The 56,927-nt window shown below is 67.8% G+C and carries 52 protein-coding genes and 2 tRNA genes (1 of these 54 running past the window's edge); 31 read left to right on the top strand and 23 right to left on the bottom strand.

Features of this window, described 5'->3' with window-relative positions:
- The 3 genes from VFW04_07930 to VFW04_07920 all read left to right on the top strand — a co-directional run.
- Window positions 1-710: the 3' portion of an XdhC family protein gene (locus VFW04_07930; GenBank protein HEX5179240.1), read on the top strand. The gene continues 412 nt to the left of window position 1, outside the view; 710 of the gene's 1,122 nt are visible here — the last part of the coding sequence; the start codon falls outside the window, past its left edge; the stop codon is at window positions 708-710.
- Window positions 711-713: 3 nt separating this feature from the next.
- Window positions 714-1,337 (top strand): nucleotidyltransferase family protein, encoded by a 624-nt coding sequence (locus tag VFW04_07925; protein HEX5179239.1) that lies wholly within the window; start codon window positions 714-716, stop codon window positions 1,335-1,337.
- A gap of 63 nt (window positions 1,338-1,400) precedes the next feature.
- Window positions 1,401-1,739: a hypothetical protein gene (locus tag VFW04_07920; GenBank protein ID HEX5179238.1), complete on the top strand. Its 339-nt coding sequence runs from the start codon at window positions 1,401-1,403 to the stop codon at window positions 1,737-1,739.
- 15 nt (window positions 1,740-1,754) lie between these two features.
- On the opposite strand, the gene VFW04_07915 is transcribed toward VFW04_07920, so the two are convergent.
- Window positions 1,755-2,435 carry an FHA domain-containing protein gene (locus VFW04_07915; GenBank protein HEX5179237.1) on the bottom strand — a complete coding sequence of 227 codons (681 nt, stop codon included), beginning with the start codon at window positions 2,433-2,435 and terminating at the stop codon, window positions 1,755-1,757.
- Window positions 2,436-2,656: 221 nt separating this feature from the next.
- Here VFW04_07915 and VFW04_07910 point away from each other — a divergent pair, with 221 nt between their 5' ends.
- The 4 genes from VFW04_07910 to VFW04_07895 are packed head-to-tail and all read left to right on the top strand — an operon-like array spanning window position 2,657 to window position 6,341.
- A complete protein-coding gene (locus VFW04_07910; GenBank protein HEX5179236.1) occupies window positions 2,657-3,088 on the top strand; it encodes a hypothetical protein in 432 nt (143 codons plus the stop codon).
- A gap of 47 nt (window positions 3,089-3,135) precedes the next feature.
- Window positions 3,136-5,052 (top strand): ABC transporter ATP-binding protein, encoded by a 1,917-nt coding sequence (locus VFW04_07905; GenBank protein ID HEX5179235.1) that lies wholly within the window; start codon window positions 3,136-3,138, stop codon window positions 5,050-5,052.
- Between the two features lie 27 nt (window positions 5,053-5,079).
- Window positions 5,080-5,583: an SET domain-containing protein-lysine N-methyltransferase gene (locus VFW04_07900; GenBank protein HEX5179234.1), complete on the top strand. Its 504-nt coding sequence runs from the start codon at window positions 5,080-5,082 to the stop codon at window positions 5,581-5,583.
- Complete coding sequence (locus VFW04_07895; protein HEX5179233.1) at window positions 5,487-6,341, top strand: class I SAM-dependent methyltransferase; 855 nt, start codon at window positions 5,487-5,489, stop codon at window positions 6,339-6,341. Before VFW04_07900 ends, VFW04_07895 begins: the two co-directional genes overlap by 97 nt.
- 22 nt (window positions 6,342-6,363) lie before the next feature.
- On the opposite strand, the gene VFW04_07890 is transcribed toward VFW04_07895, so the two are convergent.
- On the bottom strand, window positions 6,364-6,870 hold the full coding sequence (locus tag VFW04_07890) for a hypothetical protein (protein ID HEX5179232.1): 507 nt from the start codon (window positions 6,868-6,870) through the stop codon (window positions 6,364-6,366).
- Between the two features lie 344 nt (window positions 6,871-7,214).
- Between VFW04_07890 and VFW04_07885 the strand changes: the two genes are divergently transcribed.
- On the top strand, window positions 7,215-7,766 hold the full coding sequence (locus tag VFW04_07885; GenBank protein ID HEX5179231.1) for an LPXTG cell wall anchor domain-containing protein: 552 nt from the start codon (window positions 7,215-7,217) through the stop codon (window positions 7,764-7,766).
- A gap of 33 nt (window positions 7,767-7,799) precedes the next feature.
- Here the strand turns inward: VFW04_07885 and VFW04_07880 are convergent, their stop codons facing one another.
- Genes VFW04_07880 through VFW04_07865 form a run of 4 tightly spaced genes read right to left on the bottom strand, consistent with a single transcriptional unit; the run spans window position 7,800 to window position 14,471 of the window.
- Window positions 7,800-11,045 carry an error-prone DNA polymerase gene (locus VFW04_07880; GenBank protein HEX5179230.1) on the bottom strand — a complete coding sequence of 1,082 codons (3,246 nt, stop codon included), beginning with the start codon at window positions 11,043-11,045 and terminating at the stop codon, window positions 7,800-7,802.
- Window positions 11,038-12,480 carry a hypothetical protein gene (locus VFW04_07875; protein HEX5179229.1) on the bottom strand — a complete coding sequence of 481 codons (1,443 nt, stop codon included), beginning with the start codon at window positions 12,478-12,480 and terminating at the stop codon, window positions 11,038-11,040. Before VFW04_07875 ends, VFW04_07880 begins: the two co-directional genes overlap by 8 nt.
- Window positions 12,481-12,487: 7 nt before the next feature.
- Entirely contained in the window at window positions 12,488-13,348 is an 861-nt protein-coding gene (locus VFW04_07870) for a hypothetical protein (protein ID HEX5179228.1), read from the bottom strand.
- 7 nt (window positions 13,349-13,355) lie between these two features.
- Window positions 13,356-14,471 carry a radical SAM protein gene (locus tag VFW04_07865; protein HEX5179227.1) on the bottom strand — a complete coding sequence of 372 codons (1,116 nt, stop codon included), beginning with the start codon at window positions 14,469-14,471 and terminating at the stop codon, window positions 13,356-13,358.
- A gap of 150 nt (window positions 14,472-14,621) precedes the next feature.
- Here VFW04_07865 and VFW04_07860 point away from each other — a divergent pair, with 150 nt between their 5' ends.
- Genes VFW04_07860 through hutI form a run of 4 tightly spaced genes read left to right on the top strand, consistent with a single transcriptional unit; the run spans window position 14,622 to window position 18,978 of the window.
- On the top strand, window positions 14,622-15,863 hold the full coding sequence (locus VFW04_07860) for an ATP-binding protein (GenBank protein ID HEX5179226.1): 1,242 nt from the start codon (window positions 14,622-14,624) through the stop codon (window positions 15,861-15,863).
- A gap of 23 nt (window positions 15,864-15,886) precedes the next feature.
- Window positions 15,887-17,131 carry a sulfite dehydrogenase gene (soxC, locus tag VFW04_07855; protein ID HEX5179225.1) on the top strand — a complete coding sequence of 415 codons (1,245 nt, stop codon included), beginning with the start codon at window positions 15,887-15,889 and terminating at the stop codon, window positions 17,129-17,131.
- The gene (locus tag VFW04_07850) at window positions 17,128-17,712 is read left to right on the top strand and encodes a cytochrome c (GenBank protein ID HEX5179224.1); all 585 of its coding nucleotides are present in this window, start codon (window positions 17,128-17,130) and stop codon (window positions 17,710-17,712) included. The genes soxC and VFW04_07850 overlap by 4 nt, the downstream gene beginning before the upstream one ends.
- Window positions 17,713-17,757: 45 nt before the next feature.
- Window positions 17,758-18,978, top strand: coding sequence for an imidazolonepropionase (gene hutI / locus VFW04_07845; protein ID HEX5179223.1), 1,221 nt, complete (start codon window positions 17,758-17,760; stop codon window positions 18,976-18,978).
- Window positions 18,979-19,001: 23 nt separating this feature from the next.
- On the opposite strand, the gene hutU is transcribed toward hutI, so the two are convergent.
- Window positions 19,002-20,666, bottom strand: coding sequence for a urocanate hydratase (gene hutU / locus VFW04_07840; GenBank protein ID HEX5179222.1), 1,665 nt, complete (start codon window positions 20,664-20,666; stop codon window positions 19,002-19,004).
- A gap of 108 nt (window positions 20,667-20,774) precedes the next feature.
- The gene (locus VFW04_07835; protein ID HEX5179221.1) at window positions 20,775-22,226 is read right to left on the bottom strand and encodes a serine/threonine-protein kinase; all 1,452 of its coding nucleotides are present in this window, start codon (window positions 22,224-22,226) and stop codon (window positions 20,775-20,777) included.
- Between the two features lie 123 nt (window positions 22,227-22,349).
- Between VFW04_07835 and VFW04_07830 the strand changes: the two genes are divergently transcribed.
- The gene (locus VFW04_07830; protein ID HEX5179220.1) at window positions 22,350-23,912 is read left to right on the top strand and encodes a hypothetical protein; all 1,563 of its coding nucleotides are present in this window, start codon (window positions 22,350-22,352) and stop codon (window positions 23,910-23,912) included.
- 12 nt (window positions 23,913-23,924) lie between these two features.
- Here VFW04_07830 and VFW04_07825 read toward each other — a convergent pair whose 3' ends face one another.
- Window positions 23,925-24,413 carry a hypothetical protein gene (locus VFW04_07825; protein ID HEX5179219.1) on the bottom strand — a complete coding sequence of 163 codons (489 nt, stop codon included), beginning with the start codon at window positions 24,411-24,413 and terminating at the stop codon, window positions 23,925-23,927.
- Window positions 24,414-24,823: 410 nt separating this feature from the next.
- On the opposite strand from VFW04_07825, the gene VFW04_07820 reads away from it, so the two are divergent.
- A complete protein-coding gene (locus VFW04_07820) occupies window positions 24,824-25,144 on the top strand; it encodes a hypothetical protein (protein ID HEX5179218.1) in 321 nt (106 codons plus the stop codon).
- An 81-nt stretch (window positions 25,145-25,225) separates the two neighbouring features.
- Here the strand turns inward: VFW04_07820 and VFW04_07815 are convergent, their stop codons facing one another.
- The 8 genes from VFW04_07815 to VFW04_07780 form a co-directional block, all read right to left on the bottom strand.
- Window positions 25,226-26,128: a DUF4097 family beta strand repeat-containing protein gene (locus tag VFW04_07815; GenBank protein HEX5179217.1), complete on the bottom strand. Its 903-nt coding sequence runs from the start codon at window positions 26,126-26,128 to the stop codon at window positions 25,226-25,228.
- 26 nt (window positions 26,129-26,154) lie between these two features.
- A complete protein-coding gene (locus VFW04_07810; GenBank protein HEX5179216.1) occupies window positions 26,155-26,799 on the bottom strand; it encodes a DUF4097 family beta strand repeat-containing protein in 645 nt (214 codons plus the stop codon).
- 167 nt (window positions 26,800-26,966) lie between these two features.
- Window positions 26,967-27,887 (bottom strand): DUF4097 family beta strand repeat-containing protein, encoded by a 921-nt coding sequence (locus tag VFW04_07805; protein HEX5179215.1) that lies wholly within the window; start codon window positions 27,885-27,887, stop codon window positions 26,967-26,969.
- 8 nt (window positions 27,888-27,895) lie between these two features.
- The gene (locus tag VFW04_07800) at window positions 27,896-28,663 is read right to left on the bottom strand and encodes a zf-HC2 domain-containing protein (GenBank protein HEX5179214.1); all 768 of its coding nucleotides are present in this window, start codon (window positions 28,661-28,663) and stop codon (window positions 27,896-27,898) included.
- Window positions 28,660-29,232: an RNA polymerase sigma factor gene (locus VFW04_07795; protein ID HEX5179213.1), complete on the bottom strand. Its 573-nt coding sequence runs from the start codon at window positions 29,230-29,232 to the stop codon at window positions 28,660-28,662. Before VFW04_07795 ends, VFW04_07800 begins: the two co-directional genes overlap by 4 nt.
- A gap of 63 nt (window positions 29,233-29,295) precedes the next feature.
- The gene (locus VFW04_07790; GenBank protein ID HEX5179212.1) at window positions 29,296-29,982 is read right to left on the bottom strand and encodes an HAD-IA family hydrolase; all 687 of its coding nucleotides are present in this window, start codon (window positions 29,980-29,982) and stop codon (window positions 29,296-29,298) included.
- 66 nt (window positions 29,983-30,048) lie between these two features.
- On the bottom strand, window positions 30,049-32,283 hold the full coding sequence (locus VFW04_07785; protein ID HEX5179211.1) for a DEAD/DEAH box helicase: 2,235 nt from the start codon (window positions 32,281-32,283) through the stop codon (window positions 30,049-30,051).
- Window positions 32,268-35,501: a DNA methyltransferase gene (locus VFW04_07780; GenBank protein HEX5179210.1), complete on the bottom strand. Its 3,234-nt coding sequence runs from the start codon at window positions 35,499-35,501 to the stop codon at window positions 32,268-32,270. Before VFW04_07780 ends, VFW04_07785 begins: the two co-directional genes overlap by 16 nt.
- Window positions 35,502-35,987: 486 nt before the next feature.
- Here VFW04_07780 and VFW04_07775 point away from each other — a divergent pair, with 486 nt between their 5' ends.
- Window positions 35,988-38,063, top strand: coding sequence for a S9 family peptidase (locus VFW04_07775; protein ID HEX5179209.1), 2,076 nt, complete (start codon window positions 35,988-35,990; stop codon window positions 38,061-38,063).
- A gap of 128 nt (window positions 38,064-38,191) precedes the next feature.
- Here the strand turns inward: VFW04_07775 and VFW04_07770 are convergent, their stop codons facing one another.
- Window positions 38,192-39,358 (bottom strand): glycosyltransferase family 2 protein, encoded by a 1,167-nt coding sequence (locus VFW04_07770; protein ID HEX5179208.1) that lies wholly within the window; start codon window positions 39,356-39,358, stop codon window positions 38,192-38,194.
- A 154-nt stretch (window positions 39,359-39,512) separates the two neighbouring features.
- Between VFW04_07770 and VFW04_07765 the strand changes: the two genes are divergently transcribed.
- The 6 genes from VFW04_07765 (at window position 39,513) to VFW04_07740 (ending at window position 44,575) form a co-directional block, all read left to right on the top strand.
- The gene (locus tag VFW04_07765; protein HEX5179207.1) at window positions 39,513-39,851 is read left to right on the top strand and encodes a rhodanese-like domain-containing protein; all 339 of its coding nucleotides are present in this window, start codon (window positions 39,513-39,515) and stop codon (window positions 39,849-39,851) included.
- A 6-nt stretch (window positions 39,852-39,857) separates the two neighbouring features.
- Complete coding sequence (locus tag VFW04_07760) at window positions 39,858-40,499, top strand: CoA pyrophosphatase (GenBank protein HEX5179206.1); 642 nt, start codon at window positions 39,858-39,860, stop codon at window positions 40,497-40,499.
- Between the two features lie 7 nt (window positions 40,500-40,506).
- Window positions 40,507-40,986 (top strand): universal stress protein, encoded by a 480-nt coding sequence (locus VFW04_07755; protein ID HEX5179205.1) that lies wholly within the window; start codon window positions 40,507-40,509, stop codon window positions 40,984-40,986.
- Window positions 40,987-41,019: 33 nt separating this feature from the next.
- The gene (locus VFW04_07750; protein HEX5179204.1) at window positions 41,020-41,829 is read left to right on the top strand and encodes a DUF72 domain-containing protein; all 810 of its coding nucleotides are present in this window, start codon (window positions 41,020-41,022) and stop codon (window positions 41,827-41,829) included.
- Between the two features lie 34 nt (window positions 41,830-41,863).
- Window positions 41,864-42,571: an SURF1 family protein gene (locus tag VFW04_07745; GenBank protein ID HEX5179203.1), complete on the top strand. Its 708-nt coding sequence runs from the start codon at window positions 41,864-41,866 to the stop codon at window positions 42,569-42,571.
- Window positions 42,572-42,682: 111 nt separating this feature from the next.
- On the top strand, window positions 42,683-44,575 hold the full coding sequence (locus VFW04_07740; GenBank protein HEX5179202.1) for an acyl-CoA dehydrogenase family protein: 1,893 nt from the start codon (window positions 42,683-42,685) through the stop codon (window positions 44,573-44,575).
- On the opposite strand, the gene VFW04_07735 is transcribed toward VFW04_07740, so the two are convergent.
- On the bottom strand, window positions 44,572-44,931 hold the full coding sequence (locus VFW04_07735) for a heavy-metal-associated domain-containing protein (protein HEX5179201.1): 360 nt from the start codon (window positions 44,929-44,931) through the stop codon (window positions 44,572-44,574). The two genes, VFW04_07740 and VFW04_07735, sit on opposite strands and share 4 nt — an antisense overlap.
- Before the next feature lie 305 nt (window positions 44,932-45,236).
- Between VFW04_07735 and VFW04_07730 the strand changes: the two genes are divergently transcribed.
- Both VFW04_07730 and VFW04_07725 read left to right on the top strand, forming a co-directional pair.
- The gene (locus VFW04_07730; GenBank protein ID HEX5179200.1) at window positions 45,237-46,127 is read left to right on the top strand and encodes an NAD(P)-dependent oxidoreductase; all 891 of its coding nucleotides are present in this window, start codon (window positions 45,237-45,239) and stop codon (window positions 46,125-46,127) included.
- Window positions 46,124-47,374, top strand: coding sequence for a cysteine desulfurase-like protein (locus tag VFW04_07725; protein HEX5179199.1), 1,251 nt, complete (start codon window positions 46,124-46,126; stop codon window positions 47,372-47,374). Before VFW04_07730 ends, VFW04_07725 begins: the two co-directional genes overlap by 4 nt.
- 15 nt (window positions 47,375-47,389) lie before the next feature.
- On the opposite strand, the gene VFW04_07720 is transcribed toward VFW04_07725, so the two are convergent.
- The gene (locus VFW04_07720) at window positions 47,390-48,538 is read right to left on the bottom strand and encodes a putative glycoside hydrolase (GenBank protein ID HEX5179198.1); all 1,149 of its coding nucleotides are present in this window, start codon (window positions 48,536-48,538) and stop codon (window positions 47,390-47,392) included.
- A gap of 115 nt (window positions 48,539-48,653) precedes the next feature.
- On the opposite strand from VFW04_07720, the gene VFW04_07715 reads away from it, so the two are divergent.
- From VFW04_07715 to VFW04_07695, 5 genes are all read left to right on the top strand, one after another.
- The gene (locus tag VFW04_07715) at window positions 48,654-50,375 is read left to right on the top strand and encodes an acyl-CoA thioesterase (GenBank protein HEX5179197.1); all 1,722 of its coding nucleotides are present in this window, start codon (window positions 48,654-48,656) and stop codon (window positions 50,373-50,375) included.
- 175 nt (window positions 50,376-50,550) lie between these two features.
- Window positions 50,551-50,916: a hypothetical protein gene (locus VFW04_07710; GenBank protein ID HEX5179196.1), complete on the top strand. Its 366-nt coding sequence runs from the start codon at window positions 50,551-50,553 to the stop codon at window positions 50,914-50,916.
- A 55-nt stretch (window positions 50,917-50,971) separates the two neighbouring features.
- On the top strand, window positions 50,972-51,382 hold the full coding sequence (locus VFW04_07705; GenBank protein HEX5179195.1) for a DUF2203 domain-containing protein: 411 nt from the start codon (window positions 50,972-50,974) through the stop codon (window positions 51,380-51,382).
- Window positions 51,383-51,568: 186 nt separating this feature from the next.
- A complete protein-coding gene (locus VFW04_07700) occupies window positions 51,569-51,706 on the top strand; it encodes a hypothetical protein (protein HEX5179194.1) in 138 nt (45 codons plus the stop codon).
- Window positions 51,707-51,873: 167 nt separating this feature from the next.
- Window positions 51,874-52,242 carry a hypothetical protein gene (locus VFW04_07695; GenBank protein ID HEX5179193.1) on the top strand — a complete coding sequence of 123 codons (369 nt, stop codon included), beginning with the start codon at window positions 51,874-51,876 and terminating at the stop codon, window positions 52,240-52,242.
- Window positions 52,243-52,266: 24 nt separating this feature from the next.
- Here VFW04_07695 and rnz read toward each other — a convergent pair whose 3' ends face one another.
- Window positions 52,267-53,208 (bottom strand): ribonuclease Z, encoded by a 942-nt coding sequence (rnz, locus tag VFW04_07690; GenBank protein ID HEX5179192.1) that lies wholly within the window; start codon window positions 53,206-53,208, stop codon window positions 52,267-52,269.
- A gap of 45 nt (window positions 53,209-53,253) precedes the next feature.
- Window positions 53,254-54,213, bottom strand: coding sequence for a threonine/serine dehydratase (locus tag VFW04_07685; protein ID HEX5179191.1), 960 nt, complete (start codon window positions 54,211-54,213; stop codon window positions 53,254-53,256).
- A gap of 231 nt (window positions 54,214-54,444) precedes the next feature.
- Between VFW04_07685 and VFW04_07680 the strand changes: the two genes are divergently transcribed.
- Window positions 54,445-54,517: transfer RNA gene (locus VFW04_07680), tRNA-Ala, on the top strand.
- 242 nt (window positions 54,518-54,759) lie between these two features.
- Here the strand turns inward: VFW04_07680 and VFW04_07675 are convergent.
- Window positions 54,760-56,046 carry a hypothetical protein gene (locus VFW04_07675; GenBank protein HEX5179190.1) on the bottom strand — a complete coding sequence of 429 codons (1,287 nt, stop codon included), beginning with the start codon at window positions 56,044-56,046 and terminating at the stop codon, window positions 54,760-54,762.
- 208 nt (window positions 56,047-56,254) lie between these two features.
- On the opposite strand from VFW04_07675, the gene VFW04_07670 reads away from it, so the two are divergent.
- Together VFW04_07670 and VFW04_07665 are read left to right on the top strand one after the other, a co-directional pair.
- Window positions 56,255-56,737: a hypothetical protein gene (locus VFW04_07670; protein HEX5179189.1), complete on the top strand. Its 483-nt coding sequence runs from the start codon at window positions 56,255-56,257 to the stop codon at window positions 56,735-56,737.
- Between the two features lie 114 nt (window positions 56,738-56,851).
- Window positions 56,852-56,924 (top strand) — tRNA-Gln (locus VFW04_07665).
- The last annotated feature ends 3 nt before the right edge of the window (window positions 56,925-56,927 follow it).

Below are 56,927 nucleotides of genomic sequence, written 5' to 3'. Positions count from 1 at the left end.
TGGTCCCGTTAGGCGACGGCGCGGCGGCCCCGAGGCGGCTCGTGGTGCGCGAGGATGGCACCGCCGCCGGGACGTTGGGCGATGCGGACCTCGACCGCGCCGCGGCGCAGCAGGCGCTGGACGTCATCGCGCACGGCGCCTCGCGCGCCGCGGCGGTCGAGGCCGGCGGCCGCCGCGCCCGGTGCTTCTTCGAGCTGCACGGACCAGCGACCACGCTGGTGCTGTTCGGCGCCGGCCAGGTGGCGATCCCGCTCGCGCGCTTCGCCAAAGGCCTGGGCTGGAACGTCATCCTCGTCGATGCCCGCGAGCGCTACGCGACGCGCGACCGGTTCCCCGATGCCGATGACATCAGGATCGGCGCGTTAGGCGAGATCGCGGAGCAGCTCCGCTACGATGCGTCGACGATCGTGATCCTCGTGGCGCACGACTACAAGTTCGAGCTGCCCGCCCTGCGCGTGGTGCTGGCGCAGCAACCGGCGTACATCGGCCTGTTGGGCAGCCGCCGCCGCGGCCGCGCGATCCTCGAGTTCCTGGCCGCCGACGGATTCGACGCCGCGAGTCTCGCCCGCGTCCACGTCCCCGTCGGCCTCGACATCGGCGCCCGCAGCGCGGCCGAGATCGCCCTGGCGGCGCTCGCCGAAGCCATCGCCGTCCGCACCGGACGGCCCGGCACACCGCTGCGCGCCGCCGCCGGCGCACCCTCTGCCTAACGCATGATCGCAGGCCTGGTGCTCGCCGCCGGCGCCTCCCGCCGCTTCGCCGACGGACGCGGCGCGCAGAAGCTCGTCGCGCCGGCAGCCGGCAAACCGGTCGTCCGTTGGACCGTCGAACGCGTCCTGGCATCGCGCGTCGACCACGTCGTCGTCGTCACCGGCTACGAACGCGATGCGGTGAAGGGCGCGCTGTCCAACCTGCGCGTTCGCCTCGTCCACAATCCGAACTACGCGCGCGGACTCGGCGCGTCGCTGGAGGCCGGCATCGCGGCGCTTCCGGCGGCCGTCACCGGCGCGATCATCGTGCTCGGCGATCAGCCGACCGTGTCCACAGCCGTGATCGACAAACTCGTCGACGCCTGGCACGAACGGCGCATGCCGATCGTCGCGCCGCTCTATTGCGGCGTGCGAGGGAATCCCGTGCTCTTCGCCGCGTCGGTGTTTCACGAGCTGCGCGCCGTCGGCGGCGATCGCGGCGCGCGCGACATCATCGCGCGATCGCCCGAACGAGTAACGCTGCTCGATGTCGACGCCGATATGCCGCTCGACGTGGACGATCGCGCGTCGCTCGACGCCGTCAGCCGCGCGCTCGCCGCCGAGCCTGCGGCGACGGGCCGCACATGAAACATTCGACCGCCGCGCGCGTACGGACTGATGTCTCGAACGCGCGCTTGGGAGCGCGGAATCATGATTGGTGTGTTGAAGGCGTTGTTGGGTACTGTACTCGGGCTCGCGCTGCTCGTGCCGGCCGCCATCATTCTCGGCGTCATCGGGCTGCCGGCTGTCGTCATTCTGGCTGTGCTCGCCGTTCCGGTGCTCGTCGTGCTGGCCGTGGTCGGCTTGCCGATTCTGCTGCTGCTCCTCGCGGCGGCAGCCGTGTTGGGCGTCGTGTTCGCCGTGCTGGGCGCCGTGCTGCAGGTGGGCGCGCTGACGCTCAAGCTGCTGCTCTTCGTCGCGCTGCCCCTGCTCGCGCTGGCGTGGCTGGTGAAGCATGTCGCGGCCGGAGCGCACCGCGAGCGCATCTGAGCGTTCGCCTAACGATCAGCTCGAGCGGAACAGGAGCACCAGTTCTCCCATTTCCACCGTGTCGCCGTCCTGCAGCCAGCGCACGCCCTCGGGCGTGTGCAGCACCTGGCCGTTCACCGCGGTCGGATTGGTCTGCGACAGGTTGATGATCTTCCAGCGTCCGCCCTCGTAGTGCAGGCGCGCCTGCTGCCGGCTCACCGTGGTGATCGGCAGGCGGATGTGCGTGCGGGGCGGACCTTCGCCGCGGCCGAGCGTGTAGTCCGCCGCGCTTCCGCCATCGACGCGCGGGAACCGAATGGCCTCGCCGCGATGCGGGCCGCCCGTGATCTCGAGGCGCCCGGGCAGATATCCGTTAGGCACGGCGCCGCCGCGCGGCATCTCGATCGTACGCCCGTCGGGCGGTGCGTACGGCCACGGCTCCGCCGGCGGCGGCTCATAGTTGCGCACTGGCTCCGGCGGCTGATACATCGGCGGGTACGCAGCCGCGCCGCTACTCCTTCCGAACGCGGCAGGTTTGAGCCGCGGCTCGCGCCGGTCGTGCACCTCGAACACGAGCGGCGGCAGCGCCTCGATCCGATGCGCTGCGCGCTTTCGCCGTACGATGATCACGGCGACAACGAGCGCCAGAATGGCGCATCCGACAAGAATCCACGTCGTCTGGTCCATCCCGGTTGCCCACGAAGGGAGTGCGTTCATGGTCTAGCTACCATGACTTGGGGGAACGGGCAAGACCCATTCCCTGCACAGGAATATTCACCCGCGGCAGGCGATTGGTTCCAGCGAGCTCAGCCACGTCAACGCGACCGCTTTCGCGACGCGCACCGCGGGGGCGCAGTCTCGAATAGATTGATTGCGTCCTCGCCGGCCGCTCGTTGTGGCCGCCGGCCGTCCGCGACCCGCGCCATCAGATTTTCTCTATGCCCAAAGACTTTCCCGATCACCACGACGCCGAGTTGGTCCTCCGCTTGTACGAGCTGCGTCGCGAGCCCACGATGCGAGTGTCGCGACAACAGATGCGGGAGTTTCTGCCCAAGTCGTACGAGGATCTCGCCGCCGTCACGAAAGCCGATCACCCGCTCAACGCGGCATATCGCCAGACGACGACGTACTGGGAGATGGTGTACGGCATGGCGCGCCACGGCATCATCCACTCAGACTTTCTCGCGGAGACGAGCGGCGAGGGCCTGTTGTTGTTCGCGAAGGTGAAGCCGCATCTCGAGCGCTATCGGAAAGAGATTTCCTCGCGCGCGTTCCGGAACGTCGAATGGTTCGTGTCGGACAGCGCGACGGCGCGCGACATCTTCGCGAATCAAACCGAGCGGATCGCCAAGCAGCTCGCCGCGAAGTAGCAGACAGCAGTGCGACCGCGGCCCACGGCGACGTCTATATTTCGGGAATGATGACAACCCCAGCCACGCGGATCGCGCACGAGCAGCGCCGGGCCGCACCCGGTGCGTCGCGGGCGCCGTCGGAAAAAAAGAAAGTCGACATGAGCAACGCCTGGGCCGAGGCGCGCGAGCTGATCTGGCGGAATCGCAGCCAGGTGTCGCTGGGTCTGGGGTTGATGTTGATCAATCGCCTCGCGGGCCTGGTGCTGCCGGCGAGCCCCAAGCTGCTCATCGACCGCGTGATCGGCAAACACCAGGTCAACCTGCTGATGCCGATCGCGTTAGTCGTGGTGGTCGCGACGCTGGTGCAGGCCGGCACCACCTTCGCGCTCTCACAAGTGATGAGCGTGGCGGCGCAGCGCGCGATCGCCGAAATGCGCAAGCGAGTCAATCAGCACGTGCTGCGGTTGCCGGTGTCCTACTTCGACGGGACGCAGACGGGCATTCTCATCTCCCGCATCCTGAACGACGCCGAAGGCATCCGCAATCTCGTGGGCACCGGGCTCGTGCAGTTGAGCGGAGGCCTGGTGACCGCGGTGCTTGCGTTAGGCGTGCTCTTCTGGCTCAACTGGTCGCTCACCACCATCACGCTGCTCATCCTGATCACCTTCGGCGGAGGCATGGCGATGGCGTTCACGAAGCTGCGCCCGATCTTCCGCGAGCGCAGCGTGATCACCGCCGACGTCACGGGCCGCCTCAGCCAGTCGTTGAGCGGCATCCGCGTGGTCAAGACGTACATCGCCGAGCGCCGCGAACAGCTCGTCTTCGCGCGCGGCGTGCACAGGCTGCTGCGCAACATTGCGCGCACGATCACCGGCGTGTCGGCGCTCACCGCGTTCACCACGCTCATCGTCGGCGCCGTCGGTGTGTTGATGATCGTGGTGGGCGGCCACGCGATTCTCGCCGGCACGATGACGCTCGGCGATTTCGTGACGTACGTGCTGTTCATCGGCCTGGTCGCTGCTCCGTTGGTCCAGATCGCGTCGATCGGCACGCAGATCAGCGAGGCGTTCGCGGGGCTCGACCGCATCCGCGAGATCCGGATGATGGCCACCGAAGACGAGCACGACGCCGAGCGCGGCCGCGTGCCCGACGTGGAAGGCGACGTGCGGTTCGAGGATGTGAGTTTCTCGTACGCCGAGAACGTCCCGGTGCTGCGCGACATCTCGTTCCACGCGCCGGCGGGATCGACCACCGCGCTCGTCGGCTCGAGCGGCGCCGGAAAGAGCACGCTCATCAGCCTCATCATGGCGTTCAACCATCCGCAGTCGGGGCGCATTCTGATCGACGGACGCGACCTGGCGGACTTGCGGTTAGGCGAATATCGCTCGCACCTCGGCGTGGTGCTGCAAGACAACTTTCTGTTCGACGGCACCGTCGCCGAGAACATCGGCTTCTCCAAGCCCGGTGCGTCGGCGGAGGAGATCAGGGCCGCCGCACGCGCCGCGCACTGCGACGAGTTCATCAGCCGGTTCACCGACGGCTACGAGACAGTGGTGGGCGAGCGGGGCGTGCGGTTGTCGGGTGGCGAGCGCCAGCGCGTCGCGATCGCACGCGCGATTCTGGCCGATCCGCGCATCCTGATTCTCGACGAAGCCACGTCGAGCCTCGACAGCGAAAGCGAGGCGCTGATCCGCGACGGACTGCGCCGGCTGCGCCGCGGCCGGACGACGTTCGTGATCGCGCACCGCCTCTCGACGATCGCCAGCGCGGATCAGATCCTGGTGCTCGAGGAAGGCCGCATCGTTGAGCGCGGCACACAGGACCAGCTGCTCGCGGCGCACGGCCGCTACCGCCAACTCTACGACAAGCAATACGGGTTGGAGGTCGACCGTTTCGTCAATCCGGGCGAGGATTTCACGCCGGACGAATCGTTAGGCAAGGAGCTGCCGCGCGTCCGCGTGACGCCCGACCGGTCGCTCTGAGCCGCTGCTCCCCCAGTCGTTCCATTCATGCCCAGCCCATCGCGCAATCCGTATTTCGAGCTTCGACGCTCGACCATCCAAGGCCGCGGCGCGTTCGCGCGCCGCAAGATCCGCAAAGGCACGCGCATCATCGAGTACACGGGCGAGCGCGTGTCGCACGAGGAAGCGGACCGCCGCTACGACGACGAGCACATGAAGCGCCACCACACGTTCCTGTTCACGCTCGATCGCAAGACGTGCATCGATGCTGCCGTGAACGGGAACGACGCGCGCTTCATCAATCATTCGTGCGATCCGAACTGCGAAGCGGTGATCGACGGCGCCCACATCTACATCGAGGCGCTGCGCACCATTCAGCCCGGCGAAGAGCTGGTGTACGACTACCAGTACGAGCGCGAGGACGATGCGACCGACGATGACGAGAAGCTCTATCCGTGCCGGTGCGGATCGCCGAAATGCCGGGGCACCATCCTCGCGCCGCGCTCGCGAAAAAAGAACGGGACATCCCGCCGGGCGGCCCGCGGCGCCTAACGCATGGCGTGAGCGCGTTCGCGGATCGGTTCTCGCGGCAGGCCGCCGCGTACGCCAGCTTCCGGCCCAGGTACCCGGATGCGCTGTTCGCCTGGCTGGCGAGTCTCGCGCCGGGCGCGGCGAGGGCCTGGGACTGCGCGACCGGGAACGGGCAGGCGGCGACCGGGCTCGCCTCGCGCGTCGACCGGGTTCTGGCCACCGATGCCAGCGCGCCGCAGCTCGCCCACGCCCAACGGTTGCCTAACGTCCACTATGTGCGCATGACGGCCGAGGCGGCCGCGCTGGCGTCGGGTTCTGTGGACGTGGTGACGGTCGCCCAGGCGCTCCACTGGTTCGACATTCCGCGATTTTTCGCGGAGGTCCAGCGGGTGCTCCGGCCGGGCGGTATCGTGGCGGCGTGGTGCTATTCGCTCATCCGCATCGCGCCGGCGATCGACCAGGTCATCGACCACTATTACTTCGAGACGCTCCGCCACGCCTGGGCGCCCGAGCGCGCGCTCGTCGACCGCGCCTACCGGGGCGTGCCGTTCCCGTTCGACGAGATTGCCGCGCCGGCGATGGCGATCGTGGCGTCGTTGACGCGCGACCAGGTGATCGGCTATTTGCGCACGTGGTCGGCGACGCGCGTGTTGCAGGAGCGAGAAGGGCGCGATCCGGTGCTCGATGTGGAGCAGGCGATCGCGCCCGTCTGGCCCGATGCGCACGCACGGCTGGACGTGCGCTGGCCCTTGTCGTTCCGCGTCGGACGCGCCGCGTGAGGCGCGCGGGCGCCGGCTTCCGTTAGTCGGTCGGTTGGTCGATCCCGCGAAATGCGACGAGCACGTCGGACTCGTCGCGGCCGTTGATGAGCCGGTACTGATAGTCCGGCCGCTCGGCGATGGGCGCGAACCGCACGATCACGTAGTCGCCTGCCTTCCACTGCTCGACGCGCGGGCGGTCGCTCAACGCCACTTTCCAGCGGGTGCCGTCATCCAGCACGATGTACCCGGCGCCGTCGCCCACCGCCTGCACCCGTATTGCGCCGACGACGTTCTCGTAGGCCGTCGTATCGTCGGTGCGCTGCGACACGCGGCTGTTGGCGTCGCGCATCATTGCGAGGGAACCGACGCGGTCGCCGCGGGTGCCGGCGCTGCCCAACGAGTCGCTCGGAGGCGTCGCAAGCGTCGCGCCTGACGAGTCGGCGCGAGACGACGACGCGACGTAAGTTGGGCTGGATTGCGCGAGCGACGTCGCGGCGGGAACGGCGACGAGCGCCGCGAGCGCGCCGGCAACACGAAGTGCTCTCATGACTTCCTCCCGCTTTGGGCGGCGCTCGCCGGTGCGGTCACCAGGCCGGCATCGGAGCTCGGCGTCGCGTGCACTTCCCTAAGGTATCCGGCGGCGTGGAAAGTGGAGGAGGGGGTGTTTCAGCCCGTCGCGAGCCCTGTAACGTTTTTTTTCCCTCGCGTCTTGTTTTTTTCCTCGTTTGGCATTTCCTTAGCAGTGGTTCGGCGCGCCGGCGGTTAGCTCGATTTCCGATGCCGGTGTCGGGGTCCTTGGGTGGGTGGTTTCCGCGACGAGCAGTTCCTGCCACGCGTCGCGGCGGGACAGCCGGCTGATTTCCCCGCAGTCCGTTCTTCTCCGAGTTCACAATGCAGCTTCGAAAAACCGTTGCGGCGGCTTCGCTGGCGCTCATCGTGAGCAGTACGCTCGCGGTGACTGCGCGCGCGCAGGTCTGCGAGTGCAAGTTCCCCGAGTCGAACGAGAGTGGTTCCGTGGCCGGCGCGTTCGGCGGCGGTCTGTTCGCGGGGTTGGTGGCGGCGGTGCTCCATATCAAGCACACGCACGAGGCGTCGCTCCAGCCGCGCGTCGATCCATTCACGGCTGATCCTGTGGGTGTTGCGCCGGTTGTGGAGACGGCCACCGGCGAGGTTGCGAACAGCGACTCGACCGCTCCGGCGGCGGGCGGTCCGGAGGCGGATCGTGCGCGTGCGGCGGGTTCGGGGCCGGCGTCGCCGCACGTCCGGCGCTACGCGGCCGGTCGGCCGCCGCGGCTGACGGCGGATGAGGCGATGCAGGAAGGCCTGGTGCCGCCCAAGACGGCGACGATGATGCCGGCCTATGCGCTGATCGGGTTAGGCTCGCTGCTCCTGGGCTTGTTTCTGGTGCGGCAGCGGACGAGCCATCGGCGCCGGCGGTACTGAGCGTTCCGGCCGGCGCATCGGCCGGCCGTATGCCTAACGGAAATCGTGCGGGCGGATGCCCTCGGCGCCGACGTCGAAGCGCAGGGCGCGAAACACCTCGCCGCGCAGATTGACCACGCGCTGCTCCACCTGCAGCGCGCCGCGCACGAGCAGGAGCGGCGCCGTGGTGATGAGCAGCGCCTGCCGTTCGAACTGCTTCGGCGTCACGACCACGTTCAGCAGCCCGGTCTCGTCCTCGAGCGTGAGGAAGACGAATCCCTTGGCGGTGCCCGGCCGCTGCCGGCAGATCACGAGGCCCGCCATCGCGACGTTTCGTGCGCCATCGGGGAGCGCGAGGACCTCGCGCGCCGTGTGCACTCCGTTAGGCGTGAGAATCGGCCGCAGGTGCTTGAGCGGGTGGCCGTGGAACGACACGCCGGTGAGGCGGTAGTCGGCGGCGGTGAGCTCGAGCGTCGACATGGCCGGCACGCTCGCCGGCACGTCGAGCTTGGGGCGGTTGGGCGCCAGCGCGCCGGCTTCGCCGCGGAACGTTTCGAGCATCCGCCAGATCGCGGCGCGCCGCCGGCGGGCATCCGGTTCGTCGGGCACGAAGCCGTCCAACGCACCCGACTCGGCCACCGCGCGGAGCGCGCGGCGGTCCAGCCCCGATCGCCTAACGAAGTCGGCGATGGACTGGAACGGCCCGCCGGTGCGCAGCGCGGCGTCCAGCAGGTCCCGCGACCGGGATCCCAGTCCCTTGATGAGCCGGAAGCCGAGCCGCACGGCGGGGGACGCCGTGGGCGTCGCCGGGTCGCGCTCCAGCGTGCACTCGAAGGCCGAGCGCGAGGCATCGACGGGGCGAATGGGCACGCCGTGGCGGCGCGCATCTTCGATGATCGTGCCGGGCGAGTAGAAGCCCATCGGTTGGGCATTGAGGATCGCCGCCGTGAACTCGGGTGCGTAGTAGTGCTTGAGGTAGGCGCTCGCGTACACGAGCAACGCGAAGCTCGCGGCGTGCGATTCGGGGAAGCCGTAGTCGGCGAAGGCATTGATCTGCTTGTAAATCCGGCGGGCGGTTTCTTCGGGAATCCCGTTGCGCTTCATGCCCTCGATGAGCCGCTCGCAGATCGCGGCCATGCGCTCGTGGCTCCGCTTGTGCCCCATCGCGCGTCGTAAGGCATCGGCTTCGCCGGGCGTGAAGCCGGCGGCGGCGATCGCCACCTGCATCCCCTGCTCCTGAAACAGCGGGACGCCTAACGTGCGCTCGAGGATCGGCGCGACAGACGGGTGCGGGTAGGTGACGGCTTCCTCGTTGGCGCGGCGCCGGAGGTACGGGTGCACCATCTCGCCCTGGATGGGACCCGGCCTGATGATCGCGACTTCGACGACCAGGTCGTAGAAGCACCGCGGTTTGAGCCGCGGCAGCGTGTTCATCTGCGCGCGGCTTTCGACCTGGAAGACGCCGATCGTATCGGCGCGGCAGAGGTCGTCGTACACCGCCTGGTCGGTGTAGTCGAGTCGGGCGAGGTCGACGGTGTGGCCGCGCGTGTCGCGGATGTAGCGCAGACAGTCCTGGATGAGCGTGAGCATGCCCAGTCCCAGAAGATCGATCTTGACGAGGCCCATGATTTCGACGTCGTCCTTTTCCCATTGGATGACGGTGCGGGCCTCCATGGCGGCGGGCTCGATGGGCACGACGTGCGAGAGCGGCTCTTCCGTTAGGACGAAGCCGCCGACGTGGATCGAGCGGTGGCGCGGAATGCGGCGCAGGCCGCGGACGATCGCGGGGAGCGCGCGGACGCGGCGGTCGGCGGCATCGAGCGACGCCGCGGCGGCGTCGGTGTCGGGCATGGGAAACGGGGACCGCGCGGGCGCGTCGGGCCTGGCGTGGTCTTCGTCCTGGAACCGGTCGCTGTGGAGGGACAGCGCATCGGCCTGCTCGACGGAAAAGCCCAACACGCGCGCGGCATCGCGGATCGCGGACTTCGTGCGGTAGGTGATTTGCTCGCACACCATGGCGGCGTGTTCGCGGCCGTAGCGGTCGTACACGTACTGGAGCACGCGCTCGCGGTCGCGGTGGGCGAAGTCGATGTCGATGTCGGGGGCGCCTTCGCGGTCTTCGCTCAGGAAGCGCTCGAAGAGCAGGCCTAACTTGACCGGGTCGACGGCGGTAATGCCGAGGCAGAAGCAGACCACCGAGTTGGCGGCGGAGCCGCGGCCCTGGCAGAGGATGCCCTCGCGCCGCGAGAAGCGCACGATGTCCCAGACGATCAGAAAGTAGCCGGCCATGCCGAGCTTGCGGATGATGTCGAGCTCGTGGGCGATCTGGGCGCGATAGGCCGCCGCGTCCCTGAATCCGGGGATGCGTTCCGCCGCCCCGGCTTCGACCAGCCGGGCCAGGTACTCATCGGCGGTGACGCCCGGGGGGAGCGGGAATTTCGGCAGGGTGGGTTCGAGCTCGTACATCCGGAACGCACAGCGCTCGGCGATGTCGCGCGTGGCGCGCAGCCCCTCGGGGTACTGCTGCCAGCGGCGCGCCATCTGCCGCGCGCTCTTCAAGTACCATTCGCCGTTAGGCCTGAGGCGCGTGCCCATCGTGTCGAGCGTGCGCTGGTGGCGGAGGGAGACGAGCACGTCGTGCACGATCCGCCCGCGGGGCTCGGCGTAGTGCACGTCGTTGGTCACTACCCAGGGGATGTCGAGGGCGCGCGCGATCGCCATGAGCTGCGGGACGAGTCGCCGTTCGTCGTCGAGACCGTGGTCCCAGCATTCGATGGCGACCTGGCCGGCGAAGATGTCGAGCAGCGTGGCCGCGGCCTCGCATGCTCCGTCGGGGTCGCCGCGTGCGATGCGGCGCGGCACCCATCCACGTGGGCATCCCGTGAGCGCGAAGAGGCCGGCGGCGTGTCGGGCCACGACGTCGAGCGACACGCCGGGCTGGCCGCGGCCGCTTTCCATGCGCGCGCGGGTGATGATCGTGGACAGGTTGGCGTACCCCTCGCGCGTCGCGGCGAGGAGCACGAGGTGGGAGTCATCGGCGTCGGGCGGCGCCTCGTGCCTCACGGTGATTTCGGCGCCGATGATGCCGCCTAACCCGACGTCGTCGGCGGCCTGGGCGAAGGCGACGGCCCCGCCTAACTCATCGTGGTCGGTGAGGGCGAGCGCGGAGAAGCCCAGGCGGTGCGCGCGGGCCACGAGCGCATCGGGGTGCGAGGCGCCGTCGAGCAGGGAATACGCGGAGTGGCAGTGGAGCTCGACGTATTCGGCGTTGGGCCCGGGCGCGGCGCGCGGCTCAGTCATACCAGCCCTGCACGAACCAGGCGTCGCGTTCGCGGAACAACACGAGCTCCATGCCGTCGCCTTCGCCCTGCCAGTACGTGCGGCGGTACCGGTCGTCGCGCCACCAGTCGCCCGACAAGCGCTCGGGGCCGGTCACGTGCGCGAGCGCGATGCGGCGTCCGCGCCAGCGCACGGCGCGCGGCGCGTCGCCGTCGCAGGCGACTTGGGCCGGCTCCGGCGTCTCGAGCAGGCGCAGGGCGCTGCGGTCGCCATCGGCGTTTGGGGCATCGGGCGCGCCGGCGCCATCATCGTCGGCGGCGGATCCGGCGCCGTCCGACACCCAGGCGCCGGCGCGTTCCGGTGCGTGCGCGTCGCGCGCGACGGGTTGGACCACGCCGTCTGCGCCTAACTCAGCGCGCAGCCGTGCGAGCGCGGCGTCGATGGCGGACGGGTCGCGCCATTCGCTGGCGAGCAGGTCGCCCTGCTCGCCGGTGAGCGGCGCCGTGGCGGTGATCGACACGCGGACGCCGCAGGCGGGCGCGGTGAGCGGCCATCGTTCGAGCAACGCGCGGCAGTGGTCGAACAGGTGGGCGGCGCGGGCCGTTGGGCGCGGGATGCGGGTTTCGCGCGTCACCGTGTGGGCCCGCGCGCCGGCCTGGGGCATGGCGCTCCGCGCGTCGTCGAGCGTGAGGGTGATCGCGACGACGGCGGCGGCGCGCCCATCGGCCACGAGCGCCGACGCGAGAGAGTCCAACGCCGCGCGGACGAGGAACAACACGGGTTCCATGGTCGGCGTGGACGCGGCGAGCTCGGCATCCACAGTGCGCGGCGCGGCGGGGCGGGAGAGGACGGGGCGGCGATCGTCTTCGCCGCGCGCGAGGCGCCAGGCGGCGAGTCCGACGTCGCCCCAGCGGCGTTCGACGTCGTCCGGTTCGAGGGCGGCGAGCGCGCCGGCGTCGCGCATGCCCAGCGCGGCGAGCGTCTCGCGCATCTCGTCATCCATGGGGATGAGGGCGAGCGGGGCGCGGGCCAGGTAGCGGGCGTCGCCGCCTAACGGGATGCGCACGGGGCCGGTGGTGGCGCCCACGGCCCAGGTGGCGGCGCGCGCGGCGACGCACGAGCCGGCGATGGCCACGCGCGCTTTGGGGTGCCAGCGCCCGGCGAGGCTCGCGAGCGCGCGGGCGAGCGCGCGCTCGCCGCCTAACGCATCGAAGCCCGTCGCGCCCACCCACCACAGGCCCGGCTCGCCGGCGACCGGCGTCACCTGGGGGCTGGCAGCAAGGAGCGCCGCCGTGACGGCGGTGGCCTCGGCAATGATCGTATCATCATACCACTGGAGGACCGTCAGCTCCGCGCACACCGCCCGCGCTTCGGGCACCGTCATGCCGGGCCGCACGCGCGCGCGCGACGCCGCCGACGACACGGCCCGCAGCCGCGTTCCATCCACCAGTGCCAAGGGCTGTTCATCCCACACCGGCGCCCACGAGCTGCTCGGCGAACTCGGGCGGCTCGGCGGCGCGCCGGGAGCGGGCGAGGACGGGGCGCGCCGCCGGCTCGCCGGCGTTAGGCATTCGGCGCCCGCTGCGCGGGCGCTCCACGCCGCGGCGATCGGGAACCTCGGGATGCGGACACACGCGACGCGCCACACTGACGACATACTCGACCTCCACGGTTGTTCGACGTCCTCCTTTCTCGATCGTGATGGCAATCGCGTGTCGTCGTCGTTGTCGCGTGCGCGCGAGGCGGAGCCGGAGCGCGCCGGCGAGCCGCGAGCCCGGCGCGGCATCGCCCACGCCGGTCACCACCAGCGCGGTATTCGTGTCGTGCGCCAACCGGAGGAGCCGCGTGGCCACCGGCGGCGAGAGCGGCGGCGCGCCGTCGAGCACCACGAGCGCGAACGCCCCGCCGCGCAGCAGGACGTCGGCGCACCACGCCCCGCGCGCCGGATCGCGCGGCCGCACCACCCAGAACCCATCGCCCGCGCCGAGCGATGCCCAGTCGCGCGGGGCGAGAGCACGCGCGGCGTCCACGTAGGCCACGCCTAACCCGCGGCGCACGGTGGCGTGGGCCAGCTCGCGGAGGAGCGTCGTCTTCCCGCTGCCGTACCGGCCGAGGAGCTCGGTGAGCCGGCCGCGGGGCACGCCGTGCTTGGCCAGCGCGGCGTCGAGCGCGGCGATGCCCGTGGAAAGCCCCGTCGCCGCGGCGGGCGATGCGTCGTTCGGCAACAGCTTGCGCAGCTCGGCCACCGCGCGGCGGCGCTCGGCGGCACTCGCGATGACCGGCGACGCGACGGCCGGAACGAGCGCGGATGCGGCTGCCGTCATGGCCGGCTCACAACGCCAGCGAGAGCTGCAGACCGGCCTCGGACGCCGCGTCGGTCTCGCCCGACGTGTCGTTAGGCGAATCGGCGGCCTCGGCCTCGGCCTCGGCGTCGTCGCCCTCGTAGGTTTTGCGGCGCAGGCCGTGCGCGCGGCAGAGCCGGGCCATGAGCGCCGCCAGCCGCTCGCGATAGAGGTCGCCCGGGAGATACGCGTGCGCATACGCGCGCGCGTAGCGCGGCGCGAGCTCCGGAAACTCCTGGGCGATGAACGGGAGATACCGCTTGCGCGCCTCGTGCTGCAACCGCAGCGCCCCCGTCGAGATGTGCGACGCCCCCGCGTCGGCCACACACCTCACCAGCGCCTCGAGATCGCGCGGATGATCGGTGATGCCCGGCAGCACCGGCATGCAGTTCACGCTCACCGCCACGCCGGCGTCGTGCAGCCGCGCGATCGCCCGCAGCCGCGCATCCGGCGTCGGCGCACGCGGCTCGAGCCGGCGCGCCAACGACCGGTTCACCGTGATCAACGACACGTGCACGCTGATCGCCGAATGCCGGGCGATGCGCGCCAGCACGTCCACGTCGCGAGTGACTAACGGACTCTTGGTGGTGATCGAGACGTGCAGCCCGGGATGCTCGGCCAGCACCTCGAGAATGCCGCGCGTGATCGCGAACCGGCGCTCGGCCGGCTGATACGGATCCGTCGCCGTTCCGATGGCGATCCAGTCGCCTTCGGCGAGCGCGCGGAAACGATCGCTCCCATGGCGAAGCGTGCGCGCCAGCAACTCGGGCCCGTTGCGCTTGACGAAGATGTGGCGCTCGAACGCCAACCAAGGCGGAATGCGCCCTCCCCCGACATCCTGCTCGGCGGCACCGGTCAGCCGGTCGGCGGCGGTGGCGCGCTCCATCACGTAACGGTGCGCGTAGCGGGCATAGCAGTACGCGCACCCGAACGCGCAGCCGATGTAGGGGTTGATCGACCAGAACCCCATCCCCGTAATCTCGGGCCCGTTGATGATGCTCCGGGCATGGCTGCCGTAGTACGTGATGTCGCGCTGCTCGCCGATGACCGGCAATTGGCGGAGAGAGCGTTCGACGGCGGCTGAAAAAAGAGCGGGCTGCTGCATAAGACTGCTGGGGGTTGCGGGGAAACGATGATACCGAATAGATACCGAAGAGACAAGAGACACTCCAGGGGCGATTTGCCCCTCAGGAGCAGCTTACTAAGCGGTTGCTTAGTAAGGTGGCACTACGCGACAGCACCCGCGAGACCTCTCATGGCCGAGAATCCGTTCCGCATCCACGGGCTCGTCACCGGCGAATTCTTCACCGACCGCGTCGCCGAGCTCACGCGCATCCGCGACGCCCTCCGGCGGCCGGCGAGCAAACTGCTCGTCTACGGCTACCGCCGCATGGGCAAGAGCTCGGCGCTCGCGCTGGCGGTCGAGCAGGTGAACCGCCAGCGCGGCCACGCTTTCGTGGCCGACCTGTCCACGGCATCGACCGTGGCCGACGTCTCCACCCGCATCCTCCAGGGCGCGGCCGCTGCGTTAGGCAAACGGTGGAAGAACGTGGCGGCCGACCTCGCGTCGCGGCTCCAGGCCACCGTCTCGCTCACGCACGACCGCGCCAGCGGACTCCTCCTGCCCAGCATCTCGCTGCAGCTCCGCCGCGCCGACCTCGAGGACCAGCGGGCCACGTTAGGCAGCGTGCTCGATGCGGTGAACGATCTGGCGCGCGATCGCGGCGCGACCATCGGGCTCGTGCTCGACGAATTCCAGGACATCGCCCGCTTCGGCGGCGAGGACGCCGAGTGGCATCTGCGCGGCATCATCCAGCGCCACGACCACGTGAGCTACGTGCTCGCCGGTTCCAAACCGCATCTCATTCGCCGCATGATCGAGCCGGGCCGCGCGTTCTACGACATGCTCGATGTGCTCTACTTCGGCCCGATCGACCCCGGCTACTTCGCCTCGTGGATCGAACAGCGGATGCGCGGCGCCGGCGTGACGTGTGAGGGCGTCGGCGCACGCATCATGGAGATCGCGGGGCCGCGCACCCGCGACATCACGCAGGTTGCACGCACCTGCTTCGATCGCACCGCCGCCGCCGGGAAAGCAGACGCGGGCGACGCCGACCTCGCGTTCGCCGACGGCGTGGCCGAGCGCGACGATGCGTTCGCCGATTTCTGGCAGCAGCTCACGCCACATCAGCAGAACGTGCTGCGCGCGCTCGCGGTCGCCGGCGAAGGACTCACGTCGGCCGAGACGAGCGGCCGCTTCGGGCTCGCGTCGAGCAGCGCAGTGTCGCAGGCGCTGGCCGCGCTGGTCGATGCCGGACGCCTCATCCGGGAGGAGCGCGGCGCGCGGTACGAATTCGACAGCCCGTTCTTGCGCGGGTGGGTGGTGTCGCGTGCGCTGCCCGACATCGGCATCACGCTGCCGGTGACGTTTCGCGTGCCGGCGGTCGCCGGCGCCGTAGCCGCCTTGCCAAGGCGGGTCACGGAGGCGAGCGTTTAGCCAACGCCGCCACCCAACGCGAGATGAGCGATCAGCCACGCAGGCCACGGGATGCCGCCGACCTGACCCGTCGACGCCTGGTCGCCGGCACGGCGGCGGCGATTGGACTGGCGATGCTCGACCGCGGCGTGCTCGGACAAGCCGCAGCGCCGCCCGTCCATTCGCGTCCGTTAGGCAGATCGGCCACCGCCGTCGGCGTGCGCGCGCCGAACGAACGGATCCAGCGGGTCGTCGGCGGCGCGCTGCACGAGATATCGATGACGCCGCTCCAGGATCTGCACGGCATCGTGACGCCGTCCGACCTCCACTATGAACGGCACCACGCGGGCGTGGCGGTCATCGACCCGCATCAGTACACGTTGTTGATCCACGGCATGGTCGATCGCCCCACCGTCTTCGACCTGGCCGCGCTCAAGCGGTTTCCGGCGGTCTCGCGATTTCATTTTCTCGAGTGCTCGGGCAACGGCGAATCTGCCTACCGGAACATGCGCCGGGATCAATCGCCGCAGCTCGTGGACGGCCTCACCAGCACGAGCGAATGGACGGGCGTCTCCGTGGCGACGCTCTTGCGAGAGGTGGGCGTGCAGCCGCGCGCGACATGGTTCCTCGCCGAAGGAGGCGATGCCGGCCTCATGGCGCGGAGCATCCCGGTCGAGAAGGCCCGGGACGATGCGATGATCGCCTATGCGCAGAACGGTGACGCGTTGCGGCCCGAACAAGGGTATCCGGCGCGCCTGCTGCTGCCCGGGTGGGAAGGAAACACCAACGTGAAGTGGATCCGGCGCCTCGAATTTGCGGACCGGCCGTTCATGACGCGCGACGAGACATCCAAATACACGGATCCGTTGCCTAACGGAACGGCGCGAATGTTCTCGTTCGTCATGGACGCCAAGTCGATCATCACGTTCCCTGCGTTTCCGGCGACGCTCACGGACCGCGGCTGGTGGGATGTCACCGGCCTGGCGTGGAGCGGTCGCGGGCGCATCACGCGCGTCGACGTGTCGACCAACGGCGGCCAGACCTGGTCGCCGGCGGTCCTCCAGCAGCCGGTGCTGCCCAAGTGTCACACGCGGTTCTCGTTTCCCTGGAAATGGGACGGACGGGAGGCCGTGCTGATGAGCCGCGCAACCGACGAGACGGGCTACGTCCAACCGACGCTGGCCCAGCTGCGCGCCGCGAGAGGGACTGGCACGCGCTACCACTTCAATAATATTCGCGCGTGGCACGTCGGCGGCGATGGCAGCGTGACGTTCAGAGCCGACGGATGACGAGAGCCGGAATCCTCAGAACGGCGCTCCTCGCCGTGGCCGCCGGCGCGCCGGCCCACGTTAGGCGAGCCGATCATCGCCCCGGCCCGCCGGCCCACTACGCACTCGGCCGCCCCGCGACGACCGAAGAGATCCGGGCGATGGACGTCACGGTGATGCCGGACGGCATCGGACTGCCCGCCGGCAGCGGGACGGCGGTGCAGGGCGCAGCGATCTTTCGACAGCGATGCGCGCGGTGTCACGGACCGACGGGCGTCGAAGGCCCGTTCGACCGCCTAGTCGGCAGGGAACCCAGACAGGGCTTTCCGTTCGGCCGCGATGCATCGCTCGTTCGGACCATCGGGAATTACTGGCCGTACGCGACGACCGTGTACGACTACATCAACCGGGCCATGCCGTACGACGCGCCGGGATCGCTCAAGCCTAACGAAGTATACGCCTTGGCGGCGTTTCTGCTATGGCGAAACGAGATCATCGCCGACACAGCCACGATCGATGCACGCACGCTTCCGCGTGTGCGCATGCCGGCCCGCGATCGGTTCGTGGTGGACAATCGTCGCGGCGGCCCGGAGATTCGTTAGTCAGGCATCCATACCGTGAACAGCTGAGATCATACCGTGCCTGTCATGCGACGCATCGGCATGTTGGCCACCTGCGCCGCGGACGGCGGCCAGGGCGAGATCCATCCGATCACGAACGCCGCGCTGGCGTGGGCGGACGGACGCATCGCCTGGGTCGGGCGGGACGAGGACCTCCCAGCCGCGTACGCCGAGGAAACGCCGGCGAACCTCGGCATGTCGACGCCGGTGGTGATTCCCGGCCTCATCGACTGCCACACGCATCTCGCCTTCGGCGGGTGGCGCGCGAACGAATTCGTCGAGCGCATCAACGGTCGCACGTACCAGGAGATCGCCGCCGAGGGCGGCGGCATCGCCGCGACGGTCGCGCAAACGCACGCGATTTCCTCCGAGGCCCTGTTCGACAAATGTGCATCGTTTCTCGCCGAGATATTCTCGTTAGGCGTAATGACCGTGGAGTGCAAGAGCGGCTACGGGCTGACGCCGGCGGAAGAACTGCGCATCCTGCGGGTCTACCGCGGCCTGGCGGCGGATGGGCCGCAGCGCATCGTGCCCACTCTGTTAGGCGCACACACGGTGCCGGCCGAGATGCACGACCGGCGCGATGCGTACGTCGATCTGGTGATCAACGAGATGATTCCGGCGGCGGCGCAGGAGCGCCTCGCGACGTGCTGCGATGTGTTCGTGGAGCGCGGCGCGTTCACGGTCGATGAAGCACGCCGCATTTTGCGCGCGGCGCAGGAGGCGGGGCTCGCGGCAAAGGTGCATGCGGACCAGTTGAGCGACGGCGGCGGCGCCGCCTTTGCCGCCGAGATGCACGCGATTTCGGCGGACCATCTCGAGCATGCATCGGATGCCGGCATCGCGGCCATGGCGCGCGCCGGCGTCGTCGCCGTCAGCCTTCCGTTAGCAGCGCTCTACCTCGGCCAAGCGCCAATGCCGGCGCGAAAGTTCATTGCGGCTGGAGTCCCCGTCGCGGTTGCGACCGACTTCAATCCTGGTTCGGCTCCGAGCTATCACCTGCCGCTCGCGCTCACCCTCGCGTGCACGATGCAGCGCATGACGCCGGCGGAGGCGCTCAAGGGCGCGACGATCTACGCCGCGCGTGCGGTGGGCCTCGAGGCCGAGATCGGGTCACTCGAGCCGGGGAAGCGGGCCGACTTCCTGGTGCTCGACTCGCCGAGCATCGACCACTGGCTGTACAACTTTCGCCCGAACGCCTGCAAAGCAACCGTCTGTGCGGGGCATCTCGCCGGCGAACTGGCGTGAAGCCTAACGGGTGAGCGAATCGCTCAGCGGTCGAGCATCGGAATGTCGATGTCCTGTTCCCGCGCCGTCCGCACCGCGATGTCGTAGCCCGCGTCCGCGTGGCGAGCCACGCCGATGCCGGGATCGTTGGTCAACACGCGCTCGAGCCGCACGCGCATTTCCGGCGTTCCATCGGCGACGATCACCTGGCCGGCGTGCAGCGAATTGCCGATGCCCACGCCGCCGCCATGATGGAACGAGACCCATGATGCGCCGCTGGCCACGTTGAGCATCGCATTCAGGATCGGCCAATCGGCGATCGCGTCGCTGCCGTCGCGCATCGCTTCGGTTTCGCGGAACGGCGATGCGACGCTGCCCGTGTCGAGATGGTCCCGGCCGATGACGATCGGCGCCGAGATCTCGCCGTTGGCCACGAGGTCGTTGAGGGCGACGCCAAAGCGCGCCCGCGCGCCCTGGCCTAACCAGCAGATGCGGGCCGGCAATCCCTGGAACTGCACCTTCTCGCGGGCGAGCGTGATCCACCGCACCAGATGCTCGTCGTCCGGGAACAGCTCGAGCACGAGCTCATCGGTGCGCGCGAGATCCTTGGGATCGCCGGACAGCGCGACCCAACGGAACGGTCCCTTGCCTTCGCAAAAGAGCGGTCGCATGTACGCGGGCACGAAGCCCGGGAAGGCAAACGCGTCAGCGAGGCCCGCGTCGTGCGCCACCGTGCGCAGGTTGTTGCCATAGTCGAACGTGATCGCGCCGCGGGCGCGCAGCGCGAGCATCGCGCGCACGTGCTCGACGATCGACGCCGTCGCCTGCCTAACGTACTGCGCCGCGTCCGTGCGCCGCAGCGCTGCCGCGGCCTCGAGGGACATGCCCGCGGGCACGTAGCCGTTGAGGGTATCGTGCGCGCTGGTCTGGTCCGTCAGCACATCGGGCACGACGCCGCGCCGCACGAGCTCCGGCACGACTTCGGCGGCGTTGCCGACCAGCCCCACCGACAGCGCCCTGCGCGCCGCCTTCGCCTCGGCAACCCACGCCAGCGCGTCGTCGAGACTCGCGGTCTGGCGATCGCAATAGCCGGTGGCGACGCGTTTCGCAATGCGCGCCGGATCGACCTCGATGCCTAAAAATGCCGCCCCGTGCATCGTCGCCGCCAACGGTTGCGCGCCGCCCATCCCGCCGAGTCCGGCCGTGAGCACCAGCCGGCCGGCAAGCGTGCCGCCAAAGTGCTGCCGCGCGACTGCGCCGAACGTCTCGTACGTGCCCTGGAGAATGCCCTGCGAGCCGATGTAGATCCACGAGCCGGCCGTCATCTGCCCGTACATTGTTAGGCCCTGACGCTCGAGCTCGCGGAACACGTCCCAGGTGGCCCAACGGCCGACGAGATTCGCGTTCGCGATGAGTACGCGCGGCGCACCGGGATGCGTCCGGAACACCCCCACCGGCTTGCCGCTCTGCACGAGCAGCGTCTCGTCGTTCTCGAGTCGGCGCAGGGTGGCGACGATCGCGTCGAACGACGCCCAGTCGCGCGCTGCTTTCCCCGTTCCTCCGTACACCACGAGGTCCTCGGGTCGCTCGGCCACGTCCGGGTCGAGGTTGTTCATGAGCATGCGGAGCGCGGCTTCCTGCTGCCAACCTTTGCAGGAGCGCGTCGTTCCGCGCGGCGCGCGGACGCGCTCGGTATCGAGCGATGTCACGGGTCACTCCACTTCAGTAGATCGGGGGCGCGTCAACCGGGCGGATGCGCGCGTCAGCCACTGCATTCTTACGGCGGCGACGGGGGACGAGGCAACCCCTCGCCCAGGCTAGGAGCGACCGAGCCAGCGACGGATGCGGGAGAAGCGGATGGCGGGCGGTCCATCTGTCGGCGCCTCGAGCGCCGCGAGGAACTCGGCGACGCCGGGGTAGCGAGCGGCGGGGGCGCGGGCGAGCGCGGTCGCGACGGCGCGGGCGACGGCGGGCGGCGCGTCGGGCCGCTTGTCGCCTAACGGCGGCGCGTCGGCGAGAAAGCGTTGGGCGAGCGCGGACTCGGTGCGCGAGCCCGGGAACGGCGGCGCCCCGGCGAGCATCTCGTACAGCACGCAGGCGAGGCTGTATTCGTCGCTGCGCGCGTCGACCGGATCGCCGGAGGCCTGCTCGGGGCTCATGTAGGCCGGCGTGCCGACGGCGTAGCCGTCATCCGTCAGGCGCCGGCCGGACGGGTGCGGCGCGCCGCGGGCGATGCCGAAGTCCGCGACCAGCGCGTGTCCGCCGGAGAGGAGAATGTTGGCCGGCTTCACGTCGCGGTGGATCACGCCGTGGGCGTGCGCGTACGCGAGGGCGTCGCCGGCCTCGCGCGCCAGCCGGAGCGCTTCGCCTAACGGAAGGATTCGGGCGGCGGCCAGCCGCTCGCGCAGCGACTCGCCGGCAATGTACGGCATCACGTAGTACAGCGAGCCGCCGGATTCGCCCGAATCGTGCAGCGGCAGGATGTGCGGATGCTGGAGACCGGCGACCACCGCGATCTCGCGCTGGAAGCGCGCCAATCCATGCGCATCCGCAGCGTCGGATCGCACGAACTTGATGGCGACATCGCGCTCGTGCTTGATGTCGCGCGCCAGAAGGACGGTGGCCATGGCGCCGCGGCCCAACTCGCTCAACACCCGATACCGGCCGCCAATGATCGCCCCCCGCTCTCGACTGGCGACGAGACCGGACGGGACCGCCTCGACCGACGGCGGCGTGCGGCCGCCGGGCGACCCTGATCGCTTGATGGCCGGGATGCCGGCCGTACGGCCCGTCGGCGTCGATCGCAACGCGAGCATCGCCTGCGCCGTCCGCTGCCGCCGCTCGAGACGCTCACGCTCGCGGCCTGCCCATGCGTCGAAGGACGGCGCATCGGGAAGCGAAAATCCGCGCAAAAACGGACCAGCATACAGCGCGACGGCCGTCCTCGCGTCGCGTCCGTCGAGCGCCCTCTCGAATTCGCCGACGTCCGACCGGAGCACCGACGAGTCAAGGCGCAGCACGACGTCGGTGAACACGGCGGCGTCCCCAACCTCTCGCCGGATCGACTCCAGAACGGGCGGCAACGGGTCCGCGTCATGCGCAGCGTCGGCCCACAAGAGATCGCGCGCGCGATCGCGGGCGACGCCATGCTCACCGGCAACAGCCAGCAACGCCAGCAACGCCAGCGCGCGCTGGTTGTCGCCGGATGCACCGTCGAAGCCGACGGCTCCGCGCAAGCACAAACCGCCAAGCGTCTGGATGGTGACCATGATGCAGGTCGTGGAGGCGTTTACACGATACGCGGAACTGGCCTTGGACGACAGACTCCCCACGGCCATGGCGCGGCGAGACGACTTCGGCGAACCGCTCTTTTGGGTATACTTCGGCCCGGCATGACTTCTCGAACGCCGATCACTCGCCGTCCCACCTTCCGCGTCCCGCTGGCGGTGCTGCTCGGCGCCATCGCGTGCTGGTTTGTTTTCAACTGGACGCAGCCGGCCGGCCCGGGCCTCGACCCGGACGCGGTCCAGTACGTGTCGGCCGCCAAGTCGTTCGCGGCGCACGGGACGTTCCAGGTTCCTGACGACAGCTGGGACACCCCGGACAGCGTCGACCCGCTGACGCATTTTCCGCCGGGACTGTCGACAGTGCTGGCGGCGCCGGTGGCGTTAGGCGTCGATCCGCTGCAGGCAGCCCGTGTCGTGAACGGGGTCGCCGCGCTGGTGACGATCGGGATGGTGTTCCTGTTCGTCAGTTGGGCGGAAGGGCGTGCGGCCGGAACGGTGGCCGCCATCGCGGTCGCCGTGACGCCGGCCGTGTCCTACGTGTTCCTCGACGTGTTGAGCGAGCCGCTCTTTTTCGCGCTGATGCTCGCAACGCTGGCGTGCATGGTCTGGCGTCCGCGCTCCCCGCTGTGGGCCGGGCTCGGCGCCGCCGCGGCGGCGATGGTGCGCTACGCCGGCGTGTCCGTGATCGCCGCGGTGGGCGCGTGGTCGCTGCTGCTGCCCGGGACACTCCGCGAGCGTGTCCGACGCGCGGTGGCGGCGCTGGTTCCGGGCGCGATTGCGTTAGGCGCATGGATGATTCGCACGCGTCTGGAAACTAACGGCGGAGGTATTCGCGAGTTCAAGGTCTACGGCCAGATCGCTCCGACGCTGCACGAAGGCGTGCGCACGCTGGTCGGGTGGAGCGCACCGCTCGTCGGCGGACTGTGGCGCCTTGCTCCGGCGATCGTGGCCGCGTGCGCGCTCCTGGTCCTGGCGCGCGACGCCATGCGGAGATGGTCGGTGCGCGAGCGGCTGTCGGGCACGTGGTCGCGCGCGGCTGGGAGCGGGCCGCCGGGTCCCCGTGCGGCGTTCGCAGTCGCGGCGACGCTGGTGGTCGCGGCGTGCTACGTCGCGGTCGTCGTCATGGCGAGGCTATTTGCCGATCCGGGGATTCCGTTAGACGAGCGGCTCCTGTCGCCGCTCATGCTGCTGGCGATCGTCGCCATCGTGATCACGCTGAGCAACGGTTGGCGCGTCTGGCGTCGGACGGCGCGCATCGTCGCGGCTGTTCTGCTCGTGAGTTGGGCGGGCGCGTCGGCCTGGGCCACGGCGCAGGAGGGAGCCTACGCTGTCGACACGGGCAACGACTATGCGGACGAGAGCTGGTTCGGCTCTCCGCTCATCGCGTGGGTGCGCGACCACGCTGCTGGCCGTGCGTTGTACACGAACTATCCAACTGCACTCTACTTCCACGCGAATCGATGGGCTCGGCTCATGCCGACAGCGCCGACGCCGGACACTGCCCGTGCGTTCGCGGTCGTGGTCGCGCAGACGCACGGGCTTATTGTGGCGTTCAACCGCTCGAGCCGTTTCGCGGTATCGGCGACCGCGTTGATGCAGCTGGTGCCGCCGCCAATTCACGTCGTGGTGCGCACACACGACGGCGCGATTTACGAGCTGCCTCGGTGATCGCTCGCGCGATCAGCGGCCCAGGTCGCCGTCGATGCGCATGCCGATCTTGACGCCGCCGCGGTCACCCGGCGCCGTGAAGAAGTGCGCGTACTCTGCCTTGCCATGAATTCGCACCGCGTGCAATGCCGCGATGGCACCATAAATCAACGACACCTGATCTTTGGACAACTTCGACGTCTGGGCCATGTAGGCGACGTCACTCACCGTACCGTTGCGGCCGAGCGTGATGTAAAAAAGCACCGTGCCAATGCCGCCCGCGAGAACGCCCCGCTCGAAGGCGGACCCACCGCGGTGCGGAACGTCGAGAATCGTTTCGTCGAGCAGCGATTGCACCGTGAGGCCCGCGCTCGAGAAGATAAACTGCTTCGTCGGGTGGAGGCTTGCGTCGATGCCGGAATAGATCGTTGGGCGAAATTTGTTGAACCCGAACGTGGGGCGGCCGCCAACCGCGAGCGCCGCGATCACGTGACCAGTCTCGTGCGCGAGAATGCTGGACACGAATCCGATCGCGAATCGCGCGCGGAAGGCACGCCGCGCTTGCGAGCGCTCGCGATCTGCTCGGGCACGAGCCGAGTCGGCTGAGGTGCTATCGTTGGCCGTGGTACCTTCGCGAGGCGCCGAAGTGGTGCTTGCCGTCGGTCGCGGGCTCGATGTGTGCGTCGAGGAGGAGTCCTGCGCGTGCACGGTGGCCGCGGCGGCAAGCAAGGCCAGCGAGGCGAGCGCGAGCGAAACACGTCTCGCGGTTCCGGAGAGTCGGCTGTGCAGCGGCACGCGCCAAATGTACCAGTCGGCATGCAAGGCGCTACGCTGGCTCGCGTCGTCGCTAGCGCACGCGGCGTCTGAATTGTAAGCTCATTGCAACGCGTCCCGCGCCGTCGGACCGGATTGAGATTCGCTTTGGAGGAGATGTGTACCGCGACATCATCATGCAGGCACTCGAAGACCGGCGTGTGCTCGATCTCTCGTATGCCGGTGGCGCTCCGTTCGCAGTCCAGCCGCACGCGATTCTTCGAAAGCCTGACGGCACCGAGGTTCTCGAGGCGTATCAAGTCAGCGGATTCGGGAACGACACGGCCGAGCATGGGTGGAAGACGCTGGATGTATCGCGCATTGAACTGGCAAGTCTGCGGGCCGAGCGATTCGAGCCGCGGCGCGATTTTCGCCCGGTGAGCGGCGGGTCGGGTCTGGTGACGGCGACTGTCTTGGGAGACCTGGCCGCCGAGATGTAGGTCGGATCGTGCCAGGGATGGAGCGCGGGGTGGCCGGCAGATGCCGGCCACCCCGCTTCGCATCTCGTTAGGCAGCGCTGCTCAGGCGTGCTTGAGCAGCGACACGCTGCCGTTGACCGTCGACAACGTCACGTGGCGTGAGCCGCCGGTTCCGATGGTGCCGTCGAACTTCTTGGCACTCGGCGGGTCGTTGCTGGTGGCGGTGAAGGCGTCGCTGATGTGCCCGGTGACAGTCTCGAAGCTCACGAACCCATTGAGCGCCGACGGCAGTACCGCCGTGACCGACCCGTTGACCGTCTTGAGCGAGATGTCGCCGGTTGCCGGCAACGTGTCGAGAGCTGCGGTCACACTGCCGTTGACGGTGACCAGGTCCAGCGCGCCCTCGTGAGAGGCGACGTTGATTTCGCCGTTGACGACTCTGGCGTCGACGGTTCCGGAGGTGCCCGACGCTTGAACTGACCCGCTGATGTTGGCCAGCTCGAGGTTGACGCCCGGGGGCACGTCGATGACGAAATCCGTCTGCGCATCGGAGCTACTGTGGAAAGAGAAGAGGCCATGATGTCTGCTGCTTCTCGAAGACTGATCGGCGCTGCAGTCGTCGCCGCTATGGTAGAGCACGCAGATGGTGACGCCGTCCGGTCCGACGTTCTTCACGAAATGCACTTCATCGCCACCGTGCGTCCACTTCTTGGAGGCGTGCACTTCGACGTTGGCGTCCGTGCCGGCGACGACGTTGATGGTGCCATTCAAGTTGTGGACATGCAGCCACTGGCCGGCTGGAACAGAGCCCGTCCACTCGAAGGCGTTGGCTTGGTAGTGTGCGCGTCGCGCGACACATCCGCTGGCGACGAACGCAGCGATACCGACGGCGATCAGGAACCGACGCATGGCGACCTCGTGGGCGATCGTGAGTGTGACCTCGCGGGCGCCTAACACTGCGCCCCGCCCGGGTTCGCGCAAGCGGCCGGGGCGGGGCGTGAGCACCCGCAATCCACACTACGGGCGCGCGGTCAGCCGTGTTTCCTGAGCTCGATGCTGCCGTTGACCGTGTGGAATTCAATATGGCGGCCGCCGGATCCAATCGTTGCGTGCAGATGGTGTCGGGGGTTGATGGATCCGCTCAGGGTGAGGGGGAAGTCCGACGTGAGCGAACCGTTGACGGTCTGCATATCGATGTCCGCGTTGAGGCCGGCCGGCAGCTCGGCGGTGATCGATCCGTTGACCGTGCTGTAGTTGAGATCGCCGTCGCCGCTCAGCGCGTCCATGCTCACGGAGACGTCGCCGTTGACCGTGCTCGCATCGACGGGGCCGGTCGCGGTGGCTGCTTCAACCGTTCCATTTACGGTGTGTGCCTTGACCGGCGCCGTTGCGCCCGAGATGCTGACGTCACCGTTGACCGTGCCTGCGTTCATCTTCACGCCCTTGGGGAGCTTGACGGTGAAGTGAACCGAAACGTGATCGTTGTGGCTCCCATCGTGGTGGGAGTGATAGCCGTTGTCGTCACACGTGTCGTCGTCGTTCCAGAGTGCGCAGATGGTGACGTTGCTGCCGTCCTTCATGACCTGAAAGTGGACGCGCTGCGGCTCGGCGTCGCCGCGGTATTCTTTGGTAGCGTGCACCGAGGCCTCGTCACCCGAGGCGGCTTCGACGCGCACAGGACCATTCAGATTGCGGACGGTGAGCCAGCTGCCCGCGGGAATAGCGCCCGACCAGTCGAAGGTGTCGCCGTTCTGCGTTTGTGTGTTCTGCGCCAGCGCCGGCGCCGCGAGCGCAACGAGGGCTGCGAGAGCAAGCGTGCCGTGAGCAAGGGTTCGCATCGTCGTTAGTCCTCGTGGGAGTGGCCGGGTCGTTCGACCGTGATGTCGCCGCTGAACGTTTCGGCGGTGACTCGGGCGCCGCCGCCGTTGATCGAGAATTCCATGTGCTTGTGGCCGACTTCGGAGCCGGGTTGGAGCGTCATGGGGTAATCGCTCTGCAGGTCGCCGCTGAACGTGTTGACGTCGAAGGTGACGCCGGTCGATGGGACCGCGAGCTGGATGTCGCCGGAGTGCGAGTGAAACTCATAGCGACCCGCGCGATCGACCGTACCACCGAATCGCGTTTCACCGCTCACGGTTTGCGTGTGAACGAAGGATGACTTCGTGCCGCTGAGCACGATGTCGCCGCTGGTGCTCTGGGCGTCGATGTCACCGGTGATGTCGTTGGCTTCGACATCGCCGCTCACGGTGCTGGCGCGGAGTCCTCGGCCGACGTTTCTGGCTTTCAATCCTCCAGACACCGACTCGATCGTCGCTCGGCCCGTTGCGTTGGAGACGGCGACGTCGCCGCTAACGGAGCGTGCTTCGACATCGCTGCCGCCATCGGTGGTGATGTCCGCGGAGACGCTGTGGGTGATGAGGCGCGCGCCGGCCGGGATGGTGACTTGGTACTCCGTGTCGCCCATGTTGCCGTGTTGCGAGCGGACAGAGAGGCTCACTCGACCGTTGGACGCATCGAATTGCAGCAGGCCCTCTTCGCTCGTGGCGTGGACGCGGACCTGGTCGCGGTTCCAACTGGTGACTTTGATCTCTCCCGAGATGAGCGAGAGCTCGACGACGCCGCCGGCGGAGAGTGCGACCGTCGTGTCGATGCGGGACGAGGCGTCGTCGTCGTCATCCCGGTGTTGTCGTTGCGCCGGCAGCAGCGCGGGCGTGGCCGCCATCACCGCGGCCAGGCACATGGCAGTATAGAATCGGGCACACATTGCGAGCCTCACGTGCGAGCAGGGAGTAGAGCGACAGTGCGGAGCAGGGCGATCTTCTGGTTGTATGCGTCGTTCAACTGGTTGTGCAGGAAGCGGCTGTTCGGATCGCGATCCAGGGCCGCGCGACTCTGGGCGATGGCCTGGTCGATGATCTGGAGGTTCTTTTCAATGACCGCGATGGTTGCGGTGTCGAGCTGCGAGCGCCGGTCGCGGACGATCGAGTCGAGCTGGGCGATCTCGCGGGCGTAGATTTCCTGAACCGGCACTGCGTTAGGCGCGGTGCCGGACGCGTTTCGCGCGCGCGGCGGAGGCGCCGGGATCAGGGGAAGCGAGTCGTCCCGCGCGAGCGGCGTACTGCTGCCGGCCGTGCTGGCAACGGTGCTGCCGTTCGGCAACGCCGTGCGGGTGGCAAGGAGTGTGATGCCGGCCGTGGCTGCGATGAGCACGGCCGCCGCCGCGGCGAGCGGCGCCGGCGCCAGGTACCACGGCCTAACGAAGGGCCGGCCGGCGTTGGGGCGGCCGGCGTCGTGCAGCGCGACCACCGGTGCATCGATGCGGTCCGCAATCCCCGGCCACAGGTCGCGCGACGGCTCGAGATCGGGGAGCGCCGTCGCCGCCGTCGTGATCGTGGTGAGGTCGGCGAGCAACGCGCGACACCGGCCGCAGCGAGAGGCGTGCGATTCCAGCGCGGCGCGCGCAGCAGGATCGAGGGTGCCTTCCAGGTACTCGGAAAGCATCGCGTCGAATTGATCGCAGGTGAAGAGTTGGTCGGTCATCGGTTCAGTGCCTCGCGCAAGAGAAGTCGGGCGCGGTGGAGCTGCGCCTTACTGCCGCCTGCGGTCACGCCGAGCATTTCGGCAATTTCCTCGTGTCGATAGCCTTCTATGTCGTGCAACGTGAACACGCGTCGTGCTCCGGGAGGCAGCAAGGCGATTGCTGTCTCGAGATCCATCCGATCGGCGTGCGATGGCGGTGCCGTCGCGCCGTACGATTCTTCGTTTTCTTCATCGTCATCGGTTGCAGCGGCACGTGATCGTTCGCGGCTCTGCGTCTTCCGATCGTTCAGCAGCACGTTGACGGCGAGGCGATGGAGCCATGTGCTGAATGCGCTTTCGCCGCGGAACAGGGGCAGCTTTTCCCAGGCCCGGACGAACACATCCTGCGTCAACTCTTCCGCTCTCACGCGATCGCCGCACATGCGTACGCAGATGGAAAACACCCGCTGCATGTTGGCGCGGTACACGCGTTCGAAGGCTTGCCGGTCACCCGCCGCAGCTCGTGCTACGTCGGTTGGCGGCTCGTCACTCGGAATTGTTGTTACCACTGCCATCGTGGCTGTCAGCATTCAGTGCGCATCCTCGTGCCGTCGCTGAATCAGATGGTTTGGCGGGGCCAAAGGTTTGAACGATCACGTGTGCGAAGGGGCCAGGGCGGTGGCGGTCAGGGCCTCAACGAGGGGCGGAAGGTCGCGGATGTCCGCGATGAGGCGGCTGGGTCGTGCGGCTTCGAGGGTTTGGCGGCTGAAAGGACCCCAGAGGGCGGCCACGGTGAAGACGCCGGCTGCGGTCCCGGCTGCGATATCGTGGGGTGAATCGCCGACAAAAATCGCTCCTGTGGGATCGCGATGGAGTAGCGCCAGCGCGTGCAAGACGGGACCGGCGTCGGGTTTGTGGGTCGTGGTCGAGTCAGATCCGACGACGTGGTCGAGAAGGGGGTCGATGCCCATCAAGTGCAGCGCCCGTTTGGCTGCATCGGTGGCTTTGCTCGTGACGAGCGCCATCCGGTGGCCGCGGTCGTGCAGCAAGGACACCGTTTCGCGCACGCCTTCGAATTCGCGAAGGAGCTCGTCGTGATGCTCGTTTTGCCATGACCGGTAGGTGGCGGTCATCGGTTCGACGAGCGCTTCGTCGGCGACGAGGGAGCGGAGCTGAGCGATGAGCGGGGTTCCCATGCCCGCGATCCACGCGGTGTCGGAGGGGACAGCGCCCAGGTGGGTGGCGAAGGTGTGGCGGAAGGCGCCCAAGATGAGCTCGAGCGAATCGGCGAGCGTTCCATCGAGATCGAACAGAATTGCGAGCGGTTTCCGTGACGGCATTCCCGCAATTTAGAGCGATCTGGCGAGAGCCGCGAAGGAATGCGGCGGGGGCCGGGTCGCGGGCTGTCATCCGAGGCCGACGAGCGCGGCGACGAGCACGGGCGAGTCGGGGTCGTTGTGGTGGGCTCGTTCCTGGACGTCGGCAAAGGTTCCGAGCGCGCGGAGCCATGCCTCGTCGGGGAGCGTGGCAGTTGCAAGATCGTCGAGCACGCGTTCCGCACCGATGCCGAAGGGCAGCGTAATGGCGCGGCGGGCGCGTGCGGCGAGCGGCGCGAGCGTTGGGCGGAGATGGTGTGGAGCGCGGGCGGTGATGGCCACGATGCGCCGCATGGCGTGCCGTCGGCTGGGCACGTGCAGGGGCAGCACTCCGCCGGTTGCTGCGACTGCGGCGCGTCGGCTGAGCCATTCGCTGCAGCGCTCGAGCAGATGACCGACGATCCCGTTAGGCGGCGACGGTGCGGCGGACTGCGGCGGCGTTTCGTCGAACAGGGAGACGATCGTGAGGAGGAGCGCGGGGTCGTCGGTGAACGGGCGGTCGTCGAGGCTGCCGGCGAGGGAGCAGCGGGCATCGCCGTGTTGGAACGCGGCGAGCATGCAGCGGCGGCCGGTGTGCTCGACGGCGAGGAGCGGGACGGCGTGTTCGAGGTGTGGCGCCTGGGTCGAGCGCCATGCGGCGAGCCGTTGTCGCAGCGCTTCCTGGCGGCGGGCGGCCGACGGCGCGGCCGGATCCCATTCCATTGCGTTAGGCGTGGCGACGGGGAGGATGGTGCCGGCGATGCCGATGGCGCGGTTGGCGGCGCGGAGCTTGGCGTGGAGCCGTTGCTCGACGCGAAGCAGCGCTTCGGCGGCCGCGGGTGGCGAGAGGGCGTAGACGGCGACGGTTTTGTGTGTCGAGCCGATGCGGCGTGCGCGGCCCACGCGTTGTTCGAGGCGGGCGGGCGTCCAGGGGAGGTCGAGGTGGATGACCACGGACGCGTCTTGCAGGTTGACTCCTTCGCTGAGCAGGTCGGTGGTGAGGAGGAAGTCGATGCGCTCGATGTCGCGCGGCGCGTGGGAGGCCATGGCGCGTGGGGCGAATCGGGTAAGGAGCTCGCGCCGGGTGACTGGCCCGCTCGTGAGGTGGCCGCCGCGCGCGGTGAGTGCAGCCGCTCCGGTGCGATCGGGCAGGCGGGTAAACAGGGTGCGGACGGTGTGTGTGAATTGGGAGAATGCGACGAGCTTCTCGCCCGGGTGTGCCGCGCGGAGCTCGTGCAGTCGTTGCGCGCGCTCGGTGTCGGTCCAGACGCTGGCGAGCGCGCGGGAGCGCAGCGCTGCGACCGCGGCGGCGTGCGCGGCGACGACGGCGCGCATGGTTTCCGTTAGGCGGCGCTCGTCCTCGAAGAGTTGCGGGAATGCCAACTGGACGGCGTCGTCTCCGCACGTCCAGGCTCCGAGCGTTGCGCGGGACGGATAGCGGCCGGTGGCGAGCGTGGCGTCGAGCGCAGTGGCGATCGCGAGCCGCCGATCGAGCGCGCGCAATAATGCACCGTGGCTCGAGGCCCATTGTCTGGCGAGTCCCCAATGGACGAGTGCGCCGCCGTCTTCGCCATCGCGCGGCGGGAGGGGTGGCGGGAGCGACGTGATCAGGTCGAGGAGCTCGTGATCATCTCCGACCGGTATCCAGACCGGCGGTGTGAGCTCAGGCAGCGCGGCAGCGGCGATGTCGGCGCGTTCCCGTCGAATGATGCAGGCGGCACGCTGGTCATCGTTCAGTTGCCATGCACGGGCGCCGAGGAAGAGGGCAAGGAGGGCGGCGAGATCGTTCGCGTGGTTGTGGATTGGCGTCGCCGAGAGGAGCAGGGCGGGCGTGCGTGCCGTGAGTGCGGCGAGTCGTGCGTAGCGTTTGGTGGCTGGATTGCGCGCGTGGTGTGCTTCATCGAGCACCACCAGGTCGAAATCCCCGTTAGGCAGCGACCCTCGGCTCAGCGCGTCGTAAGAGATGATGCGTGCCGCTCCGGAACCGCGGGCGAGCGCATCGCGCCACATATCGCGGAGCGCGGCGGGTGCGACGACGAGTGCGCGGCGTGCTTCGCGGATGAGCGCGACCGCGACGAATGTTTTGCCGAGTCCGACTTCATCGGCGAGGAGTGCGCCGCCGTGTTCGGCGATTGCGCGTCGAGCGCGGCCGAGTGCGGATTGCTGGTGTGGGCGCAGCGCAATGTGTCCGATGGTTGTGGCTGTCGTCGTTTCGGGCTCGTGGAGCCAGAGGTCTGCGATGAGGGCGCGCACGTCGGCGCGGTTGCCGATCAGGAACTGGTCCATTGGAGGAGCGGGTCGATGTCGGATCGTCGGACGTTGTAGGCGCGGAGCGTGGCGTCGAGCAATTCGTCGCTGTCGGGGGGTTGGCCGCGATGCGCGCGCTGGGCGATGGGTGCGAGGATGTCGCGGGCGCGGTTCCAGGAGCGGGGCGTGGGGAGAAGCGCGATGGTCCACGCGAGGAAGCGTCGGTAGCCGCCGCGGGCCGGTTCGGCGATGAGGGCCAGCCATGCGGCAACGAGCGGCGAATTCATCAATGCGGCGAGCGCGTGGGCGTCGCGCGGGTCGCGGCACGGCAGCAGGTAGCAACTATTGAGCGCGATGGTCGGATCGTTAGGCATGAGCACGAGTGCGCGCGGCGTGCGCCCGACATCGGCCCACACGACGCGCGCGAGCTCGCTCGCGGCGGCGGCGGTACGGAACAGCGTCCACCAGGGTGCGTGTGTGCGCGCATCGGCGCGGCGGGAGAGCGACCCGCGCCAGCGGGCGAGCCACGTGTGGGCGAGGGGCGGCAGCGTTCGGAGCGGTGCGCCGCGCGCGTCGTGTGTCCATACGATGGACTCGCCGTTTCTGCTTGGCTCGCGTCGCCATGCGGCCAGGTGTTCGCCGCGCAGGAGCGGGCGCAGGAGGGTCCGTTCGATGCGACCGGTTCGTGTGCCGTCGTCGACGGTCGCGATCATTGTGTCCGAGTCGGTGGTTCGTACGATGAAGGCTTCGTTCAACCCACACTTGACTCCGAGTTGCGGTGGGCCGAGCGCGCTCTCGACGAGGGGGATTCCTTCTTTGGCGAGGAGATCGAAGGCGTCGCGGACGGCCGGGGGTGCGAGCAGCCATGGGCTGGCAGGATCCAGGTCAAGCGCCAGCCGGTGATGCGGCATGCACCAGTGCGTGGTACGGTTAGGCCGGTGGACGGTTGTGCTGATGTCGCGGATCTCGTGGAGTTTTTCGCGTGTGGCAGGTTGCCGGAGTCGTTCGGCGACGAGGAGGGAGGGATAGACGGCGGCTTCGAATTGGTTTGGCGCATCGCTCCAATCTTCGAGGGATACGATGTGTGCCTGTTGATGGATCTGGGCGCGGAGGCCGCCGCCAGCGAGGGCGCGCCACAGTTTTGATGGAAGAAGGAGGGCGAGGGTGCCAGCGGGTTGCAGCAAAGCGAGCGCGCGTTCGGTGAAGAGCGCGGCGAGGTCGACCTGTGCGGCGAAGCCGAGTGTTGCGCGGGCGGCGGAGGCGCCGCGGGGCCAGGCCGCGTTGCGGTAGGAGGCAAAGCGTCGGCGCAGCTCGAGGCGTGCGGAGGTTGGGATGCGGTGTAGCCGTACCCACGGGGGGTTGCCGAGTATGGTGGTGAAGCCGCCGAGGCGAGCGACGTCGGGGAAGTGGGTGACCCAGGCGAAGGGCAGCGCGCCTCCGTTGCGCACGTCGCGAAGGGCGGCTGACAGTGCGCGGGTTCGGTCGCGTTCTGCGGCGAGGCGTTGGCGCGCCACGGATGCGGGGGTAGTGCGAGTGCCGAAGAGGTCGCGTCCGCGCAGGGCGCTGAGGATGTCTCGTCGACGCGCGGAGGAGGCGGCGAGTTGTCGCTCGAGGTGGGCAATGACGAGCGTGCGTTCGGCGCGATCGAGCGTGCGCTGCAGCGTGTGCTTACGGCGTCCGCTGGAGCGGGCGTAGCGTTCGCGGAGTTGGGCGAGTCGTGGGCCGCCGCGCCATGTGGTGGTGGCGGGTGGTTCGAACGTATCGCCGGCGAGCGAGTCTCCGACGCGGATATGGCGATCGAGGTTTGGGAGTGGCGGGACGAGCATTGGATCGTGTGTGTCGCAATCGATGACCACGGAGAGCCAGAGGCGGAGCTCGCAGAGCCAGACGGCGGTGGGATTGATGTCGACGCCGAAGATGGATTTTGTGAGCATATCGCGGCGGATTTGCCATGGCGGGCGGTGGTCGCCGAGGCGGGCGCGGAGGGCGGCGAGCTCCTCGAGGATGTGGACGAGGAATGCGCCGCTGCCGCAGGCGGGATCGAGGACGGTGATGCGGGCGCAGCGGTCGGCGAGGCGGCGGCGGTCTTCTGCGTTAGGCATGAGCCCATCGAGTGCGGCGCGCGCGGTATCGGGCGCGACAGCATCCACAGCGAGCGCGTGTGCGAGGACGGCTCGACTAACCGTAGCGACGAGGCGGCGTGGTGTGTAGAACGCGCCGGAGGCGCGGCGGCTGTTGGCCTCCATGAGCGATTCGAACGCTTTGCCTAGCATTTCCGGGTCGACGGCCGCTTCCGACCAATTGGCGGATTCTTCGCGGGGAGAGAAGCGGTACTTTGACAGCAATTCTCCGAAGACGGCGCCGAGGGTATGGTCGGGGAATCGGAGTTGGGGGTAGCGACGTTCGAGGGCGGTGCGGGCAAAGAGGCCGCCGTTGAGGAATGGAATGCGTCCGAAGGCTCGAGCGGTGGACGCGCGTGCGCGGGGTGGTGTATTGAGGGTGCCGAAGAACAGTGGAAGGAGGGTGCGTGAGTGGTAATTGCCGCCGCGTTCCATGCAGCGGGCGAACGTATTGTGGAGGAAGCGTCGATCGTGGTCGAGCCATCCTTTTGTTTGGATGAAGCTGAGGAAGAGCAGTCGGGAGATGTAGAGAAGTGCGAGGTCGGACCGTTCGGTTGTTGTGACCCGTGTGGCGCCGAGGGTAGCTGACGCGGCGAGGTTGGCGACGACGAGTTGGAGGTTTCGATAGAACTTTCTGCTGAGCGCATCGCGGCCGAGTGTATCGAGCCAGGCGGAGTGGGCGAGGATATCGGGTTCGGCGGCTGTAGCGGCGAGTGCGGCGAGTGTTTCAGCGTCGCTGGGGACGATGTGAGTGCGATCGACGTGGAGGGCGACGACGCGTGGTTTGGATCGGTCGGCGGACCACGTAGCGATCGTTAGATCGCATCCGTTGTATTGTGTGGCGATGAGGAGCCACAGCAATTGCGGTGCGTGGGCGGAGCAGTGTTGGGCGATGGTAGTGGCGACGGTGCGGAGTGGTGTATCGTGTTCGCATTCGACGAGGATGGTGCGGAGTGCGCCGCGGCCGGACGCGAGGCGGGCCGAGCGTACGGCGTTGGGCAAGCCGAGGGTGGATTGGAGGTCAGGGTCGAGGCGGATGGTGTGTGGGGGGAATCCGATCTCGGTGGCGATGGCGGAGAGGCCGGCGGTGGAGCTGGCGGCGGCGAGGAGGGCGGCGAAAGATTCGAGGGAGCGCACGCCGCGAACGTAGCGGTGGCGGTGTGGCGGAGCGGGTGCGAAACTTTGCGGGGCGGTGCAAAGGATTGCGGTTTGAAGCGGTCTTGCGTGTCGTTTGGCAGGGTCACGAACGAGAGAAGATGGATCGTGACGCAGGCCGGACGGGCAGAGTGCTACGCTCATGAAGACGCGGACAAAGCAGGACACAGCGGACAAAGCAGTGACAAAAAAAATCAAAGGCTTGGTGTTGCTCGTGATCGTGTCCGCTGTGTTCGCGTCTTTATGAACGGAGATACAAGACGTGAGGGATCGGCATCCCAGGCACTCGCTCAGGAGAAGAGAACGCCGGTGGTGTGATCCTTGACCCTGTGTTGGGGAATCCAGCACCGCCGCGCTTCCCGGAAATCCCGAAGGACCTCAAAAACAGGAGCTTGCGCGTCTGAGTCCGGTGCCCAACTTAAGGGCGGCGATGGTGGTGCGTTGGGCGTCTCTGGATCGGGAGATGTGATGCGAACGTTGATGAGTGCACTGTGTGCGGTGTGTGTCGCGGCGACGGCGCCGCGGGCGCAGGATTCGTTAGGCAACAACCGGTTCGCGCTGCGCGACATCTTCGAGCTGCAGTGGGCGGCGGATCCGCAGATTTCGCCGGATGGGCGGCAGGTGGTGTACGCGCGATCGCGCTACGACATCATGAAGGATCGCGAGCGATCGACGCTGTGGCTCGTGAGCGCCGATGGCGGCGAGCAGCGTCCGCTGACGAGCGGCGGGGAGCGGAACGAAGCGTCGGCGCGATGGTCGCCGGACGGCGGGCGCATCGCATACGTGTCGAACGCGGACGGCTCGAGCGAAATTCACGTGCGATGGTTAGCCTCGGGGGTCGACGGCACGGTGACGCACGTGGAGCACGGGCCATCGGCGCCGGCGTGGTCGCCTAACGGGGAGTTCATCGCGTTCGCGATGTTCGTGCCGGAGCCGGTGAAGCCGTTGGTCACGCTGCCGGCGAAGCCGGATGGCGCCGACTGGGGGCCGCCGACGCGGTACACCGACGCGTTAGTCTACCGGCGTGATGGCGGCGGGGATGTGCCATCGGGGCACGTGCACATCTTCGTGGTGAGCGCGGACGGGGGTGCGCCGCGTCAGATCACGAGCGGGCCGTTCGACGACGGCGCGCCGGTGTGGTCGCCCGACGGCAAGACGATTTACTTTTCTGCCAACCGGCATCCGGACGGCGACTACACGCCGTTGAATACGGAGGTGTACTCGGTGCCGGTGGCGGGTGGAGCGGTGCGCGCGCTGACGACGCGCGATGGCCCCGACAATTCGCCGGCGATTTCTCCGGACGGGCGGATGGTCGCGTACACGGGATTCGACGACCACCATCAAGGCTACCAGGTGACGCACCTGTACGTGATGAACGCGGACGGGTCGTCGCCGCGCGAGGTGACGCCTAACTTCGATCGCGACCTGTTCGCGCCGTCGTGGGCGGCGGATGGGCGCGGCATTTACGCGCTCTACGATGATCAGGGCGACACGAAGGTCGGATTGGTGATGTTGGACGGGAAGGTGACCCCGATCGTCTCGCACGTCGGCGGGTTGGACATCGGCCGGCCGTATCCGGGCGGGTCGTATTCGACGTCGCGCGCGGGGCGGATCGCATTTACGGAGACCGATCCGGACCATCCGGCCGACGTGGCGGTCACGGGCGTGCGCGCCGGCTCCGTGGCTCGTCTCACGAGGCTCAACGATGGATTGTTCGGGCCGGGCGGGAAGACGTTAGGCGCGGTGCAGGAGATTCACGTCAAGTCGTCGTTCGACCAGCGCGACGTGGAGGGATGGGTGATCACGCCGCCGGGCTTCGAGGCCTCCCACAAGTATCCGCTGCTGCTCGAGATCCACGGCGGTCCGTATCTCGACTACGGCGACCGCTGGTCGGCGGAGCTGCAGCAATACGCGGCCGCGGGCTATGTCGTCCTGTACATGAACCCGCGGGGCAGCACCAGCTACGGCGAGACGTTCGGCAATCTCATCAACCACGACTACCCGGACCACGACTACGACGATCTGATGTCGGGCGTGGACGCGATGATCGCGAAAGGGTACATCGACCCCGACAATCTCTACGTCACGGGCGGCAGCGGCGGCGGGGTGCTCTCGGCGTGGATCGTGGGCCATACGCACCGGTTCCGCGCGGCGGTCGTACAGAAGCCGGTGATCAACTGGTACAGCTGGGTGTTGACGACCGACCTGTCCGAGTTCGGCCTAACGTACTGGTTCACTGGCGTGCCGTGGTCGCAGGCCGACACCTACATGAAATATTCGCCGATCACCTACGTGGGCAACGTGACGACGCCGACGATGATGATCACCGGCGATGTCGACTACCGGACGCCGAGCTCCGAAGCCGAGCAATTCTACGAGGCGCTCAAGCTTCGCAAGGTGCCGGCGGCGCTGGTGCGTGTGCCTAACGCATCGCACGAAATCGCGGCGACACCGAGCCACATGATGGTGAAGATTGCCTACGTGCTGGCGTGGTTCAAGAAATGGCAAGGCGCCGGCGCGCAGAACGCGGTGGGTCAGCGCTAACGGATGTGGAACGCCCCCGCATACCTGTCGGCACAGGTACCGGGGGCGCCCCCACTCGGAGGAAGTAGAAGCCCGAAGGCTTCAACCATAAGACGAACGCCGGCCGCAAAAGGTTTCCTCGTACTTTTTCAGCCCGAGACGTACTCTCTGCCGCGCCATTCGACGCGCCGTCCACGCACCACCGCGCGGATGACGATATACCCCAAGATCAATGACCCCAGCGGGTAAAGCGCCGCGAAGCGCAGCGCTCGCGACACACCGACGATCGGTGCGCGCACGTACACCTGGCCCCACCAGAGCAGCGTTGCGATGGTCGCGATGAGCGACCACACAAACCAGTCGCTGGACACCAGGCCAAACGCCGAGAGGATCAGCACGACCACCGGCGCCAAACTGGCGGCCGGACCAGCCAGAAGTGCGAGCGGTAAGAGTGCACGCCCGGTCGATCCAAACGGCGTTGCACGCACGCCGCCGGCGTAAATATTCTTCATCCAGCCGCGGACGAGCGTGCCGAACGAGGTGTACATCCGCGTCGACAGATGGTTGCGACCTTCGACGAGCTCGGTACGCTTGCCATGCTCGAAGAGACGCTGCGCCAACGCCAGGTCTTCGGCAACCTGATCGCGCACCGCGGCGTGACCGCCTACCTCGTCGTACGCAGCGCGCGTAAGCAGCATGTACTGCCCGTTCGCAAGCTTGTCGACCGCTCGCCGCGATTCATTCACCGCGCGCGCGCCTCCAAAACGCATCGACAGCATCGCGAAGACCTGCGGCTGAATCAGCCGTTCCCAGAACGTCAACATCACCTGACGCCCCAGAACGCTCACGAAATCCATTTCGCACCGCTTCAGGCGGTGTACCGTCCTCGCCAACAGCTCGCGGCCATGTCGCGTATCGGCGTCGGTGAAGCACAAGATGTCGCCCGAGGCCACGGCAGCTCCGCGCTCGCACGCCCACTGCTTCCCGAACCAGCCGTCCGGCAACGGCGGCGCCTCGATCGCGGTCACGCGATGGTGGATGGTGGCCATCACCCGGGCGATGGCCAGCGTGTCGTCCGCCGAGTGATCGTCGACAACGATCACCTCGAGCGATGGATAGTGCGACAGCAAAATCGATTGGACGCAGGCGGCGATGTTCGACGCTTCGTTGCGGGCAGGAATGATGACGGAAACCTTCGGTGCGTCAGCGTCGGCGACCGGCTCACGGTCGAGCGACGGATCACCCCTCGCGCGCCAGATCGCGACGATGGGAATGACGACCCACGGCGCTGCGGCGACGAGCGCAAGCGTCAACACGTGGGCGCGGCGAAAGCGTCTCGCTTGGTGGTCGTCACCCGGGAAAAGTAGCGGCCGCTTTTGCGGGCGGGGAAGGCCGTGCGCTACTTTGCACGCAGCGGGCACCGCCGCGCCCGAGGGTCAACATCACTTCCGGATTCGGGACAGAGTCGAGATGGCGCACGATGCAGAGAAGGGATACCGTGAGGTGCCGGCGTCAGCTGTAATCGAAATGCAGCGGCGTGGCGACGAGGTCACGTTCGTCGACGTGCGCGAGCAGCACGAGTGGAACTTATTTCGGATCGCCGGCGCCATTCACATCCCCGTCGCCCGCGTGCGCGACGAAGCTCCTCGGCGCCTCCAGACAGATCGGACCATCCTATTGTATTGCGCACGCGGCGGCCGGGCCGCGACGGCGGCGGCAACGCTGGCCGAGCTGGGGTTCGCCAACGTACTTTCACTCGAGGGCGGGCTCATGGCGTGGGTGAACGCCGGCGGAGCATTGGAGGAGTAGCGGCGCGTGTCGCTCGGCGCCGGCAATCCGTTAGGCAACGACGATTCTGCCGCATCGGTCCTGTTCCGGCCGCTCGTTGCCCGGCTCCGCGAGCGGTTGCAGACGCGCGCGACGGTCGAGATCGAAACAGGCGCCGGGGGACGACGAGCGGCGGTGGCACTGGTGCTCAGGGCGCGCGAGCGGGAACCGGTGGAACTGCTCATGATCAAACGCGCCACCTACGCCGGCGATCCATGGAGCGGACACTTCGCGCTGCCTGGCGGACGCCAGGAGCCGGGAGAAACGATCGAGCAAACTGTCGTGCGCGAGACGCGCGAGGAAACCGCACTCGATCTGTCGCGCAGCGGAGCGATTCTCGGTCGCCTGGACGACGTGCAGCCGCGGACGGTTGCACTGCCGCGACTCGTAATCACCCCGTTCGTCGGCGTCGTGGCCGGTGACGCTGCGCTGACGCTGAGCGACGAAGTTGCTGAAGCGTTCTGGGTTCCCGTGGATGCCCTGCGGGCGCCGGAGGCGACACGCGAGGTAGTGCTCGAACTGACGGGCGGTCCGCGGCGCGTGCCGACCTATCAGCACGGCGGCCGCACCATCTGGGGCCTAACGGAGCGCATCCTGCGGCAGTTTCTGGCGCTCACATCGACCGAGTGAACCGGCCATGTACACGCGCATTCTGGTCCCGCTCGAGAATTCGCCGTACGACGACGCGATCCTGGATCACGTCCGCGCACTCGCGCGACTCTGCCACGCGTCCATCATCCTCATCCACGTGGCCGATGGATGGGCCGCGCGCAATCTGCGGCAACTGGACCTGCGCGAAAGCGAAGAAATGCGCGCGGATCGCGAGTATTTGAGCCGCATCGCCGCGGCGCTCGAAGCGGACGGCCTCGACGTGGATGCCGTGCTCGCCAACGGCGATCCCGCGCGCGAGATCGCCGATGCGGCAGCGCGCGAGCGGTGCGATCTCATTGCGATGTCCACGCACGGGCATCGCTTCTTCTCCGATCTCATCTACGGCAGCGTCGCCGACGGCGTCCGCCACAAGTCCGATGTGCCGGTGCTGCTCGTGCGCGGTTCCAAGGTCCCGCGATCGACGTCCGAGGCGCCGTTCAAGCCCGCCGAACCGCGCACCTCTTGACACCGCCGTGCCGCGCATGGCGATTCTTACGTCATGCCTTCCACGGTGCGGATCGGAACACAAGGCTGGAACTATGATGCCTGGCTGGGACCGTTCTATCCACCCGATACACGCGCGGCTGATTTTCTTTCGGTGTACGCTCGCGCGTTCGACACCGTCGAAGTCGATTCGACGTTCTATGCGGTTCCACCGGAACGCACCGTGCAAAGTTGGGCCGAGCGCACTTCCGGACACTTCACGTTCGCGCTCAAGATGCCGCAGGAAATTACGCACGAACACAAGCTGCGCGACTGCGCCCACCTCACCGATCAATTCTTCGATCGGGTCCGCGCACTCGGCGCCAGACTCGGGCCGGTGCTGGTTCAGCTCGGCCCGGAGTTCGGGCCATCCGAGCTGCCCGCACTGGCGGCATTTCTTCCGACGCTGCCTCGCGACATCCGCGTCGCCATCGAGTTCCGCCAGCGCGCATGGATACACGAAGGCGTGCTCGCCCTGCTCGCCGAACACCGGGTGGCGTTGGCACTCATCGATGCGCGATGGATCCCCCGTCGCATAATGCTTGCACTGGCGGAGAAGCCGACAGCGGATTTTGCGTACATTCGGTGGATGGGCCCCGATCGTGACATCGTCGACTATTCGCGCATTCAGGCGGACCGCACTCGCGAGCTCGAGTCGTGGGCGGACGCCATCATGATGCTCGCGCAGAAGGTGACGGCGGTGTACGGGTACGCGAACAACCATTTCGCCGGACACAGTCCCGCGACGGCCCGCCAACTTCAACGCCTGCTCGGACAGCATCCGGTGGACCCGAGTGAGTTGGGCGAGCAGATGTCCCTCTTTTGATGCCTAACGTTAGGCGTCCGCGGCGCGGCGCTGCATGACGTGGCGCACGGTCATCGGATGCGTCGTCGCCGCGGGCGCGGCGGCGCTGTTCGCACGGTTGGGCGTGTGGCAACTGCACCGGCTCGCCGAACGCCGCGCGTTCAATGCGCAGTTCGAGCAGCGGCTGGCTGCGGCGCCGGTGCCGCTCGACAGTATCCCGCGCGACACCGCGCTCGCGAAATATCGCCGCGTGCGCGTCCACGGCACGTTCGACTACGACCACCAGTTCGTCATCACCGGCCGCTCGCGCGATGGTGCGCCCGGCGTATTCCTCATCACGCCGCTCAAGCCCGACACGGGCGCCCGCGCCGTGCTCGTGAATCGCGGCTGGGTCTACTCGCCCGATGCGTCGTCGGTGAACGCCTCGTTGTGGCTCGAGCCCGAACGCACCACCGTCGATGGATTCATCGAACCGATGCCCGCGCGCACCCACGACACATCGCAGTCCGCCACCAATCCGCGCGCATGGAGAGAGCTCGACTACGCGCGCGCCACGGCGGATCTGCCTTACGCAATCGAGCCGTACAGCGTCGTCGAGCTGGCAAACGGACCGCGTCCGGTCGGCGCCCCGACTCGACTCCAGTTGCCGGCCATGGACGACGGTCCGCACCTGAGCTACGCGATTCAGTGGTTCACGTTCGCCGCCATTGCGCTCTACGGCGCCGTCTACCTGCTCTGGTTGGAACATCGCGGATCAGGTTGACGCGTGGTTCAGCTGATTGTCCGGCCTCCCGGCGCGCGTGTATTTTGAGAATGCGACGCGGGAGCGCCGCCTCCCGCACAGGCGGGACACAACCGACAAGGGTGATCTCGCATGGCAGACACCACACACGGACTGGCCTCCGAGCAAGAAGCCCGCGACGTTGCCGAAGCCGCGCGCGAGAGCGAATGGGTCCAGCCGAGCTTTCTTCAAGAATTGTTTCTCGGCCGGTTCAGGCCGGAGATCATTCATCCATTTCCGGCCGACGACCCCGAAGAAACGGCGCGCGCGAAGCCGTTCGTCGATGCCTTACGGAGCTACCTCGAACGGTATCCGTCGGACGACGTGGATCGAACCGGCGAGATCCCCGAGCCGCTCGTGCAGGAGCTGCGCGAGATGGGCGCCTTCGGCATCAAGATTCCGCGCGAATACGGCGGACTCGGACTCTCACAGACGAGCTACATCCGCGCGATGGGCATGGTCACATCGCGCGATGGTTCGCTCACCGCGCTGCTCTCCGCGCACCAGTCCATCGGCCTGCCGCAGCCGCTCAAGTTGTTCGGCAGCGACGCGCAGAAAAAGAAATATTTTCCGCGACTGGCCAAGGGCGCGATCTCCGCGTTCGCGTTGACTGAAGTCGACGCGGGCAGCGATCCCGCCAACATGCGCACCTCCGCCGACCCCACCCCGGACGGCTCGGCCTTCATTCTGAACGGACAGAAGTTGTGGTGCACCAACGGCACGCGCGCGGAACTCATGGTGGTGATGGCGCGCACGCCGGATGCAGTCGTGCACGGCAAGCCGAAGAAGCAGATCACCGCCTTCATCGTCGAGACCAGTTGGCCCGGCGTCGAGATCGTGCACCGCTGCCGCTTCATGGGACTCAAGGCCATCGAGAACGGTGTCATCCGCTTCACCAACGTGCGGGTGCCGCGCGAAAACATTTTGTGGGAGGAAGGCAAAGGCCTCAAGCTCGCGCTGATCACGCTCAACACGGGCCGCCTAACGCTGCCGGCGAGCGCCGCGTATGCGGCCAAGAGCATGGTGCGCGTGGCGCGCGAGTGGTCCAACGAGCGCGTGCAGTGGGGACAACCCATCGGCAAGCACGAAGCCGTGGCGCAGAAGCTCGCGCGCATGGCGGCGAACACCTTCGCGATGGAATCCGTGGCCGAGCTCGCCAGCAAAATGGCCGACCGCGGCGGCTACGACATCCGCCTCGAAGCCGCGATCGCGAAGATGTGGAACACCGAAGCCGGCTGGCGCATCGTCGACGACACGCTGCAGATTCGCGGCGGCCGCGGCTACGAAACTGCCGACTCGCAACGTGCGCGCGGCGAACGCCCGATCCCCATCGAGCGCGCCATGCGCGACTTCCGCATCAATCTCATTTTCGAAGGCTCGTCGGAGATCATGCGATTGTTCATCGCGCGCGAAGCAGTCGACTTCCACTTCCGCACGGCATTCGATCTCGTGAATCCAAAGGCGACGGGCAAGCAGCGCATGGCTGCACTCCGCCGGTCCGCCAGGTTCTACCCCATGTGGTACACGTCGCGCTGGGTGGGCGGCTTCCGGTCGTACGGCGACTTCGGCCACCTCGCCGACCACATGCGCTTCATCGAACGCGCCACCCGCCGGTTAGGCCGATCGATTTTCCACGCGATGGTCAAGCTCGGCCCCAAGCTCGAGAAGCGGCAGATGGTGCTCTTCCGCGCGGTCGACATCGGAGCCGAGCTGTTCGCCATGTCGGCATCGTGCGTGCGCGCAGTGAGCGTGGCCAGGAACGGCGACGCAAACGCGATCGACCTCGCCGATGTGTTCTGTCGCGAAGCCCGGATGCGCATCGCCGAGCACCACCGCAATTTGTTCGGCCCAACGGACGGCGCGCTCTACCGGCTGTCGCAGCGCGTGATGGCGGGCGAGTTCACATGGCTCGAACAGGGCATCGTCGCCATGGAGTCGGAGGAGACCGAAACGGCCACTGCTGAGCTGATCGCGGCCGCGCGCTAGCGGCCGAGCAAGGGCAGCCGCCGCTCGTCGCGGATCTCGGTCACGACATAGCCGGCCGTTTCGATCGCCTCGATGATCTGCTCGTGGGTCGCCCGACCGTCATGTTCGATGGTCGCGCGACCCACTTTGACGTCTGCGGTACTGATGCCTTCCACCCCCGTCAGAGCGGTGAAGACGGCGTGCGCCGCATGTACGGACAGCATGCCCTGGATGGTGACCGACGTCGTGATGCGCACGCCGCAAAATAAGCGCGCGAGCACCAGGCGCGCGGTACCGGTTCGTAGCCGGGGGAAAATCGAACGGACGAGAGAAGATGGATCGTGAGGCAGGCCGGACGGGCACAGTGCTACGCTCATGAAGACGCGGACAAAGCAGGACACAACAGACAAAGCACCGAAAAAGAATCAACGCCTTGGTGTTGCTCGTGTCGTGTCCGCTGAATCCAGCACCGCCGCGCTTCCCGAAATTCCCGAAGAACCAACAACCAACGGATCGATGCCCTCCAGCTGTGACTAAGCCGGCGCCGAGCAGCCGAGCGATCCGTGCCGTTCTCCGTGCTGTTCTCCGTTCAATCTGCTCTCAAGCCCACCACGCTCGCTCCGCCTTTGACATCGCGCTGCCTGTCAACGAAGTTCCGGTGTCCTCGCCACCGCTTCCTCGCATGACTCAGATCGCATTCCTCGGATTGGGCGCGATCGGCACGCCAATGGCGCGCCACCTCGCCCAACCGCCGTTCACACTCACGGTATGGAACCGCACGCGCGCACGCGCGGACGAATTCGCACGCAGCACGGGCGCGCGCGCCGCGGCCACGCCGCGAGAGGCGGCGACGGGCGCCGTCTTCGTCGTCACGTGCCTGCCGACGTCCCGCGAGGTCGAGTCGCTGCTCGACGGCGCCGATGGCCTGATCGCCGGCATGGCGCGCGGCAGCATGCTCATCGACTGCACGTCGGGTGACCCGGCGACATCGCGCCGCATCGCGGCACGGTTAGGCGAGCGCGGCATCGGCTTCGTCGATGCGCCGGTGAGCGGCGGCACCGTGGGCGCCGAGCGCGGCACGCTGACGGTGATGTGCGGCGGAGACGCCGAGTCGTTCGAGCGCGCGCGGCCCGTCATCGATGCGTTCGGCGAAAAGCTCGTCCACTGCGGCCCGGTCGGCACCGGCCACGCGCTCAAATCGGTGAACAACGCGCTGCTGGCGGTGCACGTGTGGGCCACCGGCGAAGGACTCGCCGCGCTCGCCAAAGCGGGCGTGTCGCCCAAGATCGCGCTGGACGTGATCAACGCATCGAGCGGACGCAGCAACACATCGCAGAACCTGTTTCCCGAGCGCGTGCTCACGCGCGCATTTCCGCGCACGTTTCGCCTGGCGCTGCTCGACAAGGACGTCGGCATCGCGGCCGGCGTCGCGCGCGAGCAGCACGTCGCGTCGCCGCTCTTGCAGCTCACGAGCGAACTGTTCCGCGCCGCGCGCACATTGTTAGGCGAAGAGGCCGATCACGTCGAGGCCGTGCGCGTCATCGAAGCGTGGTCGGGGGTCGAGATCACGTGACGAGCGCGCCCGTCACCGCCGACGGACGCGTCCAGTCCACGGACGCGATTCGCCAACATTTCCCGGCGCTGGAGCGGCGCCAGGCCGGACGCTGGGTCGCCTACTTCGACGGACCCGGTGGCACGCAGGTGCCGCGCATGGTCACCGACGCCGTGACCGCGTACCTGCTGCATCACAACGCCAATACGCACTGGGCATATCCGACGAGCATCGAGACGGATGCGGCGATCGCGCGCGCACGACGCGCCATCGCCGACCTGCTCAACGCCCGCGACGACGAGATCGCGTTCGGGCAGAACATGACGTCGCTCACATTTCACGTAGCGCGCGGCATCGGGCGGCGGCTGAGCGTCGGCGACGAGATCGTGGTGACCGAGCTCGATCACCACGCCAACATCGCGCCGTGGCGCGCGCTCGAGGCGGAGCGCGGTGTGACCGTGCGCATGGTGCGCATGCACCCCGACACGGGGCAGCTCGACTGGGACGATCTCGAGCGGTCGATCGGCAGGCGCACGCGCGTGGTGGCGATCGGGGCCGCGTCCAATGCGTTAGGCACGATCACCGACGTGGCGCGCGCCACGCGGCTCGCGCACGCGGTCGGGGCGATCGCGTTCGTCGACGCCGTGCATTACGCGCCGCACCAGCTCGTCGATGTGCGCGCCATCGGCTGCGACTTCCTCGCGTGCTCGGCCTACAAGTTTTACGGGCCGCACCTGGGCATTCTGTACGGAACCAGCGAGCGCATTCTGGAGGTCGATGTGCCGCGCCTCGAGCCGGCGCCCGACACGGCGCCCGAGCGGCTCGAGACGGGCACGCAGAATCACGAAGGCATCGTCGGCGCCGCGGCGGCCGTCGACTTCCTCGCATCCCTCGGCGCCGGCGACACGCGGCGCGCCCGGCTCGCGTCGGCGTTCGAGGCGCTGCACGCACGCGGCACCGCGTTAATCACGAGCATGTGGAACGGGCTGTCCGCGATTCGCGGCGTGCGCGTGTTCGGGCCGCCGCCATCGTCGCCGCGCACGCCCACGATCTCGTTTGCGGTCGCGGGCCGCTCATCCACTGATGTCGCGCGCGAACTCGCCGATCGCGCAGTCTACGCATCCAACGGCGACTTCTACGCGGCCACGGTGATCGAGCGCATTGGCATGGCGCCCGACGGCGTCGTGCGCGCCGGCTGCGCATGCTACACGACGCAGGACGAGGTCGACCGGCTCGTCGCGGCCGTCAGCGAGATCGCGCGAGGGTGACGGCAGCGCCGCGTGCTAGCGAGACGCTTCCTTGCTCCCGAACGGTTTCTTGCGCGAGACCGTCGTCTTCTCGAGCGCGGGCACGAACGCCTCGTACAACGAGCCCGGGTTCCACAGCGTCCAACTGTCGTAGCCCGCGTCGTACACCGCCCGCTTCTGTTCCTCCAGCTCGTGCGCCCCGTAGCGCGGCTTGCCCAACGTGAACGCCTGCAGCCACGGGCGCACGTGCGCCGACGAACCGATCCGGAGCTTGAGGTCGCGCTCGTGCGCGCGGCTCGTCGCATCGTAGATTACCTGGTACGGGTTGGCGTTAGGCAGCGCCAGCCCGAACGCGCCGTGCGGATAAAGCGACGGATACACCATCGGCAGCAGCACGTCCAGCCTCGGCGATAACGGCTCCCACTGCTGGCCCACCTCGAGGGCGCCCGGGACCGTCGTCACCAATCCGAAGATGTCGGCGGTACAGAGCGCGCCCGCTTTCCGGACGCGCGGACATGCCGCCTCGAGAAAACGCACCAGCGCCTGCGGTTTCGTCATCCCGTTCGCATCGCGGAACACCTGCGGCGGCAGACTGGGATACGGCTCGGGGAACCGGATGTAATCGAACTGCACCTCGGCGAAGCCTAACCGGGCCATCTCCTCGGCGACCCGGATGTCGTAGTCCCAGATCGTCGTGTCGTAGGGATCCACCCACGTCAGGCCCTTCTTGTCGCGCCAGGGTTGCCCGTTAGGCTGATGGATCACGTGGTCGGGATTCACGCGCGCCGCCACCGAATCCTTGAACACCACCAGCCGCGCGATCGGCCGGATGCGGTGCGCCTTGAGCGTGTCCAACAGCTCGGCCAGATGGGGAATGCGGCCCCCGTGTCCCGCGTTCCGCTCCACGACCGGATCCGTCGACTCGAAGTTGAGGCCGAATTCATCCTTCATGTCGATCACGAGCGCGTTGATCTCCGTCGAATCGGCCAGCGCGATGAGCTGCCGCATGCGGCGCGGACTCTGCGACGCCCAACGATTCACGTACAACGCGCGCACGATCGTCGTGTCGTCGAGCGACACCGGACGCGCCGCGGCCGCCGGCCCCGCCTGCGCCGAGAGCGTTGGGCAGAGAGCCGCAAGCCCGCACGCGGCGGACACGGCGACGAACCACAAAGTTTTTCGCATGGATGATCGGTGCTCCGCACGACCGAATGGAGAGTAGCGGCCTTGCCCGCCGCATCTGCACAATGTACGACGCCCGGCCCGCTCCCGTCACACGCTATATTTGCATGCACGCTGCATGACCGTACCACTCTGTCCAACCACTCGCCGGCTCCGGCCGCGCACCCGCGTCCGCGTCACCTCCGTTTTCGTTGCCGGACTGGCGTGCGCGATCGCGACGGCATGTCATCGCCCGAAACCAAACCCGCCGACGGCCGACTTCCTCCTCTTCACCGCCGACTCGACGTTCTGGATCCACTCGGGACCGCAAGGCATCCACGCACGCGGGTCGCCCATCCAGTTGGCACGCTACGGCGGCAAATACTACGAGGTGTACGTCGCCGACGATGACCGCTCCTACACCGACGCCGAAATCGTCGGCCAGCAGGTGTGGCGACGAGACATTCTGAGCGGCGACTCGTCGCTCGTGTTCCGCGACACGACGATCGAAGGCATCGAGCACTGGTACGCACGCACCCATCCCGACGACCACCCCCTCGATCCCAACGACGATTCGGATGACGACGATCCGCGCGTCTCAGCGACCAGCGAGCTCGATCTGCTCGACCAGTTCGGACCGTACGTGTCGTACGAATACCGCGCCGACCTCACACTCGATGCCGGCGACGAGTGGCACATCGCTCGACGCGGAGTGCTCGACCTGCGCCGCGCACGCGACGTGAGTGTCCGCGATCTTTTCGGCGACACGACGGCGCGTACACTCATCTCCAAGGGACGCGTCCTGTTCGGCCAGGCGCTGGACTCGGTCCTCGCGTCGCGCGATGCGCGCGCTCGTCGAGCCGCCGACGCCATCGGCGACTTCGCCTTCGACAGCGGCAGCTACAATCTGGTTCAGCGCGCCGGCAAACCGGCGATCGAGTTCGTATCGCCCGGCAAAGGGAGCCGCGGCGGCGGCCTCACGCTCCAGCTGCCGACGATTGCGACCGTGTCGCCCGCGTGGTGGAACGTGAAGGACGCCGGCCTGCCCGACAGCAGCGACTCGTCCAGCGAACGATGGAAAAGCGGACACCTCCAAGTCGTTGCCCGCGCGGTTGCCGGAGGCGACTCGGCGCAGGTCGAATTGATAGACAGCGCGCGACACGTCTGGAACGCCGGAGAAGTCGAAGGATCTGTTCAACGTTTGTACTGGCTGAACAAGCCGACCACCGACACCACAACTTTACGGGCGCTCGCCCGCGCTTTCGATGAAGCTGCCCTCTACTCTGACGAGGCCCGAACCGCGATGACCAAAGTTCCGCCCGAGTCCCAGGGGACTCCGATTGCGCACACCGCTTCTCGAGACGGTCGTCCAGTGCGCGCGTCGCAGCACGAGACCTCCGAGATCATGATGCCGCAGCACGCGAACGTGCTCGGGCACGTGTTCGGAGGTGTCATTCTGTCCATGATGGACAAGGCTGCGGCCGTGGCTGCCATTCGCCACGCGCGCGGGAATTGCGTCACGGTGTCCGTCGATCGCGTCGACTTCCGAGAGCCCATCCACGTGGGCGACCTCGTGGTGATGAAGGCCAGCGTGAACTACGCCGGCCGGACATCCATGGAAGTCGGCGTGCAGGTCGAGGCGGAGAACATGGTTTCGGGCGTACGACGTCACACCAACTCGTGCTACGTCACGTTTGTAGCCATCGACCGAAACGGGAAACCGGTAGAAGTCCCGCAGGTGATTCCGGAGACCGAAGTCGAACGCCGTCGGTACGCAGCGGCGATGGAGCGTCGTCGTCGCCGCCTCGAGGAACGGGCCGCGGAAGAGACAGGCCGTGGAAGCGGCGGCGGCGCGGGATGACGGGTGAGCAGATGACAGTCACAGGAGACTGGTAGCGCGACGCACCAAGCCGACGCCGCGCGCCGAGGAGATTGGTGCCATGGCGAATCGAGCGTTTGTGTTCGCGGTATGCGGGATGGTGATTGCTGCATCGATTGGATGTGAACGCGGCCAGGCGAGCCCGGTGAGCGCCGCAATGACAGCGCGTCCACATTCGCGCTTCACGAGTGCCGCGGACAGCGTGCAGATGGAGGCGATCAAACACAGTATCGACTCGGTCACTGCGGATCTCGACAGCATGTCGTCCGCATCGGGCGATGCCCAACGGCACATGCTGCCGGCGCACGAGCAACTGGTGAGCGAGTTTCTCACGCGAAACGACGCGAAGATGCGCGCCATGCACGTCAAGATCGACCCCGACTGGCTGACGGTGATCGATTCGGTGCGCAACGATCTGGCGCGCATGCCTAACATGTCGTCGAAGCAGCTGCACGCGTTTTTCCCCGAGCACGCGCGGCGCGTGATGCGCATCGTGGCCTGCATCGACATGCGCGACATGTGACGGTGCGCCGCGCCGCCGCTTGCGGCCGCCCGGCCGGACGCGCAAGATGAGTGCGATGAAGCCCCCGCCATTCACCGCCGATCAGGCCACGCGGACCCTTCCGTTGGTCAGCCGTATCGTGCGCGACATCGTGCGCCTATATGCGAAGTGGCGCGAGCGGGTGGCCGAGTTGGAGCTTGCCGCGGCGACCTCGCGGGCCGACGATCCCGACCCGCGACTCGCCGTGTTGGAGCGTGACACGCAGGACCTGGCCGCCGAGATCGAGGGGTGCATCCGCGAGATCCAGGCGCTGGGCGCCGAATACAAGACGCCCCTCGATGCCGGCCTCGTCGATTTTCCCGCGGAGATGGACGGGCGGCCCGTCTACCTGTGTTGGCGCTTGGGAGAGCCTGCGGTGGATCATTGGCACGAGATCGACGCAGGCTTCACCGGCCGTCAACCGCTTGCCGTCCAACCGATTGCATAACCAGAAATGGCCAAGAAACGCAAATTCGAACGCACGTTCACCGACGTAGAGGCGCGCAGCTGGAGGGTCGAAGTCAGGCTCGCTGGTTCGAGCAATGCAATGGTTCTGTTCCGGAAGATTGGCGCTCCGAACTCACGGGAGGACCGTTACGCGTGGTTCAACTCGGACAGTCCGGAGGCGCGCAGCGTGACCTCGCATCTGGATGGGTCGGAAATTTTGCGCGGGTTGACCGACGGCCAGGTGGCGCTGCTCTTTCGCAAGTCCATGTTGATCGCCGCGGCGTCGAATCCGCTCGGTATTCCGGTGACGCAGTTCGCGGTCTGATACCTGTCTACCCGGCTGGTTGCGTCCGCCGGGACATGCCGTACGTTTTACGCTCGACGCCACCGCGGGTTGCGCCGCGCGCGACGGGGCTCCAATGTGGGCTTGCGTACGAGTGCGACGATGCAGTCGGCTGGAGTTGGCGTTTCCACTTCAACGAGGGTCATCCAATGACTGACGTTGCTCGACGGGTGCGGGCCGGTTCTGCAGTCACTCTCGTTCTCTTCGCGCTGGCGGCATGCAGCAGCGGAGAAGAAAAAGGGCCGAAGCCGGGCGAGCTCATCGTGCACGGCACCGTGCACATGGTGACGGCGGCCGACAGTTCGACGTGCTGGAAGTTCACGTCGACGAAGGGCAAAGACTACGAGTTGCAGCCGGCGCAGGTGCCTAACGACCTGCTGGTGGACAACGCGAGCGCGAAGCTGATCATCACGCCGCTCGCGGGTGGCGGCGGCACCTTCTGCAAGCTCGGCCCGGTGGTGACGGTGGACTCGGTGGATTCGGTGAGCGCCGGGGCGCCCGCGCCGACGGGGACGTGAGTCAGGCGGGCGCGGCGTGCGTCGTCACGCTGCGCCCTGCTCCGCATCCGGCGCGTACGGGATCTCGACCTCCATCCCGTCACGCGCCGCGATTGCGTCGGGGAATCGTTCGCGGGCTTCCCGCACCAGCGCAGCGGTATCGCGCGAGTAGCGCGCCGAGAAATGCGTGAGCACGAGGCGTTTGACGCCGGCGCGCGCGGCGAGCTCCGCGGCTTCGCGCGCCGTGGAATGCCCGGTCTCCACGGCGCGCTCGGCTTCCTCGTCGCCGAAGGTGGCCTCGTGGATCAGCAGGTCGGCGCCGGCCGCGGCCTCGCCTAACCGCTCGTTAGGCCTGGTGTCGCCGGAGAGCGCCACGCGGCGTCCGGGGCGGGTGGGTCCGACCAGCGCCGACGGCGACACCTCGCGCCCGTCGTCCAGCGTCACGGCCTGCCCGTGATGGAGGCGGCCCCACAGCGGGCCCTCGGGTATGCCTAACGAACGCGCCAGCTCCGGATTGAACCGTCCTCGGCGCTCCTCTTCGGTGAGGACGTAGGCGAGGGCCGTCGCGCCGCGGTGGTCCACCGGCACGGCGGAAATCGCGTAGCCGTCGCGCGCGACGCTGTTGCCGGGCTCGAGCTCGGTGATCTCGACGGGGAATCCGATCCGATCGACGCCGAAATGCGCGGCGGCGCGCAGCACGCGTGCGGCGCCCCGCGGGCCCCAGAGCCGGAACGGGGTCTCGCGTCCCTGGAGTGCGAGGGTGCGAAACAGCCCGACGATCCCGATGAGGTGATCGCCGTGGAAGTGGGTGAAGAAGATGTCGGACAGCGCGAACGAGATGCCGTACCGCATCATCTGTCGCTGCGTGCCTTCGCCGCAGTCGAACAGCAGCGTTTCGCCCTCGCGGATGATTGCGAGCGACGAAACGCCGCGCTCCACCGTTGGACGGGCTGCGGACGTGCCGAGGAATCGGACTGAGAGCGACATGTGAGATCGTCGCGGAATATAGTAGGCGCGGACTCTTCGGCTGGGTCAGCCGGCGACGATGGCGTCCAGTCGGTCTCGGTCGATGTTGCCGCCGCTGACGACGATGGCGACGGGACTGGGCCAGTCTGGCGCGTGTCCCTCGAGAATGGCGGCGACGCCGACGGCGCCCGCGCCTTCGACGGTGAGCGCCTCGTCTCGCGCCAGGATGGCGATCGCGTTTGCGATGCTGGACTCATCGACGGTGACGATGTCGTCGAGCGTGTGGCGTCCGATGTCGAAGGCGAGATCATCGATGTCGCCGGCGAGACCATCGGCCAGCGTCGGCACCGACGGTATTGGGACGAGCGATGACGCCGACAGCGAGCGCGCCATGGCTGCAGTATTCACGCTTTGGGCACCGACGATGTGTGTTTCGGGTGCGACGTGCCGCAACAGCACTCCGCAGCCGCCGAGCAGTCCGGCGCCGCCGACGGGCGTAACGATGGTTGCGAGGGTGGGCAGTTCCTCCAGGATTTCGAGGGCGACGGTCCCTTGTCCGGCGATGAGTGCGTCGCCGGTGCACGGGTGAATGAACGTAGCGTCGCGGTCGCGGGCGAACGTCATCGCGCGGGCCATGGCGGCATCATAATGTTGCGCGTCGGCGTTGACGGCGGCGCCGAGTGCTTCGATGCCGTCGCGTTTGACCTTGGGAGCGGTGCGGGGAATGAAAATGGTTGCCGGCGCGTGGAAATGATTTGCGCTCCAGGCGACGCCCAATCCGTGGTTGCCGGCAGAAGACGCGACGATGCCGCGCGCGCGAACTTCGGGCGGGAGTGTCGCGACGGTGTTGAATGCGCCGCGGAGCTTGAACGACCCGGTGATCTGGGTGCATTCGAGCTTGAGGTAGATGTCGCGCTTCGCGCGTTCGCTTAGTGAGAGCGAGAGGCGCAGTGGCGTATGGCGGACGACGTCGCGAATGCGATGGGCCGCGGCGAAAATCTCTGTTGGGCGCAGGTCTTTGAACATTTTGGCATGCTATGTGTAAGACAACAACGAGTAAAGAAGGAAGGGGAAGCCGAGGATCGTGACGGTTGGTAAGACAGTGCGTCCTAGCATTGACGCAGCGTAGCCAAGCTTGACCGGCCCCAGCGAAGCGAGTAGCATTCTGCAGCTTGTTGCGGCCCCGCCACTGGCGGGGTTTTTGACGAGCGGGGCGAGCGGGAGCACAAAACGACCCGATCGCTGCAAGTGGTTGACGGGGCTGTAGCTCAGCTGGGAGAGCGCTGCAATCGCACTGCAGAGGTCAGGGGTTCGATCCCCCTCAGCTCCATGGCACGCCGGCTGCCAGGATAGCCGGGAGCCAACGTTCTGCGGCGTGCGCCTTCGATCGGTAGGACAGAGAGTTCCAATGACGGAGGTGTCACCCGCTTCTGCGAAGGGGTCCCATCGCCCGCCACTGTTCGGTAGGACGGAGAGTTCCAATGACGGTGAGCGTGGCATCCCCCTCGCGGATTTGATCGGGGTACGAAGAACGAATGGGCTGAGCGCAGCGGTGGTCCGCGGCGCTCTTTTTTATTGTCCGGCGGTCTGGGTGAGCTGTGCGACATCGTCGCGCAGTGCGGACAACGTCTCGCCTGCGAACTGGTCGAACTCCGTTTCGGCGCCGGTCCGAAAGTCTTCGACTGCCGCATCGCCGAGTCCTCCGAGCCAGCGCATGATGCGGCTTTCGCGGACGGTGAGGTCGTACTCGCGGAAGATGACGGTTGGCGCTTCGTGGGCCTGGCCGTCGCGGATGTCGAAGGTCACACTGGCGCCCGAGCCCTGGAAGGGGCGTTGGAGCGGCGCCTTGAGCATGGTTTCGACGAGCGGCGGCAGCTGCCAGTCCGGCTCTTTGCGGAACGTGGCGGTGAAGGCGTGCTCGTTAGGCGCGCGGGTGATGGTGACGTCGCCGACGAGGTTGGCGAGGCCGACGCGGAAGATGAAGGTGCGGGTGGCGGCATCGATGCGGACGTGCAGGTGGTCGGGCATGCGGTCGGGCGGTCCGCGGAGCGGCGCGAGGTTGCCGTTGGCGACGCGGAGGTCGAGCGACCAGGCGTCGCCGCGTTTCGCGGCGTCCCACCATGCGCGGTTGGCGTCGTCGAAGACGAGGATCTCGCCGCCGGTGGGCGAGACGTAGTGCGACAGATAATGCGCGAGCCGCGGAAACGTGTTCGTTAGGCGTTCGGCGTGGATGGTGCCGGCGAGGTGGACGTCGGCGCCGCCGTCTTTGTTAGGCGTCAGGCGGAGGGTGTCGAGCGAGACCGCGCGGCCGAGGGCCGCGGTGGTGCGCGGGAGGTCGTGGTCGATCGCCGCGTGCGCGTCCGCTCCATTGCGTTCGTGCTCGGCGGCCGCGAAGAGCGCGGTGAGCGCGGCGCCCAACTGATCGCCGGTGACGGTGCCGACGGCGAGCTCATCGCGCACGTTCCACGCGTAGTCATCGCCGCCGTCGTGCGTTAGGCGCATCACTCGGCGATAGTCGGCGGGGGCGACGGGGGGCGGCGCGTCGCCGGCCACGACCAGTGCGTAGTGATTGGGCGTGCCGTGGCCGGCGAGCACGAGCGTGCGGGTGTCGCCGCTCGTGGCGGTCCAGGCCGTGTTGTCATGGAAGAGCTTGGATGGAACGAGCGCGGACTTGGCGAAGCGCGGGCGCAGCGCGTCGAAGCGGGCGTCGCGGCCGTGCGGGCCGAATCGCGCGGCGAGGGACTCGAGGAGCTCGTCGGACGTGGACGGAGCACCGAGGGCGGCGGCAGGCGCCCGGCAGGCCGCGAGCACGGACACGGCGGCCAGGGCAGCGAGGCGCGAGCGGGTGTGGAGCGGCACGCGCTCAATCTCGACGGCCGGCGAGCGCGGTGGAAGGGGTTGTCGCCGCAGATGTTAGGCTGTGTCGAGCGGCAGGTGAGGGCGGGCGCCGGTCGCCTAACTGAGTGGATGCCTCCGCTGTCTCCCCCTTGCGTCCGTGTCGACATCGCCGATACTTGAGCGTTCGGGCGCGCCCAACGGCGGGTCGTCCCATTCCATGGTTAGGCACATGCAACGCTTCGCACGATCGCTCGCCTTCGTTGGCGTGATGGCCGTCGCCGTCGGGTGCAGCGGGTCGACATCCGTTCGTCCGTTCGGCGGCACGTACGACCTGGCTACGGTGGATGACGCCGGCGTTCCGCAGCCGTTGGTTCCGGGCACCACCACGCCGGAGCTGCTTGCCGGCACGTTGCGGGTGGGCGCGGACTCGCTTGACGTGACGCTGACGGAGCAGGACATCGGGAGCACGGGGCAGCCGGTCGACGACCCGCTGCAGTTCGTCTACTCCATTCCATACGCGCGACTCGGCGACTCGCTTTATTTGCCGAGTGACACGTTGGCTTTGCACGATTCGCTTTACATTGGACCGCCGCCGCCGGCGATTGGGGCGATTCTCGGGAGCAGTGTTCGGTTGGTGCTGCTCGTTGCGGCCGCTTCAAGCACCGGGTTTCACGACCTTGCCCGGCAATTTCTCTTCATTCCTGCGAGGTGAGTCATGCGACGGTGCACCGTGCAGTTCGCGGCTCGACGTCGGGCAACTTGAGGCGTTGGGGGTGGAGAGGATAGATTGCGGTTCGTTTTGCGTAGCATGGACAACCGAAAGCACTGCCCCTTGGTGTAACTGGCAACACGCCTGACTCTGGATCAGGAGAGTCCTGGTTCGAGCCCAGGAGGGGCAACTG

The organism is Gemmatimonadaceae bacterium (genome assembly GCA_036273715.1).
Taxonomy (GTDB): domain Bacteria; phylum Gemmatimonadota; class Gemmatimonadetes; order Gemmatimonadales; family Gemmatimonadaceae; genus JADGGM01.
Note: the sequence above shows the minus strand (reverse complement) of the source record. Positions and strands in the feature narration are given on the sequence as shown.

Coding starts and splice junctions, on each gene's coding strand:
- VFW04_07850 (HEX5179224.1), top strand. CDS start 17,128: ATGACGAGAGCCGGAATCCTCAGAACGGCGCTCCTCGCCGTGGCCGCC.
- VFW04_07920 (HEX5179238.1), top strand. CDS start 1,401: ATGATTGGTGTGTTGAAGGCGTTGTTGGGTACTGTACTCGGGCTCGCG.
- VFW04_07830 (HEX5179220.1), top strand. CDS start 22,350: ATGACTTCTCGAACGCCGATCACTCGCCGTCCCACCTTCCGCGTCCCG.
- VFW04_07800 (HEX5179214.1), bottom strand. CDS start 28,663: ATGACCGACCAACTCTTCACCTGCGATCAATTCGACGCGATGCTTTCC.
- soxC (HEX5179225.1), top strand. CDS start 15,887: ATGAGCGATCAGCCACGCAGGCCACGGGATGCCGCCGACCTGACCCGT.
- VFW04_07745 (HEX5179203.1), top strand. CDS start 41,864: ATGACGTGGCGCACGGTCATCGGATGCGTCGTCGCCGCGGGCGCGGCG.
- VFW04_07805 (HEX5179215.1), bottom strand. CDS start 27,887: ATGTGTGCCCGATTCTATACTGCCATGTGCCTGGCCGCGGTGATGGCG.
- VFW04_07890 (HEX5179232.1), bottom strand. CDS start 6,870: ATGAGAGCACTTCGTGTTGCCGGCGCGCTCGCGGCGCTCGTCGCCGTT.
- VFW04_07795 (HEX5179213.1), bottom strand. CDS start 29,232: ATGCTGACAGCCACGATGGCAGTGGTAACAACAATTCCGAGTGACGAG.
- VFW04_07750 (HEX5179204.1), top strand. CDS start 41,020: ATGCCTTCCACGGTGCGGATCGGAACACAAGGCTGGAACTATGATGCC.
- VFW04_07900 (HEX5179234.1), top strand. CDS start 5,080: ATGCCCAGCCCATCGCGCAATCCGTATTTCGAGCTTCGACGCTCGACC.
- VFW04_07685 (HEX5179191.1), bottom strand. CDS start 54,213: ATGTTCAAAGACCTGCGCCCAACAGAGATTTTCGCCGCGGCCCATCGC.
- hutI (HEX5179223.1), top strand. CDS start 17,758: ATGCGACGCATCGGCATGTTGGCCACCTGCGCCGCGGACGGCGGCCAG.
- VFW04_07785 (HEX5179211.1), bottom strand. CDS start 32,283: ATGGACCAGTTCCTGATCGGCAACCGCGCCGACGTGCGCGCCCTCATC.
- VFW04_07860 (HEX5179226.1), top strand. CDS start 14,622: ATGGCCGAGAATCCGTTCCGCATCCACGGGCTCGTCACCGGCGAATTC.
- VFW04_07790 (HEX5179212.1), bottom strand. CDS start 29,982: ATGCCGTCACGGAAACCGCTCGCAATTCTGTTCGATCTCGATGGAACG.
- VFW04_07915 (HEX5179237.1), bottom strand. CDS start 2,435: ATGAACGCACTCCCTTCGTGGGCAACCGGGATGGACCAGACGACGTGG.
- VFW04_07775 (HEX5179209.1), top strand. CDS start 35,988: ATGCGAACGTTGATGAGTGCACTGTGTGCGGTGTGTGTCGCGGCGACG.
- VFW04_07735 (HEX5179201.1), bottom strand. CDS start 44,931: ATGAGCGTAGCACTGTGCCCGTCCGGCCTGCCTCACGATCCATCTTCT.
- VFW04_07925 (HEX5179239.1), top strand. CDS start 714: ATGATCGCAGGCCTGGTGCTCGCCGCCGGCGCCTCCCGCCGCTTCGCC.
- VFW04_07755 (HEX5179205.1), top strand. CDS start 40,507: ATGTACACGCGCATTCTGGTCCCGCTCGAGAATTCGCCGTACGACGAC.
- VFW04_07870 (HEX5179228.1), bottom strand. CDS start 13,348: ATGACGGCAGCCGCATCCGCGCTCGTTCCGGCCGTCGCGTCGCCGGTC.
- VFW04_07740 (HEX5179202.1), top strand. CDS start 42,683: ATGGCAGACACCACACACGGACTGGCCTCCGAGCAAGAAGCCCGCGAC.
- VFW04_07765 (HEX5179207.1), top strand. CDS start 39,513: ATGGCGCACGATGCAGAGAAGGGATACCGTGAGGTGCCGGCGTCAGCT.
- VFW04_07880 (HEX5179230.1), bottom strand. CDS start 11,045: ATGACTGAGCCGCGCGCCGCGCCCGGGCCCAACGCCGAATACGTCGAG.
- VFW04_07670 (HEX5179189.1), top strand. CDS start 56,255: ATGCAACGCTTCGCACGATCGCTCGCCTTCGTTGGCGTGATGGCCGTC.
- VFW04_07695 (HEX5179193.1), top strand. CDS start 51,874: ATGACTGACGTTGCTCGACGGGTGCGGGCCGGTTCTGCAGTCACTCTC.
- VFW04_07865 (HEX5179227.1), bottom strand. CDS start 14,471: ATGCAGCAGCCCGCTCTTTTTTCAGCCGCCGTCGAACGCTCTCTCCGC.
- VFW04_07910 (HEX5179236.1), top strand. CDS start 2,657: ATGCCCAAAGACTTTCCCGATCACCACGACGCCGAGTTGGTCCTCCGC.
- VFW04_07710 (HEX5179196.1), top strand. CDS start 50,551: ATGACAGCGCGTCCACATTCGCGCTTCACGAGTGCCGCGGACAGCGTG.
- VFW04_07905 (HEX5179235.1), top strand. CDS start 3,136: ATGATGACAACCCCAGCCACGCGGATCGCGCACGAGCAGCGCCGGGCC.
- VFW04_07715 (HEX5179197.1), top strand. CDS start 48,654: ATGACCGTACCACTCTGTCCAACCACTCGCCGGCTCCGGCCGCGCACC.
- VFW04_07705 (HEX5179195.1), top strand. CDS start 50,972: ATGAAGCCCCCGCCATTCACCGCCGATCAGGCCACGCGGACCCTTCCG.
- rnz (HEX5179192.1), bottom strand. CDS start 53,208: ATGTCGCTCTCAGTCCGATTCCTCGGCACGTCCGCAGCCCGTCCAACG.
- VFW04_07720 (HEX5179198.1), bottom strand. CDS start 48,538: ATGCGAAAAACTTTGTGGTTCGTCGCCGTGTCCGCCGCGTGCGGGCTT.
- VFW04_07885 (HEX5179231.1), top strand. CDS start 7,215: ATGCAGCTTCGAAAAACCGTTGCGGCGGCTTCGCTGGCGCTCATCGTG.
- VFW04_07835 (HEX5179221.1), bottom strand. CDS start 22,226: ATGGTCACCATCCAGACGCTTGGCGGTTTGTGCTTGCGCGGAGCCGTC.
- VFW04_07730 (HEX5179200.1), top strand. CDS start 45,237: ATGACTCAGATCGCATTCCTCGGATTGGGCGCGATCGGCACGCCAATG.